Here is a 57,671-nt window from a genome sequence, read left to right as displayed (position 1 = left end):
GAGATTCGATTGTAGTGTTAGGTAGAGACGTTTGGAGGTCTAGATACCAGCGACCACAACAAATATTATCTAAATTAAGTTCGAAGTATAAAGTTTTATATATTGATGATATTAGCTTTTTACCACAATTAGAATTGAATTTTGAAGATGAGTTACAAATAGAAAAAATTAATCCAGATTTACATGTACTTTCTTTATTCAATAGTGAAAAGATTGATAACTTAAGTCAAATGGAATCTAAACTTAAATTAGTAGCTCAAGTTATTAATGATTCTTTAGATAGATTAAATATAAGAAATCCGATTTTATGGGTAGATAGCCCGGTTTGGGCTCCAATTATAGATTATTTATCATCTGAAAAAATCATATATAGCTACATGAGTAAATTTAAAGAGTTTGTTGGAGAATTAGAGGATGTTAATTTAGTCAATGAATTTGAAGGTGAACTATTATCTATTGCTGATTTAATCTTAACTCCATCTTATTCATTGCTTGAAGAGATTGAAGATTATAATCAAAAGGCGCAAGTAGTTTCTAATGCTGTTGACTTAGAGCACTTTGCTCAAGTTTATGAGGAAGAATTAGAAACTCCTATTGAGTTAAAAGATTTAAAGAGTCCGATAGTAGGTTATATTGGTGCAATAGCTGAATGGTTTGATACAGAGTTAGTTTTAGAATTGGCAGAAAAGAATCCAACAATCTCTATTATTTTAATTGGACGTGTAAATATAGAAGTAGATGAATTAGAAGAGTATGACAATGTTTATTTTCTAGGGGAAAGGTCATACTATGAACTGCCTAATTATTTACAGTGCTTTGATTTATGTATTAATCCGATTATTAAGAATGACTTAACATCATCTGTTGATTTAGTTGCTTTATATGAATATTTAGCAGCAGGGAAGCCAGTAGTAAGTATAAATTTACCAGAAGTAAATAAGTTTTCAAAGGTAGTGGAAGTAGCTAAAGATAGTAATGAGTTCTGTACAAAGGTTGAAGAATTATGTAGGGAGGAGAATAGAGTAGAAGTTGTTGAAGAGACTAAAGAATTATTATCAAGTAATACTTGGGAAGATAGAGCAGAAGAACTTGAAAGAATACTTATGGGAATGAGTGATATAAGGAAGGCAAGTGAAATTGATGATTTTATTACAGATGATATAAATAATGAGGAAGATGGTAATTTAGCTATGGAAAAAATTATAGAAACAGAAAGAAGAGAGATTCTAGATTTAGAAAAAGAAGAAATAGATGGGGAAGAAGGCTTTTTAAAAATGATCTGGAGTAAGATTAGAAATAAATGTAAAGATATCTGGGATAATATAATCGGTGTAGAAAAATAAATGAGCTGTATTATTTATTTTTAAATTAAAGGTGGACCAGTAGGGATTAATTCTAATTCATTTTTAGAGACTTTAATAATATTTTTATATTTAAACTTAAAAGCATTAAAGACATCAAAGTTAGGAATTAAATGTTTACTATAGTTGTAGAATATATAAATCTGGTTTGGATTAGATCTAATTAATGTTCCGTCTTTAAATAATTTAATGGGTCCATCTTGGTATTTATTTATAATTTCATCGGGAACCTTAATTATATTTTGAGATCTATATAAGGTATTAAATATATTCAAAGATGGTATATATCTTTTCATACCATTTTCGATTACATATATAGCAGGTCCATTTCCTTTTAATAAAGTTCCATTAAGGTGAGGGAAAGATTCTTTGATAGGAGGATCTGTTGAGTGCAGATTAAACTCATATTTAGTTACAGTTATTATATTTTTAGTTTTAAAACCTAATTCTGCAAATAATTTAGCTGATAATATCCGGCGTTTCTTTCTGCCTTCAATAAAATAAACTTGGCTAGAGTTTTTTGTTTTAATTAGAGTACCTGGTGGAAATAATTTTTTCTTTTCTAATGGATAAAGGGCTAATTGTTCAGATGATACTTCTATAATTTGATTCGGGTTATATTTATTGTAATAAAAAATATTAGAAGTAGGGATATGATGTAATTTTCCATCTTCTATGATATAAATTGAAGAATTGTTATCTTTAATTAAAGTTCCATCAGGATATTTAAGGACAAGCTTTAAGGCTTCAAATATATTTATTTTTCCCCAGCCATAAAATTTATCAAATCCTTTTTTTCCTAAATCGGTTGCAGTTTTAAAGAGTATATTTTGTATTTGGTTATTACTGAGTGAAGGATTAATTGATTTAATGAGTCCAACTAATCCAGCAACATGTGGTGCAGCCATAGATGTACCTGATAATTTTTTATAACCATTGTTGAGATAAGAGCTCATAATATCTTCACCTGGGGCTACTAAATCTATATGATCACCAGAGTTAGAAAAGTCAGATAATTGATCATTTTTATTAATGGAACCTACTGCTATAACACCGGGAAAGGCAGCTGGATAACTAGGTTCTTCTATATTTTCATTTCCCATGGCAGCAATGATAGTAACATCTTGGTTTAGTGTATAATTAATAGCATCTTCTAAAATTAAAGATTTATTTAAACTTCCTAAGCTTAAATTAATTATATCTGCTCCTGCATCAGTGGCTTGGATTACTCCAGCAGAAATATCATCAAAGAGTCCAATTCCTGTCACTTGACCTGTTGTAATGTTTTTATATTTTGTTAAGACTTTTACCGGCATGACTCTGCAATGCCAAGTGACTCCTGCTATTCCTTCTGCATTATTACCAACAGCGGCAATTATGCCTGCTACATGTGTTCCGTGTCCAACTTCATCTATTGGTAAAAAGTCTCGATCTAGATAGTCACCAGTTAGTTCCCAACCTGGACTAGTTATAAACTCATCAGGAGTTATATCTACCATATCATAGCCTTGAACTAAATTAGGCTTTAAATCTGGATGATTAAGTGAGATACCAGTGTCTAGAACAGCAATAGTTATGTTTTCCTTACCAGTTTCTAAACTCCATCCTTTTGCAGCTTCTATATGCTTAGGTCCCCATTGAGTACAATAACAATCATCATTTGGTATGAGAGTGGAATGAGCAACTACATTAGGTTCAGCATTTTCAATAATTAATTCTTGGTTTAAATCTTTTAGTAATTCTTTCTTCATATTCTGATCTTTGATATATATTCGGTAATAATTATTAAGTCCTAATTTAGCAGCTAGTTGTTTATTCTTAGTATCAGGAAATACTCTCTTGTATTTAGAGATGTTATATTTTTGTTTTATCATTTCTAAGTTTTTTTGACTAGCATCTTTAAATTTAATTATAATCTGTTTTGTTGATAAGTTATTGGTAAAATCAATAGAGTCTGTAAGAAGCATACAGCTCCCTCCTTTTTAATATTTCTTTATGTTATTTTATTCTAGAAAATATTGAAATGTGATTAATAAAGTCGAATATTTAGGTAATTAAAAAGGGTTTTTTAATATAAAAAAGGCATATCTCAAATTGAGATATGCCTTAAAAAGATGAATATAATGATTATTTATTGACAGCCTGTTTTTCTGCTGGTTTTTTAATAACTTTACTAGTCTTTAATAATTCTACGGCTTTTTCCATGAAAATTAGGATGTTATCTCCTGATTCTTTAGGTTCAATTCCCAGCGCTTTACAGACCATGGCACTGATATCTATAACATCTACATCTGAGTTTAAAGCATGGGCTGTATTATATATTTGTGATCCGCAGCCAGCACAAGCAGTTACACAGATATCCGCATTGATTTCTTCAGCTTCTCTGACTCGTTTAACCCCAGAGTATTGAACTGCATCTAAATCTGTAAAACCGGCTACTAACCCACAACATAATCCATCTTCCCGATTATGTTTCATATCCTTATATTCACTACCAGGGATTGCTTCTAAAATAGTTCTAGGTTCTTCATAAAGATTACTCCAACGACCTAAGTGACAGGAGTCGTGATAGGTGATCGTTTTAGGGATTTCATGAGTCATCTCTAATTCACCGTTTTCTATCTTTTCCGCCATATAGTCTGTGACGTGTTGAGTTTCTATATCCCATTCTAATCCTAACATTTCTGCGAATTCAGGATAGAAGTCATTAAATGAGGCGAAGCAGCCTGGACAAGATAAGATTAATTTTTCTACACCTCGTTCTTTAAATAATTCAATATTTGATTTGATTTTGGCTCCTAATTCATCATAATAGCCACCTAGACCGAGATAGAGTCCACAACAGGTTTCATCTTCACCAAAGTATACAAAGTCTTCATCAACTTCATTTAATACTTTAGTTACATTATGAGCCATATCATCCATAACATAAGAGGCCCAACAACCGGCCCAGTAAGCAACTTTACCTTCATCTTTATATTCTACATCATCGGCCATCCAAGCTCCACGGTTTGTATTATCGATAGCCCAGAAGTTTTCTTCATTCATTACGTTATCTCGTAATATATCTAAGCTAGAAATTTCATAGCCTTTATCTTGATATAGAATAGGGCGGATAGCTAACCAGTGATGTACTAAATGAATATTAGTTTGGCAGATTTCATCACAACGTTTACAAGTAGTACAGTGGAATAATTTATGAGCTACATCTTCATCTAAGTTAATCTTACCTTTAATATGTTGCTGCAAGAGGAACCATTTACCTCGTGGTGAATTACTTTCCCAAGGATCAGCAGCAAAGACAGTACATACTGAACGACAGAATCCACATTGAGCACAGCCAAAGGTGTCTTTAGCCATATCTGCAGGAATATCATACCCTTCAAAATCTTTAGGTTTATTTTTAACGAATAATTTACCGGCCATACCATAAATGAAAGTACCAAGTTTAGCAGTCTTCATAGCTGTCTTTAATAATTTGACTGGAGAATTTTTATCTAGTGTACCTGGGATAATTTTACCGGGGTTAAAGATGCCATTAGGATCTACTGTCTGTTTATAATCCCAGACTTCATTTAATCGTTTTTTGCCGTAAAATTCTTCTGCTTCAGCGGTAAAGTAAAGACCGATAGAATAGTTTTCTCCTCCTAATTTTTTAGCTTCATCCATGATAACTAAAGAGGAGGTATAAGCTAATGGGAACATAACTTTCTTTCGTTCATCAGAGAGAACAAAACTTAATAAAGTAACTTTATCAGGCCCGACCATGAATCCTTCTAGAGCAACTTCTTCACCATACTTTTTCTTAACTCTATTAATAAATTCAGCTAAATTTTCTAAAGGTACAATGGATTCACTGGCAACTAAAGAAGGGCCTAGTTTTTTAAAGCTCATAGGGTAGAATCTTTCTTCCCATTCTTTAAATGAGAGCTCTTCATTTAATAAGGAACCATTATTATCTTCAATGATTTCTGATAATTCCTCTTTATATTCATCAGCGATATTATCTGGAAGTACAAAGGTACCCATATACTTTTCAGGAACCAAATATTCATTTGCAGCTTTTTGTTTCCAAGCAATATGTTCAGAAGTAGCCAGATTTAAAGTCCAAAGAGGGATATCTGCTTCTTGAATATCCATAATAGCATTTGCTAAATCTTCAATGGTACCAAAGGTTCCTACCATAGGGTAGTTATTAACCTTTTCTCGTACTTTGATAGTAGCCTCTACAATGAAACCAGTAATTCCTTCTAAGGAGCAGACTAGGTCTAATTTATCTCCTGAAAATTCTTTAATTTCTCCTTGAGGTGTAACTACTTTTAAGGAAATTATATTATCTTTAATAAACCCATATTCGTAACTTCCGATTCCAGAACCACCTTCAGCAATCCAACCACCAACAGTAGCTCCAGGAGCACTAGTAGGATATAGCCTTAAAGCAAGGTCGTGTTGATACAGATAATCTTCTAGCTCCTGCCATAAGACGCCAGCTTCTACTGTAACAGTTTTACCTTCGTTATCTACATTTATAATCCTTTGCATTCTAGTGAAGTCTACTACGATTCCTTTCTTAGTAGGAATAGCTCCACCGTAACCACTAGTGCCTGCACCTCTAGGAATTAAAGGGATATCTTTTGTTTGGGCTAGCTTTACAATCTGTTGAACCTCTTCAATAGTTTGAGGCTGTACTACTCCATCTGGAATAGAATCAATAATAGCCTCAATGGCATCAGGGAGTGTGCCCATATCATGGCTATATACGACTCTTTCAATTTGGTCAAACTTTACTCTGTCATTGAAAATAGATTCAAGATTATTCTTAACATCACTTGTTAACATTTTAAAACCTCCTTATTATTTTAAAAAGTCAAATCTTACATACCTAGTAGTTACTATTCAAGGTCATAGTAAAAGCTAATTTCTCTATATGTAAACAAAAGTCCAAAAATATAGATATAGAGAATATTCAATTCTTGATATAAGGGGGTTCCATTCATCATAAAATTAAATTTCTCTATATATAAAAAGGGTCTTAAAAAATATAAATATACATCATTAGGAACTTCTAAACGAATAGGAGCAAAATTGAGTAGACATTTAATATTATGTTCTACTAATTGGTTAGTAACGATTTCCTCCTTTCTGGTTTAGATTGAGTAGTTATTGATTAATGTTAAACATAATTGTTCTATATATAAAAATGATAATAAATAATATAAACTATTAGTCAAATGAATTAATAGTTATATATTGATATTTCAAGAATAATATGTTTATTCCTTCTTTTTAGTGAAATTATTTTGTACTATTGTTAAAAAAGCAGGGTAAAAAAGAACCAATATCAATTAGATATTGATCCATTTGCTCTATTCTAATAGCATATCTCGATTTCTTCTAAAGAATTGAATATGATTTAAGATGTATTTTAGTTCACCTTTATTAAAATCACGTACAGCCCTTAGAACACTTTGAATGCGAGGATCACCTAGCATCTGTCTTACTTCTGGTGATAAAGAAGATAATAAATCTTCTATATCTTCTTGTTCTAATAGAAAGTAACAGATTGAAGTTCCTAAAGTTTCAGCTATGTTTTCTAGAGATTCTACTGAAGGTAAAGTTTGCTGATTTTCTATTTGACTAATCAATCCTGAAGAAAGATTAGATTTTTCAGCTAATGCGGTAACTGTCATTCCTCGAGTTTCACGTACTTTTTTGATTCGTTTTCCTACTTGTAATTGGTCAGTACTTTTGCCTAAAAAATATCTAACAGTTACATCAAGAGCATTAGCTAGGACTTCCATGGTGTCTAAATCTGGTTGTGCTTCATTATCTTCAATTTTAATTAATTCTTCTTTGTCAATATCAGTTAAACTAGCCATTTCTGCCAGTGAAAGACCACGACCTTCTCTAATTAATTTAAGCTTATCACCTACTCTTTGTCCTTCGGATTCATCACTAAATAGATAAGTAATAGGTATATTTAAAGTATCAGCAACTTGTTTTATAGTAGTTAAAGAAGGTTTTTTAATATTACGTTCAATAGCACTTAAGAATGAGTAGGAGATACCTATCTGTTTAGATAACTCTTTTAATGTTAGACCTCGTTCTTTACGAAAGTCTCTAATTCTTTTACCTAAAGTCATTTATGTATGCAACTCCTTAAAGTTTATATTTATCCACTATATATTATATATGGTAGCATGACTTCCTACATCTGTCAAATCATGTACTATAGGTCTCTTAAATAATGAGTGTTAAATTTTATAATTAAATGTAGAGATTACATTTAGTAAGGAGATGTAGAAAATGCTCAACTTATCCACAAATCCTCTGGAAAACCTGTGGACAATGTGGATAACCATGTGAATAACCCTCTATATGTGTAAGTATCTGTGGATAACATTGTGGAATAAACCACAATGTTGTGGATTTGCTAGAACTTACATTCAACATTCAAAAATATCTATGCTATAATTGGAACTAACTTATGTAAGGGAGAGGCAATACAAATTTTATAAAGAAGGTGTGAGAATTAATTATGAAAGGAAGAAGATTTATAGCTGCATTATTAATTATCTTCCTATTGGTACCAAGTTTTGTTGGGATATTTTGGACAAGCAATGCTTATGCTTTTGCTGGTTTAGATAGTCTACAATTAAATAATGATGGAGTTTATTCAATTTTAAAAGGATTAGGTATGTTATTCCTTTTAAATAAGTTGATTGATGACGATGATGACTCTAGTCCAGTTCCATCAACAGGATCTAATGATAATACTAATTTGAATGATCAAGATTCACCTACGCAACAAGAGCCTCAGCCAACAACTAAGACGCCCCAGCCTACTAATAATGATTCAGTAGATATTGTTGAGGAGGAACCGCCGACTACTGATGGATCTAATACTGATTGGACAGAGATGCAAGTGAATGGTTTAACAGTTGCTGAACAGAAGATGTTGAATCTGTTAAATCAAGAAAGAACTAAACGAGGGTTACAACCTTTACAAGCTGATTTGGAATTAGTAAAGGTGGCTAGAGCTAAGAGTCAAGATATGATAGAGAATAATTATTTTGCCCATCAATCTCCAACGTATGGCTCTCCATTTGATATGATGCAAGCACTTAATATTAATTATACTTTTGCTGGAGAGAATATTGCTGGAGCATCAACAGTAGAACAAGCCCATCAAGCATTAATGAATAGTGAAGGGCATAGAGAGAATATTTTACGTCCTCGTTTTACCCATGTTGGAATCGGAATTATTGATGGAGGACCTTATGGAATAATGTTTTCTCAAGAATTTATAGACGTAAATTAGTCAAGGACTTATTGGAATATTATATAATCTAATTAAATTCAGAAAGGGGATTATTTATGTCGAGGAAATTTACTACTAAATTAGCTACAATTTTAGTATTGGCTTTATTGGTGACATCTGTACCTTTAGTACAAGCAGAAGCTGCTACAATTCTTGAGTACAGGATGCATGGAGAGAAGGTAACAACTTTACAACAAACTTTAAAAGATGAAGGATATAATCCAGGACCAGTAAATAGTTACTTTGGTTATCTTACTAAAAAGGCTGTAAGAGCTTTTCAAGAAAATAATGATTTAAGAGCAACTGGTGAAGTAGACCAACAGACATGGGATTTATTAGTTGGAGATAGTTCAAAGCAGACACCTCCAAGTGATAATTCTAACAATAACAATGATAATAGTACAGATCAGAATGATAATTCAAACCAAGATGATAATCTAGGAAATGAAGCTGGAGATAGTACAAAGATTATCGTAGAATATAGAGATAGAGGAGATAAAGTAGACAAACTACAAGCAAGATTAGAGAAATTAGGTTATGATCCAGGTTCAATTAAAGGCTACTTTGCTTATATGACTAAGAGAGCAGTTAAAGAATTTCAAAGAGATAATGACTTAAGTGCAACAGGAGATGTAGATGAAGTTACTTGGAATCTATTAAAATCTAAGTCTGGTCAAGTAGACACACCAAGTAATGGTTCTGATAATGATTCTACTCCAGAACAGCCACCGACAAATGATAATTCTAATGATAACAATAATACAGATCAAACTGATAATTCAAATCAAGATAGTAATACAGGGAATGAAACAGGAAGCAGCACAAAGATTATCGTAGAGTATAGAGATAGAGGAGATAAAGTAGATGAGCTACAAGCAAGATTAGAGAAATTAGGTTATGACCCGGGTTCAATTGAAGGTTACTTTGCTTATATGACTAAGCGAGCAGTTAAAGAATTCCAAAGAGATAATGACTTAAGAGCAACAGGAGATGTAGATGAAGCTACTTGGAATCTATTAAAGTCTAAGTCTGGTCGTCTAGATGTACCAAGTAATGACACACCTAATAATGATCAAGATTCTAATGTAGGTGGAACAACACCAGAGCCTACTCCACAACCAACAACACCTGAAGTAAGTCAGGTAACTGCTGAGGAAAGACAGATGTTAAATTTAGTTAATGAAGAGCGAGCTAAGCGAGGATTAGATCCTTTAAAGTTTGATATGAGATTAGTAAAATTAGCTCGTAAAAAAAGTAGAGATATGATTCAAAATAATTATTTTGGTCATAAATCTCCAACTTACGGTTCTCCATTTGCTATGCTTAAATCAGCCGGAATTAATTATAGAACAGCGGGTGAGAATTTAGCAGGAAATTCATCAGTGACGAAAGCTCATAAAGCATTAATGAATAGTGATGGACATCGTCGTAATATCTTGAAGTCTGGATATACTGAGGTAGGAATTGGAATTGTTGATGGAGGTCCTTATGGAAAGATGTTTACCCAACTATTTATGGATGAGTTTTAATTTAATTTAAGATTTAGAATAAAGGGACGGCATTTGCCGTCTCTTTTTGTTGTTTATAGATTTTAATATATGAAGAACGAAATAAAAACTTATACATATACATATATCATAAAACATGATAAAGGAGGTTAAAGTAGTGGATGGATTATCAACAGCTAGAGAAATTCTCAGCCGAGAAAGAAGACTTCTATCTTTATACAGAGAATTAGATTCTCAAGTTACAGATCCTGATTTAAATGATATGATTGATCAATTAATAGAATGTCAGATGAATCAGATTGATAGATTAAATGAATTAATAGAAGAACTGGAAGAACCTCCAGTTCCAGATGTTAGGTTGGCTCAACATGTTGTGCAATCAGGAGAAACGTTATTTATACTTGCTCAAGAGTATAATACAACTGTGGCTACTCTATTAAGGCTAAATCCAGATATCGAAGATCCAGATGAAATTCAAGCAGGTTTGGTAATTAATTTACCAATTCTTCTACCACCACCACCAGATTGTTTCTTTGAATATACAGTGGAATCAGGAGATACCTTATTTGAAATAGCTCAAAGATTTAACACAACTGTCAATGATCTAGTATTCTTTAATAGTATCAGAAATCCAGATTTAATATTCCCAGGTAGAATATTAATTGTTCCTTGTCCAGGGCCAGGAGCTGGAGAATTAGACTTTGAAACTATTGATAGAAATAATACAGTTAACTATAGAGGTTCAATTGAAGATAGATTCTTTGGAGCAACTACTAGAACACAATTAAGGAGAAGATTAGCCCAATTCGATATTCCAGTACCAGATGTTGATTTTACAGAGAATATAGTTATTGGAGGAATTGAATATGATATTGAAGAATTAACCCTTGACGATATGAGTATTAGAGTAGAAGTAGAGCGTAAAAGAAGAGGCTATCATTTAATTACAGTACCAAAAGATCAGTTTGATGAAACAGGAAATTATGAATTAGAGTTTGCAACTGATGGGTTGGTTTTAGATACTGATAGAATCAGAATTAGTTTTTAGTTAAAATTGTATCTTCCTTCAAAGGTATGTAGGATAATTCCTGCATACCTTTTTATTTTAAGTATAGTGCAGAGATAAGAATTATTAAATTAAAATCACATAATTTTATAATCTGAATATTATAAAATAGTAGAATGGATATAAGGGGGGCTAATAATGGCTGAGAAGAGAAATAACAATAACAAGAAGAGTAAATCTGATGGAAAGAAGAATAGCTTAGCTCCTAAAGAGATTAAAAGAATAATCAAATTTAAGAAGTAGTACACACACACTTTTAACTATCTTTCATATAATATAATAAATTACTGGATAGGAAGGAGGAGAAGTAGGTCTAAGTTGTTTAGTATGGTAATGAAGTTAGCTAACTTAGGTTAAAAGGATCATAAAAAATAGAAGGAGGGATTTTTATGTATACAAGTCACTTAAAGAATTTACGAGTAATTGGAGAAGAGATAATGCAGATAGTAGAAGGAGCTAGAGTAGATCTTACAGCAGTAACTCCAGGGAATGTTGAAGCTGTAGCAATAGCTGATGTTCTATTAGAAGTAGATAATGTTACTGAGCATATCTTCAGAAATAAGGTAGTTAAGCAGGGAGATCTTATTGTTAATATAATCTTTAAAGGTTCAGATGGAGTAATGTATCATGCAACTGTTGCACTTCCATTTGAAGAGGAGGTAGAAATTGGAGGTATAGTACCTGGTATTAAGATTAATGGTCAAGTAAGAGTACCTGTACAGGATGCTGAAGATACTACTTTAGATATTCAGAATTATATTTTAGAATTAGATGCTGATGCTACTCCAATGGATATGGATTGTGATGGTTTATTTGACACAGTACATGTAAAAGCCTTAGCTAGGATATTAGTTAAAGTGTCTCGTTGGGAGCAAATGGATGTCTTTGTTAACGGACGAGACGGTGTATTCAGATTCTCAGGAAGAGATTGTTAGAGTACCTATCAGAATAGAACCATCATTAATTTAGGTGGCAGGTGCTGTTTATTTAGCACCTGCATTTAACTCTAGAATCGAGATTTACCCATCTGAGAATGAAAGATACATTCTATCTAAAATTGAATAAAATGAATTTAAAATATAAGTAAAGGAGGGATTTTAATGGCAATTGATAATAGCCATAAAGTAAAAAGAGCTACTGTTCAACAGATTGATTTACCAGTACCAGCTCAAAAGATTAGAAATATTGATGCTGAAGTACGAGATGTAACCTATGAGGTAATCGAAGATAAAATAATTATTCAAGGTGTAATTCATAAACAGATATTTTTTGTAGGAGTTGATGATGTAGTATATCATCGAGCAGAAGATTTAAACTTCAGTACTTTTATAGATGTACCTGGGGCTGAGCCAGGAATGGAAGCACAGATTCATACTATGATTGAACACATTAGCTTTGAACTTTCAGCAGACGGTACAGAACTGCATCAAAAAGTTGTTTTAGAAGTCTTTGTAAAGATAACAGACTTCATTCAGATACAGTTAGAAGAAGGAAACTTAGGTCCATATGTATTAGAAACAGTAATTGGTGAGGGAACAACACAAGAAATAGTTTCCAACGATTTTGAACTTCAAATTCCAGCACAAAAAATTACAGAGGTAGCTGCTGAAATTAGAGATTTACAGACTGAAGTGATTCAAGATAAGGTAATTATTCAAGGAACACTTCATAAACAGATATTCTTTGTTGGTCAAGATGATGTTAATTATCACCAAGCTGAAAATATAGATTTTAGTACTTTCGTTGATATCCCAGGAGTGACTGAGGATTCAAATGTCCAGGTTCACCCAACAATTGAAGATGTTCAGCGAAGCTTAAGTCCTGATGGAACAATACTATCTCAGGATGTAATAATAGAATTCTTTGTTAAGGCTACAGAAACTCAACAAATTAATGTAGCTTCGGAGCCGGAAGGTTTCTTATTAAAGCTAGATAGAATCATTAATACTAATGAAACTCAGACAATGGATGTTAGAGACGTTACTTTAAATCTACCTGCTCTAAAGGTTTCGCAAGTAGATACTGTATTACAAGATTTAGATATTACTGTAATTCCTGATAAAGTAATCATACAAGGGGTGATTGATAAGCAGATCTTCTTTGTAGGTTTAGATGATGGGGTAGAGCATCATCAAGCAGAAGAAGTACCATTTAGCACTTTTGTAGATGTTCCAGGAGCACAACCAGGTATGGATGCTACTGTAGAAACTGAAGTAGAACTTGCCCAAGTAGAATTAATGGATGATCAGACAACTGTACATGAAAAGGTGGTTGTTAGATTAATAGTTACTGTAACTGAGGAAGAACAAGTTAGTGTGGCTACCGATGGAGATGGACCATTAATCAAAACTAGGCAAGTAATTAGTGAAGGTACTAAACAAATAATAGTACAACCGCCGTCACCGCCAACACCACCACAACCACCTGTCGCAGGAGTGGAGGTTGATAGAGTATTAATTAAAGAAATCACTGGTGAATCAGCTTCTGAACAAGTGTTAGTTGAACAGGAGATTGAATTATGCCCAGATGCTGAGGTAGTAAATTCAGTTACTGGTGAAGTAATTCCTGAAACTTTAAACTTTGCAAATATAGATGGTGAATTTCTAGTAGAAGGTATAGTAGAGAAACAAGTTCAGTATTTTGATGGTAGTATGACTAGAAATTTAACTGAAGAAGTAGGTTTTCAAGTAATAGTACCATTCCCAGATGTAGACCCTACTGATGATATAGAAGCAGATGCTGTTGTTGAAAATATTAGCTTTCAGTTAAGAGACGACGGTTGCACATTATTTCAAGCTGTTACTGTAGAAGCAACAGTTACTGCCGGAACCAGTAGACAGTTAGAAGTAGTTACAGATGTAATAGGTACTGGAGAAGCTGCAGGTATGGTCACAACTGAGACTATAGAAGTTATTACTCAACAAGTATTAGCAGAGGGGGTAGCATTTCCAGAATTACAGAATACCATTGATTTAACTCCAGCTGCTACTGAAATAATCGATATTGCAGCTACAATTGAAGATGTCACATTTGAGTTAGATTTTGCAGGTGAAGATGATCAAGTTACTGTAAACGGTACTATTATTAAAGAAATTACCTATGCAACTAATGGTGATGAAATAACAACAACTGAACAGATTCCATTTACTGTTACAGTAGATATTACAGAAATCAATCCTAATATAGAGTTAGAGCCTGACATGGACTTAAATATTCAGGTTCATCCTCGAGTTGATGATATCTCATTTGTATTAAATGAAACTGGAGACCAATTGACCCAAACAATAGTTCTTGAAGTTTTTGTTAAGGTGACAGAGACTGTAGAGTTGACAGTAGTAACTGATGTAATTGGAGGAGAGCAATTCATTGATGAAATTATAACAGAAGAAGTTATATTAGATGTAGTAGGTGATGGTCAAGGTCCAATACCTGTTGAAGTTGTAATTGATGTAATTTAATCTTCTATTAAATAATATGACCGGGATAAGTTAAATATTACTTATTCCGGTTGAATTTATTCACAACATAGTTTCTAATAGAATATAATACGGGTAAAGATAGAGGTTTGGGAGGAGGAATCTAAATGTTCGAGATATTGTTAGGTATTGCTATAGGGGTAGTACTAATGACTTTTTTATTGATAAATTATGTTCAGCTTACAATTGAAAATTTAGATTTTGCTAAAAATTATTATAGCTTTAAAAGAAGCTCCCCTTTTGTGCAAGTAGATGATGAAAAGGTAGAGCGTTGGGAGCAAAAGTATGTTACTCTCTTTGCTGATCCACCAGAGAATGAGTGATTAGCCCTAAACCGTTTACAGTTGGCATAATTAAATAGTCGCTAAGGTTAGCGAAACCGAGATAAGGAAAAAAATTCCTATCTCGGTTAATTTTTTATTCACACTTTTTTAATCCTTATCATACTATGTAAAGAAAGGAAATTAAATTTTGTTAGGGTAAATATAGACAATTTTAATAAAGAAGAATGAATTTATATTAATAGGAGGGAGTGATCAGGCGAGATTAAACTTTCTCAGTATAAGAAGTACAGAACTAGTCTGCTTCTAATTTAAGAGGATAGGAATTATAAACACTTATGTGAGTAGTCAAATGGTGGTGTTGGTTTTAAGGTTAAATGTTTATTTTAATATTAGAGGAGGGTAAATATGATTGAGGCAACTGGAATTGAGTTACTTAAGCTTCCGGTTTTGGTTGGAGAAGGTAATGTACAGGAAATGCTAGTCAGTGACCTTGAGTTAGATTTTCCAGCTCAAAAGATTAGACATATAGATGCCTATATTACTGATCTTAGTTGCGAGGTAATTAGAAATAAAGTTATTATCCAAGGTGTTGTACATAAACAAATTTTTTATGTTACACAAGATAATGTAGTTCAACACCAAGCAGAGGATCTTCCATTTAGTCTTTTTGCTGATGTTCCTGGTGCACAACCAGGTATGGAAGTAGAGTTAAACCCTATTATTGAAGATATTAAGGTTGAATTATTAGCAGGAGGTAACATTTTACATCAAAAAGTGATTATTTCTATTGATGTATTGGCCGAAGAGATTCAGCAGTTATTTGTAGAGGTTGGTAATGGTCCATTAGTTGTGGTAGATAGAGTTATTGGTGAAAATGATAGCCAGAGCATGGTTGAAACCACTTTTCAGTTAGATATTCCGGCTATTAAAATAATTGATATCGTAGCCGAATTACAGGATGTGAGTACAGAAGTAATCGATAATAAAGTAATTATTCAAGGAACTTTACATAAACAGATATTCTTTGTTGGGCAGGATAATGTGGAGTATCATCGTGAAGAGAATGTGCCTTTTAGTCATTTTATAGACTTACCAGGAGCACAGCCAGGTATGAATGTGCAGGTTCATCCTAAGATTGAATATATTAAGAAAGAGTTAGATGAAGCGGGAGTAGAATTATTGCAAAAGACAGTTATTAATTTCTTTGTCAAGGTAACCGAAGAAGTTCAATTACAGGTTAATTTAGATAATAACGGTAAATTAGTTAGGTTACCTGAAGTAATTAATGAAAATACTAAACAAGTTTTACAAGAAAGCACCGCTGCTTTAGATATTCCTGCTATTAAGGTTAAGGATATAGATGTAAGTATAATAGATATAGAGACTCAGGTAGTCAGCGATAAAGTTATTGTGCAGGGAGTTATTCATAAGCAGATATACTTCATTGGCCAGGATAATGTAGAATATCATCAAAGAGAGGATGTACCTTTCAGTACGTTCCTTGATCTACCAGGTGCTTCTCCAGATAATACCGGTGCCCTTGTAGATATTGATGTAGAGTTTGTCAAACCAATCTTAAATGAAACCGGAGAAGAATTAACTCAAAAAGTAGTATTAGAAGTCTTTGTAAAAGCATTTCAGGATCCGCCGGCTGTTCGTCAAATTGCTATAGTTTCTACGCCAGCTAATGAAGCCATAGTTCCTACTCCAAAATGTGACGTTAATTATGATAGGGATAATGAAAATAATAATGATAATGGAGACGATTAAAAGAATAAATAGCAGGTGTCTTAGATAAGATACCTGCTATTTCATTCATTAGACTAAATAGTAATAGAGAAAGGATTTTATGAATATGATACATATGAGTCATATTTAAACTTTGTATTGAAGATAGTAGATAAGTTCTATAATTTAGGAGGAAATTGGCAATGAGTGATGGGCTGTATCTTTATTGTATTTTAAATTCTCCAAAAGAATTTAAAATTAATTTATTAGGTATAGATGGTTTGCATCAACCATATGTAATTCCCTATCAAGAAGTAGGAATCTTAGTTAGTAAGATTTCATTAAATGATTTTAGTCAACGGGAATTAGAGAGAAAAATTAGAAATTTAGAATGGTTATATGAAAAAGCTAATCGTCATGAAATGATTGTAGAAGAGGCTATGGAGTGGACATCAGTAATACCTATTATTTTTGGGACTATATTTGAAGAAGAGACTACTTTAAAAAAGTCTATTCACCGATCATTACCAGAAATTAAAAAGACATTTAAAGTGATTAAAGGTCATGAAGAATGGGGGTTAAAGTTATATTGTGATTTTTTAGAGTTAAGAGATAACCTAGTTAATTTAAGCTCAGAAGTAAAAAAGATTGAGGAGCGATTACATAATAGTAATGAAGAGACAGCTAATTTTTTAAAACGAAGGTTAGAGATGGAATTAGATAATAGATTAGAAGATAAAGCATTAGAAGTAATGGAAGAGATTTATGAATCACTGGCAACTATAGCAACTAAATCTCAATTAAATGAATTATTAGAAGTAGAGATAATAGATGATGATAAGCCTATGATTTTAAACTCTGTTTATTTAGTTAAGAAAGATGATCTATCTAGTTTTATATTTAGATTAAAAGAATTAGAAGATAAATATTCTGGTTTTGGCTTCTATTTTTACTATTCAGGACCTTGGCCGCCTTATAACTTTTCTCATCTGGAATTTAATGATTCTTAATTAAAAATAAGATACTTAATCCTCTTAGATATTTAAAGGAATATTTAAGAGGTTTTTAATTTTAGTTATTTTTAGTAGAGTTTTAGCATAAAGTTTAATAAGGCTGGGGGTAGAGATCATGAAGCAAGGAGGGAAAATAGATAATGTAACTCACACTAAACGAGAGTATACATTTCAAATCACAGAAGAAATTAACTTGCCAGAATCACTTCTTCAAGTACAAGACTTTGTAATTAAATTAAAAAAATTTAATTCGATGTGCTGCCAAGATAAACTATTAATAGAAGGTGAGTTAACAGAAAAAGTCATCTATCAGTCAAAAGCAAATGCTAAAGAAACTAAAATTGAAAAACCTACTTTTAAATATTTTTTAGATATTTCTAATTTGAGTTTAGATCTAGATTATAAATTGGATTTAGAAATAAAGCAATTTAAATATAAACTTAAAGATAATAATGATAAAGAACAAATCCTAGCCGCTGATATAGAATTTGAACTAAAGTTAATAATCTTTGAATTAGAACCCTCCAGTTTAAAGGTTAAAAATATTAATTCATTAGATGCTTCCTCTATTAAGCAATCTAATTATTTAAAAGCTCGGCGTTTAATTTTAAATAAGGTATTAGCTGAAGAAGTTGCTAAAATTTTAATTAGACAAGAATTAGACTTAAGAGATGAAGTAGAAAAGGTTTTTGATTTAAATACAAAATTGATTAATGTTAATGGAGAAGCGATTAATAAAAAAGTTTTAATTAGTGGTATAATCTGTTATCAGGTATTAGCTTTGACTAAGCGAGGAGAAGTAAAGTATTTAGAAGTTAATAAAAGTTTTAAAGAGACTATTTCTTTTAAGAATATTGGATTAGATGCTGAATTACAGATTCAGAGTAAAGTTAAAGATTTAGAATTTGCTGAAGAAAATGGCAAATTGAAGTTAGTAATGGTAATTCAAGTTAGTATTACTGCTTTACAAGCAGTGGAAGTTAGTCTTTATATCAATCCTACTGGACAATACGGAGAACTGATTAAAGCTAAAGAAGAAATAAATAATTTAGAGGAAGAGTGGATGTTAGAAGAAGAATTGGGGATGACAGAACCATATCAAAAATTAATAGAAATCAAAGGAGAAGTAACTGCCTCTAAAACAGAATTAGTGACTGATAAGATAATTATTAGTGGACAACTACTTTATGAATTATTCTATATAGATCAAAATGGACAAGAAAAGATTAAAACTTTTAATTCTAATTTTTATAAATTACTAAATTTAAAAGGAGCTAAGAAGGGGTTAGAATTGGACTACCAATTATCTGTAAGTGATCTACAAGCAAATTTGACGAAGGGTGAATTGTATATAAAAGTCTTCCTTAAATTCATAGGAGGACTGAACAGGGAATTAATTATTCAGGCAGTAACTAACCAGTATAAAGGTTTAAAACAGAGTACTTGGGATTACTTTTTAGTAGATAGAGTTTTAAAAGTAGATCATGAGGAAGTCTTAGTGCCATCAGAAAATTATTTAACTAGATATGCCAAACAAATTAAGGAAGTCAAGATCCAAATTCTTAAATCAAAGTCTAAATTGTTAGCTGATAGCTTCTTATTTAGTTGTAAGTTAAAATATTTCATTAATTTTATAGACCAGAATAATGTTGAACAAGAGATAACTAGTATAGAAGATGTTTATCAATTATTTACTACAAAAATAAATAATAAAGAGGCTAATATAGAATTAGCCTCAAAGTTGAAATATATTGATTATGAACTGAATGATTCAGGTGAAAAACTAATATTAAAAACAGTATTAGATTGTAATTATAAAATATTAGAAAGAGTACAACTACCAATATTAGTTAAGAAAATTAATTCTTCAAAGTGAAATGCTTTGTAGCTAGTTCCTTACCTGTTTGGTTATAAATGGCGAAATATAGTCGTTCTTTATAAAAGTAAGTTGTTTTAATTTTAAATATATGTACAGGATTTCTATTAGACGAAGTAATCATAGTTACTTTATATCCTCGATATTTAATATCTTCTATTTGACTATTAAAAGTGATAAGTAAGAGTTCATCATCTTGTAATTGATCAATTCTTGAAGTAGGAATATGATACTTATCAATTATTTCTACTGCTTTTTTCAGATTAGAGAATACATATATTTTTGATTCATTTGATTGAAAAGGATAATTCCAATCTTTGGTTATCTTTATATTTCGAAAATGAATAGGGATATATTCTACTGCTGGATGAGGAAAGATTTTTTTTGAATATCCAAAGGGCATTTAAGTCACCTCCACAAATTTATAAATTTAATTAATATACTATTTAAATGTATATCACTAATTTATTTTATGATAAATAAAGAAGAATGTGACTAAAAAGTGTTATTTGGAAAAAAATTCATAAGAGAAATTGTACACATTTGAGTTTTGGATGCATATAGTATAATTGAAAGGTTTAAGTATATTTTGAAAGGAGGACAAAGAGATGGCAATTAATTTTAAAGAAGAAACCGTTAGGGTAGAATATGTAATAGGAGAAGATACAGTTAGAGAATCCGTTACTGAAGAGTTAGTAGTTCCAGATCCTAAACCTGATATCGAAAGAGTACTAGAAGTAACTGCTGAAGCTAATGAAGTAGATACTTTAATTGAAGATGGAGGTGTAGATTTAACCGGGGAGATAGAGGTAGGCGTACTTTATGTAGCTGACATTGAAGACCCTGAAGAACCACAACAGCCAGTACATTTTTTTGAAGGAATAATAACTTTTGATAACTTTGTTGATATTCCAGGTTCTGAAGCAGGCATGCATGTTATAACTGATGTAAGAGTTATTAGAACAAGTTATGATTTAATTGATGAAAGAACAGTGAGAGTGACAGTTACTATTAAGAAGTTTGTCAAAGTAGTAGAATTTAGACAGGTTACAGTAATTACTGAGGTTTTAGGTTTAGAAGATGGTATTGTTGAAGAAGAGTTACTAAGATTAAATGATGTAGTAGGTGAAAATACAGTTAAATCGGTTGTCAAAGGAGAAATAGATGTTCCACCACAGAAGCCGCCGATAGAACGAGTTCTTAGAGCACAGGCAGAGGTTGAAGATAACCCTGAGGTTACAATTACTGAAGATGCAGTTATAGTAGAGGGAGATATTGATGTTGGTGTAGTTTATGTAGGTGATACAGCTGAAGGTGACCAACCAGTACATTTTGTAGAAGGAGCAATAGATTTCTCTAAGGTAATAGATATTCCAGGAGCTATGGTAGATGACATGTCAGCATTTGCTGATGTAACGGTTAAGAGAGTGACAGCTGAAGCAATAGATGAAGATACACTCAAAGTAGAGGTAGTCTTAGAAGTTTTTGTTAAGGTTACTGAACCGGTTCAGGTGACTGTTGTCGTCGATGTTGAAAGTGATAGAGTAGAAGTTGAAAGGGAGCTACTGAGAGTAGAAGAAGTAATTGGTGAAAATACTATGTCTGAAACAATAACTGATAATATTAATATACCACCAACTAAACCAGATGTAGAACAGGTTCTAGAGGCTAACGCTATGGTATTAGATATAGATAGTACAGTAGAAGAAGGAGGAGTGATGGTTGAAGGTGAAATTGAGGGTACAGCGCTTTATGTAGCTGATCTTGAAGACCCTGATGCACCACAGCAGCCTGTTCACTTTGTAGAAGATATTATTGATTTTGATAATTTTGTGCAAGTTACTGGTGCCGAAGATGGGATGAATGCTTATGCTAATGTTTCCATAAAGAGAGTTAGATCTAGTTTATTAAACCAGAGAACTATAGAATTAGTTATTGCTTTACGTAAATTTGTTAAAGTTGTTCAGTTTAGACAGTTAGAGATTGTAACAGATTTAGTGGTTGTATCTCCAGTTACTGAGTGTCCACCGTCATATGTAGTTTATGTTGTGCAGCCGGGGGATACGTTATATAAGATTGCTAAGCGTTATAATACTACTGTAGACGCTATTGTAGAGGCAAATGATATTCCAAATCCTGATCAGATTGATGTTGGCCAGAAATTATGTATTCCTAAGGGTATAATAAAACCTAAAGGATAATATAGTTTTGTATAATTTGTATTAACACCTATCAGTTAATTAACTGATAGGTGTTTTAATATTTTATAACTTTCACATTATCTTTATTTAAGCATAAAATATATAAAGTATGTTATTAAAGGGGGGATATTATGGACAATATAGCCGTTGATAATTTATTGCTTAGAGAACAAGTACGAGAAAGGTTTGTAAGAGAAATCATATTACCTCAAAATCGTCCAGGAGTAAAAAGAGTTTTAGAGACTAATGTAAGGTTGGAAAATATAGAAGCAGAACTTGTAGATAGTGGAGTTCAGATTAATGGAATCTTAAGGATTACGATTCTATATGTTCCAGAAGATGATTTATCGGATATTGAAACTATTGAAAAAAGATTAAGCTTTAGTCGAGTAATTGAGACAGATTTACCAAGTAGGATTGCAGAAATAGACCCTGCACTTTTTGTTCAAGGTGCAGAGATTGTGATTGTAAACCCTCATACATTAAGATTAACAGTAGTAGTGGTAGGTAGAATAAATTTTATTGAAATAGATGAAATTGAGCTTTTTGATGATGATGAAATTAAAATCATTAGAGACCGATTTGATGTTGATGAAGTAGTAGGTGAGCGAAGAGTGACTAGAGAAGTAGATAGATTAGTAGAATTATCAGCTAATCAACCAGGAATTGAACGAATAATAAATATTCAGAGTATAATTAGATTAATCAATACTCGTGTTAGTAAAAATCAAGTTGAAGTACAAGCAGAAATAAGAAGTCAGATTCTATATCGAACTACTCAAGGTGGTACTAGGAGTCTAAATATTACTACTCCATTTACTGAAAGGATTAAAATTCAAGGTGCTAGACGTGGAATGAAAGCTTTTGTTGAATTAGATATTATAGATCAAGATTATAGAGTAGTCGATCCAAAAACTTTAAAAATTAATTATGAGGTCGAAATTAAAGTATTAGTCTTAGATAGAGGCCAGATAGAATTACCAATAGATATAGATGGAGAATTTTTCCCTAGACGTGATGTTATCTTAGTCGAAAGGATTGTAGCTAGGAAGCAGACTAGGGTTCAAGTTCAAGACACAATAGAAGTTCCAGATCCAGGGGCTAGTAGAGTAGTAAGAGTCACTGCAGATCTTTCTAATCAATCTATAGAAGTTGACGCCGATTCAGAAGGAGTATTTATTTCCGGGGATGTAGATGTGAATGTTTTATATGTGGCTAATCAACCTGATCAACCGGTCTTTTTTGTAGGAGACACCTTGTTTTTTGATGAATTTATTCCCGTTTCAATTCCAAGAGGTGCAGAAAGGATCAAAGTATATCCAGAAGTTAGAATAGTTAGAGCCGAAGGAGAGGTTTTAGATCCAAATAGAATTAGAGTAAAGGTATTATTAAGTATTGAGGTTTTAGTCACTGCTGTAGTAGAAGTGTCAGTGGTTAGAGGAATTACTACAGAGAGACCTCCAGCTCCAACTGAACATTCATCTGAAGGGCAAGTTTATATTGTTAAGTCTGGAGACACTCTCTATAAGATTTCACAAAGATTTGGAGTACCAATAGCTGAACTTGTTGCAGTTAATGATATTGTTAATCCAGATCAATTAAGTGTTGGTCAAAGATTAATTATTCCTGATTAAAATTTAAATTTCCATAATTAATGGTAAGATCATAGGGTTTCTCTTTAATTTATGGTATAGGAAATCATTTAATTTATTTCTGATTTTATACTTTATTTGAGACCATTCAGTAATATTTTCTTTTGAGATTTTTTCAAGAGTTTTAGAAACTTCTTTTTTAATCTCAGCTAATAGCTTTTGGGAGGTTCTCATATGGATAAAACCTCTAGAGATTATGTCGGGACCGGCTATTACCTTGCCGGTCTCGCCTTCAATAGTAATCATTATAATTACCATACCATCTTTAGCTAAAGTTTTACGGTCATTAAGCACAACGTTACCGACATCTCCAACTCCTAAACCATCAACTAATATTCGACCTGATTGCACTTCATCTGTTACTTTAGCTTCTTTAGCTGAAAGTTCTAATTTGACACCATTAGGAATAATAAAGATATTTTCTTCTGGGATCTTTAATTTCTTAGCTATTCTACCATGGTGATATAAATGTCTATATTCACCATGAACAGGGATAAAGTATTTAGGTTTAGTTAAATTTAACATCAATTTTAGTTCCTCTTGTTGAGCGTGTCCAGAGACATGAACATCTAATTCATTACCATAAGACACTTCAGCCCCTTTTTCCAAAAGTTGATTAATAGTATTGCTGACTGATAATTCGTTGCCAGGAATAGGGGTAGCAGAGATAAAGATAGTATCATTCTGGTTAATTTGGATATGTCTGTGGTCACCGCGGGAGATTCTAGTTAAAGCAGCCATAGGTTCTCCTTGACTGCCAGTCATTAGGATAACCACTTCGTTAGGATTTAAATTCTTAATTTTTCGCAATTCCATTAGCATATTAGGTGGTAAATCAATATAATTTAATCTTTTTGCAATTTCTATAGAATTAACCATACTCCTTCCAGTTACCGCTATCTTTCGATTTGTCTTTTTAGCAGCAGTAATTACTTGTTGAATTCGGTGAATATGAGAAGAGAAGGTAGCAACAATAATCCTACCCTCAGCCTCCATAAACTTATCTTCTAAGGCCTTACCTACAGTACTTTCTGAATCTGTATAACCGCTACGTTCAGCATTAGTACTATCAGACATTAAAGCTAATAAACCTTCTTCACCTAATTCAGCTAATTTGTAGAAATCAGTAATTTCATCGTTAATTGGAGTTTGGTCAATTTTAAAATCTCCTGTGTAAAGAATTTTACCAGCAGGAGTATTGAGAGATATAGCTACGGCGTCAGGAATACTATGATTAACATTAATAAATTCAGCTTCGAAGTTCCCTAATTCAACTTTATCTCTAGGTTTAATAATATTAATTTTTGTTGTTTTAAGTAGATTTTTTTCTTTTAATTTATTCTTAACGAATTCTATAGTTAATTTAGTACCGTAAATAGGGAGAGAGATTTCTGATAGAAGATAAGGTATTGCTCCAATATGGTCCAGATGTCCATGACTGAGTAATAATGCTTTCACCTTATCTCGATTTTCTTTTAAATAAGTCATATCTGGGATTACTAAATCAACACCAGGCATCTCATCAGTTGGAAACATAATACCTGCATCTAAAACTAAGATTTCATCAGAGTATTCTATTAAGATTAAATTATTGCCAATAACTCCTTTACCACCTAACTGTATGATACTTACTCTTTCATTATTTTTTGTCATCTTGAATGCACCTCTTTCACTTTATCCACACTATCCACAGTTTGTCCACAAGTAGTAACTCAGAAATTATACACAATTATAATCCTATAAAATGAACAATTACAGAAGTTATCCACACTATCCACAGAACAATCCACAAAATTGTTAACAAATCTTTGTGAATAATTTGTTTTATTTAGGAATTTTCAACTTTTGGCCCGGATAGATCATATTAGGGTCTTTAATCTGATTTAATTCGACCAATTGTGAAATTGAAATGTTATAATTTGTAGATATTTTATATAAAGTATCTCCTGACTTTACTGTATAAATAATGTGATTAGAATCAGGTTGTGGATTAATTTGTGAATTATCTTTAGGATTAATGGATTTTACACTTGAGATAATCTGAATTGGTGTCCCAACTTGAACTTGAGCATAAACTTCTTCTACATCTTTATTAAACATTCGGACACAGCCATGAGAGACTGATTGCCCTATTAGCCATGGTTGATTAGTTCCATGTATTCCATGTGTTTTCCAAGTGAATTGGATCCATCTTGATCCTAAAACTCCACCAGGATTTATTCGTTTAAGCAATACTTCAAAATTACCAGTAGGAGTAGGGGTTGAATTCTTTCCAACTGCAACGGGGTAATGCCCAATTAATTTATCATCTTCATATAGTTCTAAATAATGTTGTTTTGTATTGATAATAATCTTTTTATTATTAATATTATTCACCTCCTATTAGAAAATATGTAAATTTATAAAAAACAATCTATTAGTACATATAATATTATATGTACTAAATAATAGAACGTTATAATTTTTATAATTATGTTTAAAATAAAGTTTAGATAATAGAATGGAGGGGAATGAATGAATGAAAAGATAAGAGGCAGATTGTTAATTATAGGTGGTGCTGAAGATAAGAAAGGGGAATGTCAGATATTAAACAAGGTAGTTGAATTGTTGGATCATAAGCTTAGTAAATTAATTATTTTAACAACAGCTACTCGTTTTCCTGAAGAAGTAGGCAAAGAGTATCAAGAAATCTTTATGAATCTAGGGTTAAAAGAAGTTGAAGCAATTAATATTGAGTCAAGAGATAAGGCGGATGATACAGAAATTGTCAACAAAATTAAGAATTCTGCAGGGGTCTTCTTTACTGGTGGAGATCAATTAAGGATTACTAGCCTTTTAGGAGGTTCAAAAGTATTTGGTGCTCTTCATCAAATATATCGTCAAGGGAAATTGATTGCTGGTACTAGTGCTGGAGCAGCAGTTATGAGTGGCACTATGATTGTAAAAGGAGAAAGCGATGATACTCCTAAAAAATGTACTTTAAAGATGGCACCAGGCATGGGCTTGTTAGAAGAAGTGATTATAGATCAACATTTTGCTCAAAGAGGTAGGATTGGTAGATTATTATTAGCTATTGCTCAAAATCCTTATATGTTAGGGATAGGAATTGATGAGGATACAGCTATTTTAGTTAATTCAACCGGTCGATTTCGAGTAATAGGTAGCCAAACTGCAACTATTGTAGATGGAAGTCAGATTTCTCATACAAATGTTTCTGAATTGGAATCTAATCAACCTTTAGGTCTTTTAGATGTTAAGTTGCATGTTATACCAGCTGGATATGAATATGATCTTAAATCTAAACAAGTAATGATACCACAAGAAGACGACTTAGAGAATATCTAAAAGCAAAACATATATCGCTCAATGGGTCAAAGAGTATATGATTTTTAATAAATGGATAGAATAAATAAAGTAAGTTTAGAAATTAATCATATTAGCTAGTTATAGAGGTGGTTGGAGATGAGACTAATAGAAATTTCCAAATTAATAGGACCTAATATTTATACTTATTACCCAGCAATTAGAGTTAAATTAGATTTAGAAGATTTAGATAAAGTGGAAAGTAAAGAGGTAGAAAGATTTAATTCTAAATTAATAACATTAATACCTACTTTAAAAGAGCATTATTGTGCATTAGGGCAGCCAGGTGGTTTTTTAATTAGGTTAAAAGAAGGTACTTATTTTGGACATGTAGTAGAGCATGTGGCTATAGAGTTATTAAACCTTATAGGTCATAAAGTTAATTATGGTTGCACTAGAGAAAGTGAAGTTTCTGGTATTTACAATATAATATATGAATATCAAAGTTATGCCCCAGCTATTTTGGCTGGGAAAGAGGCATATAAAATAGTAAAATCTATTATCAATGGTCAGGAGGTAAGTATGGAAGAGATTATTGAAGGGTTAAATAAAGAGGATGTTAAGGCTAGTTTAGGACCAAGCACTCAAGCGATAGTAGATGCAGCTCATAAACGTAATATTCCGACTATAAGATTAGGAAAGAGAAACAGTTTGGTCCAGTTAGGTTATGGTATAGAACAAAAAAGAATTCAAGCTACTATTAGTCAGATTACTTCTTGTGTTGGAGTAGATATAGCATGCAACAAAAATTTGGCTAAAGAGTTATTAAAAGATATGGGAGTACCAGTAGCTAAAGGAGACATGGCTACTACTGAAAAAGAAGCATTGGAGATAGCAAGAAATTTAGAAGGTAAGATTGTTACTAAACCTTACAATTCTAATCAAGGTAAAGGAATCAGTCTTAATATTAAAACAGATTATGATGTAATGAATGGTTTTAAATTAGCTCAAAGTTATAGTCAAGAAGTTATGGTTGAAAAGATGATTTCAGGCAATGATTATCGGGTGTTAGTAATTAATGGAGAAGTTGTAGCAGTGGCTCAAAGGATTCCTGCTCATATTGTAGGAGATGGTGAAGCGACAATCTTAGAACTAATTCAAGAGGTGAATAAAGACCCTTTAAGAGGTGAAGGTCATAGTTCACCTTTGACTAGGATTAGAGTTGATGAAGCAGTTTTATTTTTATTGGCTAAGCAAGATTATCACCTAGATTCAGTTATTTCAAGAGGAGAACAAGTATTTTTAAGAGAAACAGGTAACTTAAGTACAGGAGGTACTGCTATTGATAAAACAGATGAGATACATCCGGTTAATAAACAGCTAGCTATTCGGGCAGCTAAAGTGATTGGATTAGATATAGCAGGTATTGATTTAATAACACCAGATATTAGTCAACCGTTAAATAATGGGAGAGGAGCTATTATTGAGGTAAATGCAGCTCCAGGTATTAGAATGCATCATTATCCAACTATAGGAAAGTCTCATGATGTAGCAGGAGCTATTGTAGATATGTTATTTCCTGCAGGTAACTCCGGTAGGATTCCTATTATTTCTATTACGGGAACAAATGGCAAGACAACAGTTACTAGATTAGTTAGTCTTATTTTACAACAAGCTGATTATCAAGTAGGAATGACTACTACCGATGGTATTTATATCAATCAGAAGCGTCTTTTAAAAGGTGATACAACTGGTCCTATAAGTGCTCAATTTGTACTAAAAGATTCAGATGTAGAAGTAGCAGTTTTAGAAACAGCTCGAGGCGGTATATTAAGAGCAGGGTTAGGCTATGACGAAAGTGATATTGGGGTAATAACTAATATTTCATCTGATCATTTAGGTCAGGGAGGTGTAGAAGACTTAGAAGATTTAGCAGATGTTAAGTCATTAGTTATTGAAAGGGTTAATGATGAAGGAACTGCTATTTTAAATGCTGATGATCAAGAGGTAGTTAAATTATCTTCGAGAAGTAATGTTCAAAATATTATATATATATCTAGCCAGGAAAATAATTTCATTCTTAGAAAACATTTAGCGCAAGGTGGAACTGGGATATATGTTAAGGATAATAGAATAATAATTAATCATAATCAAAAGGAGATCGAAGTAGAAGATATAAGAGAAATACCTGCTACTTATAAAGGGATAGCTAAACATATGGTAGAGAATATTTTATTTGCTACAGCTATTGCTTTTGATTTTGGAATAGATGTGAAGTTAATTAAAAATGTTTTAAATAATTTTGGGGGTAATCATCAACAAAACTTAGGACGGTTAAATATTGTAGAAATAGCAGGTGTAAAAGTAATATTAGATTATGGCCATAATTTAGCAGGGTATCAAGCAACTTTAGAAGTTGCTAGAGAATTAGAGGCAGAAAAAGTAATTGGAGTAATAGGAGTCCCTGGTGATCGTAAGGATGAGTCTATATTAGAGATTGGAAAGATATCTGGAGAGTATTTACAAAAAGTAATTATTAAAGAAGATCAAGATTTGCGAGGAAGAAAAGAAGGTGAAGTAGCTGAATTATTGGCTTCAGGTGTAAATAATGCAGAAGATAAGTTAGAAATAGAGATTGTTTTATCAGAAATAGAGGCTGTAAAGCAAGCCCTTAATGAGATAGAACCTGGTCAATTATTAATTATATTCTATGAAAAAGATCCAGCAGGTTTATTAGATTTAATACAAACAGAGTTAAAACTTAAGGAAAAAAAGTTAGCAGAAATTTTAGTGACCGAGTAGTTAGCTAAGAAGGAATTGTGATTAGCTTAATGGAAATACGTTAATATTATCTAGGTATCAGTGATAAAGAATAGCTAATCATTAATATAAATATAAGGAGAGGGTAAATTTGGTACAAGATTTAGCGCTAACTACTCAAGCAAAAATTAATTTGATTTTAGATGTAGTAAATAGGAGAGTAGATGGTTATCATGAAGTGGAGATGATCATGCAGAGTATTGATTTAGCTGATGAATTATATTTTACTAAGATAGAAGAAGGAATTATATTGGAGACTGATTCAACTAAGATACCAACTGGTCCTCAAAATTTAGTATATAAAGCAGCTAATTTATTATTTAATAAATATAATTTGGCAGGTGGAATAAAGGTTAAGATTTCTAAGACTATACCAGTAGCTGCTGGTTTAGCAGGAGGTAGCACTAATGCTGCTGCTACTTTAATAGCAATTAATAAATTATGGGAATTAAATTTAACAGTTCATGAGTTAAGAAGTTTAGGGGCAGAGTTAGGAGCAGATGTGCCGTTTTGTATTAAAGGTGGTACAGTCTTAGCTACAGGAATTGGGACAGAACTAGAGCCGTTAAAAGTAACTCCTAGATTAGATTTAGTGTTGGTGAATCCTCCATTCTCTGTTTCTACTGCTGAAATTTATCAAAGTTTAGATTTAGAAACAGCTATTAAGCATCCTAATTTAGATGAAATGATTCAAGCTCTTAAGGAAGAGAAAAAATTAGATATTATTTTTGCTATGGATAATTTATTAACCCATGTTACTATGAATCGTTATGAAGAACTTAAAAAATTAGAGAATTTGATTCTAGAGCAAGGAGCTAAAAAAGTTTTAATGTCTGGTAGTGGTCCTACAATGTTAGGCTTTACTATGAATAAAGCTGCAGCTGAGAAATTGGAAGCTAGGTTGCGAGCAAAGTTACCTAAAGAATATGTTGTTAAGAGAACCAAAACGACTTCTCAAGGAATAATAATAAAGTAGAGAAGAAGGGGATATAGTGATGAAGCATAATGCAGTTATCCTGGCTGGAGCTAGGAATACTAATTTAGTCACTAAGGAATCTACAATTAATTATGAAGCCTTAGTGAGGGTAATGCAAAGGCCGATGATACTTTATGTTTTACAAGCGTTAAATATGGCTAAAAAGATTAATAAAATCGTGGTTATTGGCCCTAAAGAAGAAGAAAAACTTTTATTGGCAAACGGAGCGAATTTAGTAATAGAGAGCAAGGAAGATATAGTTAAGAATATCAAACTAGGCCTACAGGCACTTACTGATGAATTTTCTAATAATCAACATTTTCTATTAGTCAGTTCAGATATTCCACTAGTTACTGGAGAAGCTATTGATGATTTTATTATTAAATGTAAGACATCTCAAGTAGAAGCTGATCTTTATTATCCAATAATCTCTAAGGAGAGAAATTTAGCTATGTATCCTGAATCAAAGAGAACTTATGTTAAATTAAAAGAAGGTACTTATACGGGAGGAAATTTAACATTAATTAGTCCTAAAATAATAAATGAATCGACAGCTGTCATTAACCGTATGATTGCTAATCGCAAAGATCCTTTAAAAATGACTCGGATTCTGGGCCTTAAATTCTTATTCAAGCTCCTTTGCGGGCAATTATCCATATCTGAAGTAGAAGATAGAGCTTCAGAATTAGTTAATAGTTGTTGTAAAGCGATTATTACTGATTACCCTGAATTAGGTTTTGATATTGATAAACCAGAGGATTTGGAATTAATTCAAAAAATAGTCATCAACAGTTGAAATAGATTAAAAACTTTTAATTCTTTGCAGGATTTAGCGTAATACTTAGAGAAAAATGAACAATAAATTAAGATTAATTGGAAACGTTCGGAAGGAGTGCCGGTTTAAAGATGAAAATGAGAAGAAGCGAAAGGATCGTAGCAATTACTAAAATTTTAGTTGATAAACCATATAGATTATTTTCTTTAAATCATTTTGCTGAAAAATTCAATGTAGCAAAATCTACAGTTAGCGAAGATTTAGCTATTATTAAACGAGTATTTGCGGCAGAAAATATGGGAAAGATTGAAACACTTTCAGGAGCAGCTGGCGGAGTTAGATTTATTCCAGATAAAGCGGATTATGATATTAAAAAAACTATTAAGTATTTTTGTCAGCAGTTATCTGATGCAGAGCGAATTTTACCTGGTGGATTTTTATATATGACTGATCTTATTTTTTCACCAGAATTAATTATGGAAGTAGGAAAGATTTTTGCTACTAAATTTGCTGACTTAGATGTTGATTACATAATTACTATAGAAACTAAAGGGATCCCTATAGCCTTAGCTACAGCTAGAGCTATGAATTTACCAGTGATCAGCGTTAGAAAGGATAATAGAGTAACAGAGGGGTCAGTAGTTAGTATTAATTATGTGACAGGTTCTTCTAAAAAAATAGAGACTATGTCTTTATCTAGGAGGGCATTGCAAGTTGGCTCTAAAGTGATTATTATAGATGATTTCATGAAAGCTGGAGGAACGGCTAAAGGAATGTTGGATTTGATGAAAGAGTTTCAAACTGAGGTTTTAGATATTGGAGTTTTAATGGAAACTAGTGAACCCGAAAATAAGTTAGTTTCAGATTATACTTCACTAATTACTTTAGAGAGAGTAGATGAAAAGAATCAAGAAGTAGTAGCTCGACCCAGTGATTGGGTTATTTAATTAGTTAGAAAGAAGTAAATAGTCAATATGTTTCTACTAAACTCTTAAATCAACTTGACCTATGGAGATTAAAAAGTTGATCTAAGGGTGGAGTGAAATAGGAGATGCAATTAATAATAAATATAGAAACATATCGACTATATTCAATTATATTAATCTGTTTTACTTAATAAATCGGACACTATTTCTTGCATCAACTGATCAATTGATTCAAAATCCATGGCTTCTATGTAATATTCCTCTAAATCATCATGAAGTTCTTTGGCTTTGGCAATTTTGGCAATTGCTTTAGACATTAATTTATTATAACGTTCTTTAACGTCACTGATATCTGATTCAAATTCAGTAATTGTTTTTTGTTCAATACAGTCTAACATGTTTATGACTTTGTCATCCTCACTTGCTGGATTTATTTCGTGAGGTGCTGTGCCATCAATAACAGCTACACTAAGCTCAGGAATTACAATAGTATCAATACTTTCTGGGTCAAAAGAACAATGATAGAACTGCACATCATAACCTCTTTGTAAAGCGGCTTCAGCTATTTTCTTAGTCAAAGTAGCTTTACCTGTACCTGGTTTTCCGTTGATTATATAGCGTGTTTTTACATCAGCAGTAATATTAGCCAGATAATCTACTGGTCCTTGGGGGGTTAAAGCACTTGCAAATAGTCTTCTGATTTCTCCAGGTTTTTTAGCAATAGCTTTGTCACCAATTATTTCCGTAATTAAGTTTGCTGTTTTTTGATTTGCTTGTTGAAAATCCATAGCTTCTATGTAATAAGATTCCCATTCATCATGAGTTAATTTAGCTATTGCTAAATATTTATAAGCATCTTGAAAAGAACTCCAGATTTTATTATTTAATTCTTGAATTCTTTCTTTGCTGTTTTGCAAAAGTTGACTATCCCAGTAACGTCCTAAGTTTATAATTTCATCTATTACTCCAGGAGTTTTAGGATCTACTAAGTGAGGAGCAGTTCCGTCTAAAAAAGCGACATTCAGTTCTTTAATCACTAGCCCATCTAATGAATTATTATCAGATGAACACCAATGGTATTCAATATTGAAGCCTTCTTCTACCATAATTTTACCGATTTTTTTCATAAATGTAGATTTGCCAGTACCTGGTCCACCTTTGATAATAAAAATACGTTCAGCTTTATAAGGTAGGTATTCATAAAAAGAATAAAAACCTTGAGCAGTATTGCCACCAGGAAACAGATTAGTAATCTTACCCTTTTCCATTTAAAATCTTCCTCCTTAATGTATTAAAGTTAATCTAGCAATAATATAATATGTTATAGAAGATAAAATGTGAGTATATATTGTATTATTATTTGAAATTAGGCAATTGACATGATGACCAATTTTTGTTAGTATGTATATACTATACATAGGAGAAATAATAGAGGAATTAAAGGAGTTGAGATGAATGGCCGATATTGATCCTAGGATTCCAGTCTATTCAATTGGAGTAGTTAAAGATATGACTGGTTTGACAGGACGACAGATCCGTTATTATGAAAAAATGGAGTTAGTTAAGCCAGCCAGAACTAAAGGTAATCAGAGAATTTATTCTCAAAAAGATATAGAACGATTAAATAAAGTAAAAGAATTATTAGATGCAGGGTTAAATATTGCCGGCATTCAAGAGCAATTAGGAAAGATTTCAAATAAAAATGAAAAGAAGGAAGAGCTAAACTCTAGTGAGATAATAGATGATGTTAAGGTAAGCAAGAAGAAATTAACTTCTCTATATCCGGTTTCCAATCGAGCTGAGTTAATGGAGTTGTTGAGTGAAAAGAAAGAAAATAAAGATGATTGATTTTTAGGGCTTCTCATTTAATGAGGAGTCCTTTTTTAGTTAGGACAACTATTTAAAAACGAGCTAGAAAGGAGATTGAGATGGAATTAGATTTAAAATTAAGCGGAGGTATGATAATAGATGGCAGTGGTCAAGGGAGATTTCGGGCTGATATTGGGATTAAAGATGAATTAATTAGCAAAGTGGGGGATTTAAAAGACGTTAAAGCTTTAGAAGAGTATGATATTACTGGATTAACTGTAGCTCCAGGCTTTATAGATATACATTCACATTCAGACCTTTCAGTTCTCGTTAACCCTAAAGCAACAGGGAAAATATATCAAGGAGTAACTACAGAAGTTCTAGGTAATTGCGGCTCTTCGGCAGCTCCTATGGCTAGGCAAGCTGTAGATTCAGTTAGAAGTAGTGCAATGAAATATAATCTAGAATTAAGTTGGAGAGATATGGCTGGTTATTTTAAAGAGATAAACACCCAGGGATGTGCAGTCAATGTGGTTTCTTTAGTAGGTCATGGATTATTAAGAAAATCAATAATGGGTGATGATATTAGCAGACCTACGGTTGATCAATTAGAAGAAATGAAAGAATTACTGACTACAGCTATGGAACAAGGAGCTTGGGGTATATCTACAGGTTTAATTTATCCTCCATCCTCTTATGCACAGACAAAAGAATTAATAGAATTAGCTAAAGTAGTTTCAGAATATGGAGGAATTTATGCTACTCATTTACGGGATGAGGGAGACAGGTTAATTACAGCTGTGAAAGAAGCTATTAAGATAGGTAAAGAGGCTCAGGTTTCAGTGCAGCTTTCTCATCATAAAGCCAATGGTAAAAAGAATTGGGGGAAGGTTAAGCAGACATTACAATTAATAACTGAGGCTAATCAAATAGGATTGGATATTGATTGTGATGTATACCCTTATTTAGCAACATCTACAGGTTTATCTGCTCTTTTACCTTCAAGAGTAAAAGAAGGAGGGAGTCAAAAAGTCATTCAACGTTTAAATGATGAAAAAGTTGTGGAGCAGATAAAAGAATATTGGGAAGAAGAAAGAAAAGAAAAAGAATCATGGGAAAAGATATTAATTGCTGAAGTTGATAAAGAATATAATAAGTATTTAGAAGGCAAGAGTGTAGCTGAGATAGCCAAAGAAAAAGGAAATGATCCAGCTGAAGTAGTTATTGATTTATTAATCAATGAGGAATTAAAAGTTAGTATGGTTAAATTTTCAATCTGTAAAGAGGATTTAGAAAGAGTCTTGACTTTCCCTAAAAGCATGATTGGTTCAGATGCATTAACCAGGTCTAAAGATGGAATTTTAAATCAAGGAAAACCACATCCTAGAGCTTATGGAACTTTTCCTAAAGTAATAAATCAATTTGTAAAGAAAGAAAAAGTCATCACTTTAGAGGAAGCTATTAAAAAGATGACTTATTTACCTGCTAAGAAGTTAGCATTAACTGATAGAGGGAGAATAGATGAAGGGTTAAAAGCCGATTTAGTTATTTTTGATTTAAACGAATTAAAAGATAAAGCTACTTATCAAAATCCCCATCAGTATGCTCAAGGTGTTAAATATTCATTAGTTAATGGAGAATTCATTATAAAAGATTCTAAGCATACATCTAAATTGCCAGGAAAAGTATTAAAAAACCGTCATAAATAATTAAAAATATTTCTTACATAAATTATCTGGAAAAACTTGACATCGAATATATGTTCGTGATATACTGGGTTTAAATTAGCAGATAAGGGGGTGGGATCATTGGATATAACAGATGTTAGAATTAAAAAATTAGATTCAGACGGTAAGACCAAAGCATTTGCATCTATCACTTTTGATGATTCCTTTGTAGTAAAGGGATTAAAAATAGTTGAAGGTAAGAATGGTCTATTTATTTCTATGCCTAGCCGGAAACGTTCTAACGGTGATTATGTAGATATAGCTCATCCAGTTAAAGCTGAAGTTAGAGCAAAGATTCAAGAACGAATTTTGAACGCTTATGAGAAATTGGCTTAAATCTTTAGTATTTTAAAATACAATTGCTAATACTTTTTCCTTAAATTACATACAATAAACTTGACATAGAATTATTTAATTGTTATAATGTTTCCTGTTATTAGATAATGATTTTTATAATTAGTAATTGTTATATTGTAGGGATGAGATGATGATTTCTTGTTCCAACTTTTTCCACTTAAAATGGAGCAATTGCTCCATTTTTTATTTGCATAAATATTTTAAATTTAAAGATATAATTAGGTTAGGTCTAAATTATGACCTGCTTCTAGTTTAGTTTTTAAGAAGTTGCCAGGAAGGTGCTAAAAATGGGTTATTTAAATCAGGATGACCTTTATAAACATAAATTAGCTACTATTTTAGGTAGGGGTAAAAGGTTAAAAAGGGTTCTTAAATCTTTTCCAACTGAAGATAAGTTTAAAGATGCTTCATTAAGAAAGATTGGAAATGTAATAGGAATTAAGGATTTAGAAAGTAAGACTATGGTTCAATTAAAGCAATTGGATCAAACTTATGATAGATTAACTACACCAAAACATTCATCTAAATTAAGTAAATATCCTAAAGCTAGAAGGATTATGTGTGTTGACACAGAATATTTATGGAGTGACCTGGATTCTATTCAATATGCAATTCGAGAATATGATGAATGGTTAGAAACAGGCATAATATTTACTAATCAGGACTTAGCTGATTCTTTATCGATAATAGATGGAATAGAATTATTAAGGGAGATAATTACTAGTTTTAAACCGGATATATTAGTAGGACATAATTTTAACTGTGATATAACTATTTTAGAAGAGGCATATGGAGCAGAAATCCCAGAATTACATAATTATGATGATACTTTATATATGGTGCGTAATAGTAACGTAGCTAATATCATTGGTGGAGCTAGTTTAGATAAGATAATTAAAGAGATATTTAGAGAAACTACTATTGGTCTATTCACTGCTTATCAAGACTTGGAACTCTTTATTAAATATGGATTGAGGGACGCTCTATATCCCATTTATACTCGTGAATATTTAATGACAGGAGAGATTCCTACTGTTAGATCAGGATTAAAAATAGATAGGTTAATAAAGGAAAGTAATTGGGAGAAGATAAGCTTTGACTCGATTTTATCTGATTAATTTAGAGGAGGTTCTCAGGAATGGTTAAATTGGCTACAGTTATTTTAGCTGCAGGTAAGGGGACTAGAATGAAGTCTGAACTTCCAAAGGTGTTACATCAAGTCTGTGGGAAGTCTATGGTTGAACATATTATTTCGACGGCTCAGAATTTAAATCCGGTACAGAATGTTGCGGTTATTGGTCATAAAGGAGAATTAGTTGAAGAAGAATTAGAAGATATAAATATAGATTTTGCTTATCAAAATCAACAACTTGGAACTGGTCATGCAGTAATGCAAGCAGAAGAATTATTATCAGATTTTACGGGTTCAGTTTTAGTTCTATGTGGAGATACCCCATTATTAACGGCAGAGACTTTAGAACTTTTAACCAAAAGCCAACAAGAAAAGTCAGCAGCAGCTACGATTCTGACTACTAAAGTAGATGACCCAACTGGGTATGGTAGAATAGTAAGGGGTCAAAAAGGGGAAGTAGTTAAGATTGTAGAGGATAAAGATGCTACTGTTAAGCAGGCAGAAATAAATGAGGTTAATACTGGAACTTATTGTTTTGATAGTCAACTTTTATTCTCAGCATTAGATGAACTTGATACAGATAATGCTCAAGGGGAGTACTATTTAACCGATATTATTGAGATATTTAAAAATCAAGGGAATAAAGTTACTGCTGTAATTACTAAAGATGAAGCAGAGACTCTAGGAGTTAATAATAGACGACATTTGGCTAAAGCAGAAGAAGTTTTGCGAAAACGAATATGTAATCGACATTTAGACTTTGGAGTGACAATCATTGATCCTAAGAATACATTTATTGATGATGAAGTGGAGATAGGTCAAGATACGATTATTTATCCATTTGCTATGCTAGAAGGTGATACTAAGATAGGTGAATGTTCTACTATTGGCCCTCAAAGTAGAATAATTGATTCTGAATTAGGGTCTGAGGTAGAAGTTCAAAATTCAGTAATCAAGGAAGCAAAGGTAGGAGACAAAACAATGGTAGGCCCATTTGCTTACTTAAGACCTGGAGCTGAAATTGGATCTGAGGCAAAAGTTGGTGATTTTGTAGAAATTAAAAAATCTAAAGTTGGAGATAAAAGTAAGGTGCCACATTTAAGTTACATAGGCGATACAATTATTGGTCAAGGAGTTAATATAGGAGCAGGAACTATTACTGCTAATTATGATGGTGAAGCAAAACATCAAACTGTAATAAAAGATGGAGTATTCATAGGTAGTAATTCTACTTTAGTCGCACCAATTCATATTGGTCAAAATGCTATAACAGGAGCCGGCTCAGTGGTTACTAAAGATGTGGAAGAAAGCACTCTGGTATTAGGAGTTCCAGCAATTGAAAAAGAATCTGAGGGAGATTAAGAGTTAAGTAATTAATATTAATCTATAGAGAAGATAATAAGGCAAAATTAGACAGGAGGGCAAATTTATCATGGTATCAAAGAAAGAGAGGTTAAAAGTATTTGCAGGTAACTCAAACCCCAAGTTAGCTAGAGAAATTTGTGATTATTTAGGAACTACATTAGTTGATTCTGATGTTTTCAGATTTAGTGATGGGGAGATTGGCGTTAGTATTGTAGAGAGTGTAAGAGGATCAGATGTATTTGTTGTTCAACCAACTAGTGCTCCAGTAAATGAGAATATTATGGAATTGCTAGTCATGGTTGATGCATTAAAGAGAGCTTCTGCTCGTAGTATTACAGCAGTAGTACCGTATTTTGGATATGCACGACAGGATAGAAAGGCTAAACCTAGAGATCCTATTTCCGCTAAGCTAATATCTAATTTATTAGCATCTGCCGGAGCAGATAGGTTAGTTGCAATTGATCTTCATGCTGCTCAAATCCAAGGTTTCTTTGATATCCCTGTTGATCACTTATTAGGTGCTCCTATTTTGGCAGAATATTTCTTAAGTAAAGATTTAGATGAGAATATTGTTGTGTCTCCAGATGTAGGTGCTGTAAAAAGAACGCGAGATTTTGCTGAAAGACTTAATACTTCAATAGCTATTATTGATAAAAGACGACCAAAACCTAATGTGTCAGAGGTAATGAATATTATCGGAGATGTCAATGATAAAAATGTAATCTTATTAGATGACATGATTGATACAGCAGGGACTATTACGCAAGCAGCTAAGGCTTTAAAAGAACGAGGTGCTAGAGAAGTTTATGCTTGCTGTACTCATCCAGTTTTTTCTGGTCCAGCAATTGAAAGATTAGAGGAATCAAATATTAAGGAAGTAGTAGTAACAAATACCATTCCTTTACCAGATGAGAAAAAATTGGACAAGGTTAATGTATTATCAATTGCTCCATTACTTGGAGAAGCTATTGATAGAATATTTAAAGACCTGTCAGTTAGTGTATTATTTGATTAAAGTTTTGATTTTTATTTAAAAAAATGTTAAAATGTAACTTATGAGAAGAATTTAAAAAGGAGTGGGTATGAATGGAACTTGTAGAACTCAATGCTGAAGTGAGAAGCGAAACTGGTCAGAGCGCAGCTCGCAGATTACGAAATAAAGGTTTAGTTCCTGGAGTAGTTTATGGTCGAAGCCAGGAGACAGTTAGCCTAAAGTTAGATGCTAAAGAGTTAGCTCAGGCTCAAGGAAACAATGCAATTATTGACTTAAGTCTTGAAGATGATGTTAAAAAGGTAATGGTTAAAGAATTACAGAAGGATGTAATTACAGGTGAATTTTTACATGTAGATTTTCACCAAATTGCTCTTGACGAGGAAATTACTGTAGAAGTACCTGTTACTTTAGAGGGTACGTCTGCTGGTCAAAGAGAAGGTGGAGTATTACAACAAGCACTTAGAAAAGTTGAAGTTGAATGTTTACCAACTGATATTCCTCAAGATATTAAGGTCGACATTTCTCATCTTGAAGTAGGTGAATCTTTACACGCTGCTGCATTAAAAACAGGTGAAGGTGTAGAACTTATAACTAATGGAGATGAAGTAGTAGTAACTATTGTTGTGCCTACTGAACTTAGTGAAGAGGATCTTGAAGAAGAAACAACAGAAGTTGTTGCTGAACCAGAAGTTATCGGTGAAGAGCCGGATGAAGAAGAGGAAGAAGCAGATGAAATTGAAGACGAAGAGTAAAATCTAACATATTAACTAAGACGTAATCAATTAAATTGATTACGTCTTTTGTTTTTATCTATAAGATTAAAGGAGTGAATAGCTTATGAAACTGATAGTTGGATTAGGCAACCCCGATTTTAAATATTCTAAGACTAGACATAATATTGGTTTTCGAATAATAGATGAATTTGCTAATCAATATCAAATAAAGGTTAATAAAGAAGAAAAGAAGGCTTTAATTGGGAAGTCGTATTTACAAGGTGAGAAGGTTATCTTAGCTAAGCCGCAGACTTATATGAATAATAGTGGGCAGGCAGTAGGAGAGTTAATTAGATGGTATGATATTGAATTGGAAGATGTTCTGATTATTTATGATGATCTAGATTTAGAATTAGGTCAACTTAGAGTTAGACCTTCAGGAGGCCATGGCGGTCATAATGGAATGAAGTCAATCTTTAATCATTTAAACAATAAATCAATCCCTCGTATCAGAGTAGGGATTGGTCGACCACCGGAATATATGACGGTTACTGATTATGTATTAGGAAAATTTAGTAAGGAAAATAGGAATAAAGTAAAAAAAATAACTTCTAAAGCAGTGGATGCTATTTATGAATTTTTAGTCAATGATATAAATTCTGTGATGAATAATTTTAATTAAAAGAATTACATATTTAGTCGATTAGAAGTTAATACTTATAATTACAAGGTCAATTTTATAAAAAATTAAATAAAATTTGGAGTGGAAGAATGAATATTATCTTAGTAGGATTAATAGCCGCTGTAGTAACCATGTTAATTAATAGATATCTAGTAGCTGAGGCTGGCAATTTAGTAATAATTTATTTAGTTCCTTTTGTAGAAGAGGTAGTTAAAAGTTTTTCAGCGTATTTTTGGCAGACAAATATTCTTTTAGTTCACTTAGTCTTTGGAGCTATTGAAGCTATTTATGATTTTTATTCTACATCTGAGCATGGAGTTTTAGCTGGAAGTTTCAGTCTTCTAGGGCATTTTGCTTTTGGATATATTACTCTATTCATTTATCTTAAATCTAATAGTATTTTACTTGGTGTGTTAGCAGCTACTACTGTTCATACTTTATGGAATTATATAGTCCTAACTAAGATAGGGGGAAATTAAATATGCAGTTAATTTACTATTGTGACCGTTGTAATAATCTAGTCGATGAATTAGATGTAGAAGAAGTGGACGAAGAGAAATTAGGATTGTCTATCTTGACTGCAGATGAAAAAGAAGATATAATAAAAAAAACTGATGATAAAATGGAGATTGGAATTATCTGTGACGAATGTGAAACTAAAGAGGATTTGGTTTCTTTAGTTAATGATAATTTAGTACATTAAATTTTCCAGGACCTTGGTAAAGGACTAAGGTCTTTTTTGGTGTATAGTCGATTGCTTAAAGGAGTTAAGATAAAATGAAAAATGATTTAACTAATCTTTTGTCAAACACAACTGAATTTAAAACTTTAAAAAATAATTTTGGTTCTAAGCTAGACACTCAATTATCAGTTGGCCTTTCAATTTCTCAACGGTCTTTTATCGTAGCAAACTTATATGAGGAAGTAAGTGGTAAAATTTTATTACTTACTTATAATTGGCAGCGAGCTACCCAAATTTATGAAGAATTATTAAGGTTACTTTCAGAGGAAGATATCTTGTTATTTCCTCAATTAGAGATATTACCTCATGAACAAATAGAATCTGATATTACAGTTAAAATTCAAAGATTAACAGTCTTAGAGAAATTAAGGAGTTCAGAGGACTTTATAGTAATTGCTCCTATTCAGGCTTTATTGAGGAATTTAGTTCCTAAGGATTTATTTGATAATTATCATTTTGAGATAGATATTAATTCTAGTATAGACTTAGGTCAGCTTAGTTCTCAACTGACAGAACAAGGATATGAAAGAGTCAGTATGGTTTCTAATAAAGGAGAATACAGTATTAGAGGCGGTATTCTTGATATTTACCCTCTCACAAGAGATAATCCAGTTCGTATTGAGTTATTTGGAGATGAAGTAGAATCGATAAGAGAGTTCGACTTGGCTACACAGCGATCTATTAAAGAATTAAAAACTGTGAGTATTCCTCCATCTACAGAGACCTTATTACCCTCAAAATTTTTACAAAACGGAATTGTAGAACTAAAAGAATTATTAATTCAAGAAAAAGATAGGCTATTGGCTAATGATAAGGAAGAAGAAGCTAAAGAGTTAGAAGTTAAAGTTAAAGCAGATATTGAAAAAATAAAAGAAGGAATTATATTTACAGGAATTGAACAATACTTAGTTTCTTTTTATAAAGAGATGTCTACTCTAATTGACTATTTTCAGGACGGATATTTAATCTTTGATGCTCCAAATAGGATGCGTTCTAAAGCATTTAACATAATGGATGATATTAATGAATTGAAACTATCTTTGTTAAATCAAGGTAGTATATTAAGTAACTATGATCAAAACTTCACAACTTATGAAGAATTATTAACAGAAATATATACTTATTCTAAATTATATTTAAATGAAAATCAAAAAGCTAAAGGTTTAAAAGTAGATTATAATTTAGAGTTAAGTTTAAAGAAAACTCCAGTATTTAGAGGGCAGATTAATCAATTCATAGATGAAATTAAAAAGTTTAGAGGTAGAGAATATCAGATTATAATTACTCTATCTACTGCTAGTAAATGTAAAAGATTAGTTACTGGCCTAAAAGAAGAAGGTTTGCCTGCTTTTTACGTAGAGAATATAACGAATCAGATTAAACCGGGGAACATAGTAGTAACTACAGGGGCCTTACAAGAAGGGCTAATTTGTACTGAACCTAAATTTGTTCTTTTTACTGAAAGTGATTTATTTGCTCAAACTCAACGCAAAAAGAAACGGAAGATTAAGGCATATGATCAAGGGGTTAAGATATCTTCATTTGAAGAATTAGATGTAGGTGATTATGTAGTACATGAGAATCATGGAATTGGTAAGTATTTAGGGGTTAAGACCTTAGAAGTACAAGGACATAATAAAGATTATTTATTGATTAGATATGCTGATGAGGATAAACTTTATGTACCAACTGATCAGATAGACTTAATACAGAAGTATGTTGGTATGGATGGTAGCCAGCCTAAGTTATATAGTTTAGGTAGTAATGATTGGTCACGAATTAAACGTCGAGTTGAAGAATCAGTACAGGAAATGGCATAAGGATTATTAGAACTTTATGCAGAGAGAGAAGTAGCTCAAGGTCATGCTTATTCTGAAGATACAGTCTGGCAGCAAGAGTTTGAAGCTGACTTTCCTTATCAAGAAACACCTGATCAATTAAAAGCTATTGAAGATGTTAAAGATGATATGGAATCACCTCAGCCTATGGACCGTTTACTTTGTGGAGATGTTGGTTATGGAAAAACAGAAGTTGCTATTAGAGCTGCTTTTAAAGCGGTTATGGATCAAAAACAGGTTGCTATACTGGTACCAACAACTATCTTAGCTCAACAGCATCTAAATACATTTATTGAAAGATTTGCTGATTATCCGATTAATGTTGAAATGTTAAGTAGGTTTAGAACAGCCAAAGAGCAAAAAAAGATTATCAATGATTTAAAAAAAGGTCTAATTGATATTGTAATTGGGACACATCGGATTTTATCTTCAGATATTCAATTTAAAGATTTAGGGATACTAATTGTAGATGAAGAACAAAGATTTGGAGTAAAACATAAAGAAAAGTTGAAAGAGATAAAGAAGAATATAGATGTATTAACCTTAACGGCTACTCCTATTCCAAGAACTTTACATATGTCGTTGGTAGGAGTTAGAGATATGAGCCTTATTGAAACACCACCTGAAAACAGGTATCCTATTAGAACTTATGTTAGAGAATATAGCCCTGGAATAATTAAAGAGGCGATACAGCGAGAAATAAATAGAGGTGGACAGGTATATTTTGTTCATAACCGAGTAGCAGATATAGATAAAGTAGCAAGTAAGATTAAAAAAATATTACCAGAAGCAGACGTGATGACTGCCCACGGGCAGATGAGTGAATCAAAATTAGAGCAAATCATGTTATCATTTTTAGAAGGTAAATATAATGTATTAGTCTGTACTACAATTATTGAAACCGGTTTAGATATTTCTAATGTAAATACAATTATTATTGATGATGCTGATAATATGGGGCTATCTCAGCTTTATCAATTACGAGGTAGAGTAGGAAGAACAAATAGAGTTGCCTATTCATATTTGCTTTATCAGCAGGATAGAGTCTTGTCAGAAGTGGCACAAAAGAGACTACAGGCTATTAAAGAATTTACTAATCTAGGTTCTGGCTTTAAAATTGCCATGAGAGATTTAGAAATTAGAGGTGCTGGGAATATTTTAGGTCCAAATCAACATGGACATATTGAAGCTATCGGCTTTTCTCTTTACTGCAAACTATTAGAACAAGCTATAAAAGAGTTAAGAGGTCAAGAGGAAGAAAAAGAAGAAGAAATTAATATAGATTTAGATGTTGATGCCTATATTACTGAAGAGTATATTCCAGATTCTAGACAAAAAATTGAAATCTACAAGAAAATTTCTGGAATTACAGGGTTAGATGATATAGAGGATATTAAAGATGAATTAAAAGATAGATTTGGAGATTTACCACAATCAGTTATAAATCTCATTAGCATTGGAGAGATTAAGGTTTTAGCTTCTAATTTAGATATACAGAGTATTAAAAGCAAGAAGAAATTCATATTAATTAAATTTAATAGTGCAAATAATCTTTCTGGTCAAAAAATTATCGAATTAAGTAGTAAGTATGAGAATAAAATTGGATTTAGATCTAGTAAGGAGCCAGTCTTAAAAGTTAAAGCGGCTAAAACCTCTAAGGAAACCTTGAATACTTTAATTCAGATTCTCAAATCTTTAAATATTCCTAAGAATAGTTAATAGTAGAAAAGGATAGAATATAACTATTCTCTCCCTTCCAATATAGAAAATGGATTTTAATCTAACTTATGTATTAGTATTATTTAACAGGGTTTGAGAATAAAAATATAAGATTAGCTATATACTATGAATGGAAGGGTTTCTCATGAATTATAAATTAAGGAGGTGAGAACTGGTTATAATTCTATAGTTTAATATGGAATTATATAGCCAGGAAAGCCATGAAGGCTACAGGAATAGTAAGGCGGATTGATGACTTAGGACGGGTAGTAATTCCTAAAGAAATTCGAAGAACGATGCGAATTCGAGAAGGTGAACCATTAGAGATTTTTGTCGACCGAGATGGAGAGGTGATTTTGAAAAAGTATTCTCCAATTGGACAGTTAGGGGAGTTCGCTCAAGAGTATGTTGATTCTTTACATGAGGTTACCGGTTATATTGCTTGTGTTTTGGATAGGGATGTAGTAGTAGCGGTTGCCGGTGCTCCTGAAAAGAAGTTTTTAGATAAACCGATTAGTCAAGCAGCGGAAAAAGTATTAGATGAGAAAGATACTTTAGTAATGGATGAGCCAGGAGCTCATGCATTCTGTGAAGGATGTAAAGGAGATGATGAGGACTGCAAATTTAGTTCTCAAGTTTTAGCTCCTATTATTACTTCTAAAGGAGATACTTTAGGAGCGGTAGTATTAAGTTCTCAAGAGACTAATAGTGAAATGGGAGATTTAGAGATTAAATTAGCAAATACTGCTGCTGGTTTTTTGGCCAAACAGATGGAAGAATAGATATTATTTGGAGGTGGGCCATCTTTTGGCTCGCCTTTTTTTATGAGTTAATAAGAAATTGAAGGTATTGACGGATGGATTGTTGAATATAAACAAGTGAGGAAAGCGGCTTTATTGAGTATAGAAAGGGAGTTAATAGATGGATGAGGATAATAAACAAGGGTTTTTACAAGGGGCATTAATTTTAACTTTAGCCGCATTTATTAGTAAATCAATGGGGCTGGTTTATAGAATCCTCTTAACCCGCTTAATTAATAAAGAAGGAATAGGACTCTACCAGATGGCTTATCCAATCTATACAATTATTTTAGTCATTTCTAGATCGGGGATTCCAGTAGCAATTTCAAAGTTAGTTTCTGAAAAAATTGCTGAGAATAATCGTAAGAGTGCATATAGAATTTTTCGAATTGCTTTAAGTATTAGTGTTGTATTAGGATTAATATTCTCGGTAGGCTTAATTTTAACAGCTAAGCCTATTGCTGAAAATATATTAAGAGACTCTAGGGCTTTTTATTCAGTTTTGGCTATAGCTCCTGCTATTTTCTTTGTTTCAATAATGGCTTCTTACCGCGGTTTTTTTCAAGGATTACAGACTATGAATCCTACTGCAATTTCACAAGTAGTAGAACAATTAGTTAGAATGAGCACTATGTTACTTTTGGCTTATTTTTTATTATCGAAAGGTGTTGAATTTGCTGCAGCTGGAGCTGCTTTTGGAGCGGTTACAGGGGCTATTGCTGGATTAGGGGTTTTGCTTTATATCTATGGGAAGCATAAGCAGGCGATTAATAAATTTGCTTTAAGTGGTGAAGGAGATAAGACTCCTGTTTATAAAATACTTCATAGAATAGCTACTCTAGCTATCCCGGTTACTTTTGGTGCATTAGTTTTACCATTAATGCAATTTGTAGATGCTACTTTGATTCCTTGGAGATTGCAAGAAGCAGGTTTTACTGTTCATGAAGCGACAGGTTTATATGGTGATTTCGCAGGAATGGCTATGGTGTTAGTTAATTTTCCTACAATCATTACTGTTTCATTGGCTGCTAGTTTAGTTCCTGCTATTTCAGAAGCCTTTGCTCTGGGTAAGAATGCTCTGATTAAGGCTAGAACTCAATCAGCTTTAAGATTAACAGTTTTTATCTGTCTACCAGCGGCGATGGGATTATTTTTGTTAGCCACCCCACTTAGTACGATGTTATTTGATGTTCCAGAAGCTGGGATTCCTTTAAGGTATGTTTCTTGGGGAGTTATTTTTGTTTGTTTGCAACAGACTTCTTCTAGTATTCTCCAAGGGATAAATAAACCTAAGATTCCTGCTATTAACTTATTTTTGGGGGCAGCTTTGAATGCTTATTTGAATTTTAATTTAACAGCTATTCCAACTATTGGTATCCGAGGAGCTGCATTTGCTACTGCTTCAGGTTTTTGTTTAGCTGCAATTTTGAATCTATTAGCTATCGGGAAATTAATTGGTTATGATTATAATTATAGCAATATGATATTAAAACCAATTTTAGCAACATTAATTATGGGGTTATCAATTAGCCCAGTTTATGGACAGATTATTAAATTAACAGATAAGAATATACTTGCTACTTTAGGCGCTGTTATTTTTGGAGCAGTTGTATACTCTACAGTTCTTCTAATTAGTGGAGCGGTACAAGAAAGAGATATTAAATTGGTTCCTAAAATCGGAGATAAGTTAGCCAAATTTTTAACTAGAATTGGACTAGTGAGGGGATAACATGATGGAATCTAAGAAAGGAACTTTAACAATAATTGGTTTGGGTCCAGGTAAGATGGAAGATTTAACTTTAGGAGCTCATAAGGCTTTAGAGGAAGTAGACAAGCTTTTTATAAGAACTAAAGAACATCCTATTATTGATGAATTAGTAGGAGATAATTTAGATTTTAATACGTTTGATAAGGTTTATGAAAGGGAAGATAACTTTGAACAGGTATATGAAGTGATTGCTAAGAGGCTTATTCAGGAGATAAATAAAGGTTTAAATATAGGCTATGCAGTACCTGGTAATCCCTTAGTAGCTGAAAAGTCTGTTCAAAACTTATTAAATAGATTACCTAATGAAAAATTAGATATTATTTCGGGAGAAAGTTTTTTAGATGTGCTTTTTACTCTATTAAATATAGATCCTATAGAAGGAATGCAGGTTTTAGATGCTCTAAGCTTTGCAGCAGAGGATATACAATTTAATCAAAATATAATTTTAACTCAAGTATATAATCGTTTAATCGCTTCTGATGTAAAGTTGACATTACTAGAGGTTTATCCTGAAAATCATCAGATTCAGGTGGTTAAAGCTGCTGGTATTGTTGGTTTAGAAAAGAAAGTAGAAATTCCTTTATATCAATTGGATAGGCTAGAATGGGTAGATCATTTAACTAGTGTTTACATACCTCCATTACATGTAGAACAAAGAAATAAATTCAACAAATTAGAAGTATTTAATACTTTAGTTAGGATTATGGAGAAATTACGGAGTCCTAATGGTTGTCCATGGGATTTAGAACAGGATCATCTTTCTTTACGACCATATTTAATTGAAGAGACTTATGAAGTATTAGAAGAAATAGAAAATGGAGATAGGTTTGGATTATGTGAAGAGTTAGGAGATCTGTTATTACAGGTTATTTTCCATGCTCAGATAGCTAAAGAAGAGAATAATTTTGATATAGAGGATGTTATTTATAGTATTTCAGAAAAAATGATTAGAAGACATCCTCATGTTTTTGGGGATGAGGATTTATCTACTTCTGATGATGTTTTAAAAAAATGGGATGAAATAAAAGCAAGTGAAAAATCATTTTCTTCAAAAGATTTTAAATCAGTTTTAGACATTACTGATGGCTTACCAGCTTTAATGGAAGCTCAGAAGGTACAAAAAAAAGCAGCAGGTGTAGGATTTGATTGGCCAATAATTAACCAGGTTTTGGATAAACTAGAAGAAGAATTAAGTGAGTTTAAGGAAGCTTTAACTATTGGACAGAAGTCTAAAATCAGGGAAGAATTAGGTGATGTACTTTTTGCTACTGTTAATGTAGGTAGATTTTTAGAATTAGATTTAGAGTTAGTCTTGCGTGATGCTACTCAAAAATTTAAAAAAAGGTTTAGATATATAGAAAAAGCAGTGAGAAAGACTGAAAATGATCTTAATGATATGACTTTGAATGAATTAGAAGAATTATGGCAGCAAGCTAAAGAAGAGTTAAACTGATCTAAGGAGGCAATTGAAGATGAAAAGGAAATTAATGATTTGTTTTTTAATAATTACTTTGGGTTTATTTAGTTCATTCCCAGCTATTGCAGCAGGATTTGATGTGAAGGCTGATTCAGCAATTTTAATAGAGGCAAAGACGGGTCAAGTTTTATTTACAAAGAATGTTAATCGAGAATTACCACCGGCTAGTATGACTAAAATAATGACTCTTTTGTTATCTATGGAGGCAATTGATTCAGGGCAAATTACATTAGATGATACAGTGATTACTAGTGAATTCGCTTCTTCAATGGGGGGGTCTCAAATCTATTTGGCTCCAAAAGAAAAGATGGATGTAGAGACTTTATTAAAGTCTATAGCTATTGCGTCTGCTAATGATGCTTGTGTAGCTATAAGTGAATATATAGGTGGAACGGAAGGTAGTTTTGTAGAAATGATGAATCAGAAAGTTAAAGAATTAGGACTAGAACATACTAATTTTAAAAATTCTACTGGTTTACCGACTGATAGTGGTAAACATTATAGTAGCGCTAAGGATATGGCAATAATGGCTAGAGAATTAGTTAATAATCATCCTAAAGTTTTAGAGTGGACAAATATTTGGATAGATAAGATTAGAGATGGAGAGTTTACTCTTTATAATACTAATGGGTTAATTGATTATTATCCAGGAGCAGATGGACTTAAGACCGGTTGGACTGATGAAGCAGGCTACTGTTTAACAGCAACTGCTAATAGAGATGATATGCGGTTAATTTCAGTAGTGATGAAAACTGATAGTAAAGAGGCTAGAATAGAAGAGTCGGCTAAGTTATTAAGTTATGGCTTTAGCAGATTTACTCTAGAAAGAATGGTTAAAAAAGGTGAAGATATAGGTAAGGTTCAAGTAAAAGAAGGTAAAAAATTAGAGGTAGGAGTTGAAGCAGCAGCTGATTTACAGACTGTTGTGCAAGCTGGAGGCAATGAGATAGAGCGAAAAATAGAGATTGATAAAGTAGTAAAAGCTCCAGTAAAGAAGGGGCAAATATTAGGGGAAGTGGTTTTAATTCAATCAGAAAAAAGATTAGGAAGTGTTAAATTAGTTGCTAAAGAAAGTGTTGAGCGAGCAGGAATCTTAACTAGATTGATTAGAATGATTAAGGAGTTTTTATTAAGCTTTTTCAAATAATCATTAATGTATAATCCTTTCTAATTATAGGTAGAATAAGACTAAAATTAAGGAGGGATTAAGTTTGGGATTATTAAGAAGTAAGAGGGTTAATTACTATGTATTTTTAGTACTAATCGCATTATTAATTCTATTTGCTGGTTGTAGCCAAAACCAACAACAAGGTAAAACTAAGGTGAAGGGGCTTACTACTGAAGAAATTGAAAAAATAGAAGAGCCTGCTATTAAAGTAGAGACAGAAGAAGGTCAAACAAAAGAGATGAAGATGGAAGAATATATTGCAGGGGTAGTGGCAGGTGAGATGAAGAAAGATTGGCCTACTGATGCTTACGGGGCACAAGCAATTCTTGCTCGAACTTTTGCTTTAAAGAGGTTGGAACAAAAAGGGAGCAATGTGATTAGTGGTAGTCATAAAGAAGCTCAAGCATATAGACCGCAAAATATTACAGATGAAATTAAAAAAGCTATAGAAAAGACTCGTGGTGAAGTTATCATTTATAATGGAGATTATATTACTGGTTGGTTCCATTCTAGTGCGGGTGGTCAAACAACTAGTGCTAAAGTTGGCTTGGCTTATAATAAGAAAGAACCACCATATATTATTAGTGTTAAATCTCCTGATCAACATGCTCCTGATGATATCAAATCATGGTCTGTAAGTTTTGAGAATAATGATATTTTACAAGTATTAAAGCAAGTGGGGGTAAAGAATGCACAGACAGTACAAGATATAAAGATACTAGATAGAGATAAAACTGAAAGAGCTATAGATATGGAAATAAGTTATGATGGTGGTAAAAAGAAAATGAAAGCTGCTAACTTTAGAATAGCAATTGGACCAGATAAATTAAAGTCTACTTTGATTAAATCAATAGAAAAATCAGGAGACAAATTTACTTTCAAAGGTAGTGGGTATGGACATGGTGTAGGTATGAGTCAATGGGGAGCCTTTGCTATGGCTAAAGAAGGTAAATCTCCTGAAGAAATAATTGCTCATTATTTTAAAGATGTCAAGATTGGGAAGAAGTGGGATTAATCTCCTGCTTCTTTTTTATTTATTTAAATATTATAAAAAATAAGCAGGAATTTAATTATAGTTGAAGAAATTTTGAAGTAATAGAGTATATTTTATGTAGTAGGAGTTAGGTTAAATACGTCAATGAAAGGAGTGAGAAGTTAGTAGATAGTAGTCAGAATTTAGTAGGGAGAAACTAGGAGATGCAGATTAAATCATACTTTACAAAAAATTGAGAAGGGAGTAGTGAAGATGGAAAAGAAAAGAGGTCAATGGAATACAAGATCAGCTTTTGTTTTAGCAGCAATCGGTTCAGCAGCTGGATTAGGTAATGCTTGGCGGTTTCCTTATACAGCTTACGCTAATGGGGGTGGAGCTTTTCTAATTCCTTACTTTGTAGCATTATTCACAGCTGGAATCCCATTAATAATTTTAGAATATGCAGTAGGTCATAAGACACAGCAAGGTGCTCCTGGAGCATTTAAAAAGATTAAGGAAACTTGGGAAGGCCTTGGCTGGTGGGCTGTTTTAATTAGTTTTGTAATTATGTCTTATTATGGAGCTATTATGGCTTGGATTTGGAAGTATTTAGCTGGTTCATTTAGTGTAGCTTGGAAATCAGGGGTAGCTGACTATTTTTATAAAGAGGTATTACATTTATCTTCTGGTCCAGGAGAGCTAGGTGGATTTAGTATTCCGGTTTTAATCGGTATAGTAATTACTTGGGCATTTATATATTATATTTTACGGAATGGTGTTACTGGTGTAGGAAAAGTAGTAATGTTTACTGTTCCAGTGCCTGTTATTCTATTAATAGTACTGGCTATCAGAGCTGTTACTTTGCCAGGAGCTATTGAAGGATTAACTTATTATTTACAGCCGGATTTTTCAGTTTTAACTGACCCGCAGGTTTGGTTAGCAGCTTATGGACAGGTTTTCTTTAGTTTGAGTTTAGGTTTTGGTATTATGATTGCTTATGCAAGTTACCTGCCGGAAGATAGTGATATTACAAATAATGCTTTGATTACTACATTTGCTAACTGTGGAATTAGTTTCTTATCTGGATTCGGTATCTTTGGTACTTTAGGTTATATGGCCCAGGCTAAAGGTGTGGCGGTCTCAGAAGTAGTCGATGCTGGTGTAGGATTAGCTTTTGTAACTTATCCAGAGGCTATAAGTCTATTACCGGGAGGACCAGTCGCCCAGACAATCTTTGCTCTTGTCTTCTTCTTGATACTATTAACATTAGGTATAGATTCAGCTTTCTCAATTACAGAATCAGTAATTGCTGGGTTTGATGATAAGTGGCCTGGTAAAAAGAAGAAGGTTATACAATTAGTCTGTTTAAGTGGACTAGGTGCTGGTTTATTATTTGCCACTAAAGGTGGGTTATATTGGTTAGATATAATAGATCATTTTGTTAATGGCTTTGGTTTAGCAGTAGTTGGGTTATTTGAATGTATTATAATTGGTTGGGTTTATGGACCAAAGAACTTACGTGAATATATAAATCCAATCTCTGAAATTAAGATTGGAGCTTGGTGGGACATTATGATTAAGTATATAACTCCTCTTATTTTAATTTGGTCAGTAGTTAATAGTGTAATTCAAGAATTTAGCAAACCATATGGAGATTATCCTCAATGGGCATTAAATGTTGGTTGGGGTGTTGCTATTGGAGCAGTAGTTCTTGGTTTTGCTGTCTTTGCTAAAATGAAAGGTACTGAAGAAACAGTAGAACAGGAAGGTATAAATGCATAAGGTTATTGACCAAGATTAAGAAAGGAGGATGTATAATGCCAGGTTCAGCAATTGCTATGTTGATTTTTGGAAGTGTAGTCTTATATGGAGGATTAGCTTATTGTTTAAAGATTGCTATTAAATCTGATAAGAAACTTTAATAAAAAATATTTTTTACTGATTGTAGAGATAACTAAGAATATTCTTAGTTATCTCTTTTTTATTTTATTGTAAAAAAAAGCCTGATTAAAAATTGAAGTAAGAGATAATAATAAGAATACTATTTAAAATAAGGAGGGAACTACTATGGATAGAAAAAGAGGGGAATTTGATGAATTTGCTAATGATAAATACGATGCAGAAGTCTCTGAGATGAATTATTGGTGGTATACTCAAGGAGATTTTGATATGGAGATGGCTCATGAATTTGATCATGCTACTGTAGGCTGGTGGTCAAATAGTTGGCATGGTTGGGATGAAATTAAGATTAGAGAAAAAAATGATGGCTGGTTTGATAGAGATTAAGACTGGGTAGTCATAGATATCCTCTAATTAACATAGATATAGATTAAAAAGTGAAAGGGGGATATCTATGAGTAAACATCAAGTTAAGCTAAGTGGTCGTGAATTAATAGAGATATTTGGTGTAATTGAAGTAATTAATTTTAGTGAAGTAGAGATTTCATTGGCAACAGAATTAGGTTCTTTGTATATAAAAGGAGAAGATTTAAATATTAAAAGATTGAATTTAGATGATGGAGAATTAATAATTGAGGGATATGTTATAAGATTAGATTATTCTGAGCAGGCCACTGCTGGAGGATTTCTCGGCAATCTTTTCAAATAGATATTCATTCTACTTATTATAGCCACATTTAGTGGCTTTTTTATTTTAGTCAAAAAGTATGAGGTGATATTATGGTATCATTAGAAATTCAATTTAAAACGTTCATATATATGTTATTATTTGGACATTTTTTAGCTTTTACTTTTGATTTTTATCGTGTATTTAGGAGTTTTGGATACTTAGATAATATAGCTACAAGAATAATTGATTTTATTTTTTGCCTACTAGCTGGAATCATAACTTTTATTATATTGTTAAAGAGTAATTTAGGGGAGATTAGAATTTATATATTTTTTAGTCTAGGTTTAGGGATTTTAATCTATAATCGATTATTTAGCAAGTATGCTATCACATCTTTTCGGGTAATCTTAGAAGAAATAATTAAAATAATTAGAAAAAGCTTTAAATTAATCAAAAAATTGTATAAAATAATAGAAGGCGCATTTTTAAAAATTAAAGAAAAAATCAATAGTTTTAAGACTTAATAAAAGATTAAAAAATTAAAATATGAAGGGAAGAAGACTTATACCTAGAAATTTATAGTATATAAGTGTTGGTTTTTAAATATAGACATAGTACTTGGAGGCGATAAATATGAAAAAAGGGAATGTTAACAGAAATTCAACAGATGAACTAACAAATATATTCTTGAAATATATAAATAAGTTTAAAAAATATGCTAAAACTTCTAAAAAGCTTATGATAGTTTCATTAATAATATTAGTTTCTATAGTATATAGTTTCTTTAAAGCTGATGCGAAAATAAAAAATATGAAACATAGATTAAGAGGGCTGGAAACAGAAGCTAAAAAATTAAATAGAGAAGTAAGTATATTAAATAGAAAATTAGATAGAGTAAATTCGAATGAATTCATAGAAGAGATAGCTAGAAAAGATTTAGGTTTAGTGAAACCAGGTGAGACATTATACATAATAATAGAGGAAGATAACAGCCAGGATAAATAAGTAATTATTGGAGGGGAATAGAGATGGCCCAACAAGATATTAATCGAAAATTAGCTAATAAATTAAATTTGAAATATAAGCAGACAAAGGATACAGTAGATTTATTGGAAGATGGAAACACTATTCCATTTATATCTAGATATAGAAAAGAAGTAACTGGTGAATTAGATGAAAGTCAACTTAGAGAATTAAATGATGAATTAGAGTATTTAAAAAATTTGATTGATAGAAAAGAAAAAGTAATTGAATTAATAGATAAACAGGATAAATTAACTGATGAATTAGAGGATAAGATTAAAGCGGCATCTAAATTGCAGACTGTAGAAGACTTATATCGACCTTATCGTCAGAAAAGAAGAACTAGAGCCACTAAAGCTAAAGAAAAAGGATTAAAACCATTAGCTGAATCATTTTTGGCACAAGAATTAGAGAGTGGTTCTGTAGTAGACAAAGCTGAAGAATATTTAGACCCAGAAAATGATTTAACAGAAATTAAAGAAATATTGCAAGGAGTACGAGATATTATTGCTGAGCATGTTTCTGATCAACCTAAGATCAGAAAATTAGTTAGAGATTTAACATTTTCTAGAGGAAACATTAGTTCTGAAGTAATAGATGATGAGGATACTAATTTTTTAGATTACCATGAATTTAGTGAGGAGATAGAGAAACTTCCGCCCCACCGAACTTTAGCTATTAATCGTGGTGAACAGGAAGATATCCTACGTGTTAGAGCAAATGGGCCAGATGAAATTATTCTAAATAAGATAAAGAAAATTATAATTAAAAACCAAAATAGTATATTTTTAAATCAGATAGAGAAAGCCATAGAAGATGGCTATCAGCGTTTAGTTGCTCCATCAATTGCTAGGGAAGTTAGAAGTAAATTAACTGAAGAGGCTGAAGAGCATGCAATTGATCTTTTCGCAGATAACTTAAAGAACTTACTTTTACAACCTCCGGTTAGAGATAAACGGGTATTAGCAATTGACCCAGGGTTTAGAACCGGATCAAAAGTAGCTGTTGTTGACGAGATAGGGAACTTATTATCTATAGCTACCATTTATCCTCATCCGCCTCAAAAAGAGCTAGTAGAAGCCAAAGAGAAAATTAAGGAATTAGTATTAAAACATGGAGTTGATATTATAGTTATTGGTAACGGTACAGCTTCTCGTGAGACCGAGGCCTTCGTAGCAGAAGTCATTACAGAACTAGATAGAGATGCACAGTATATTATAGTTAGCGAGGCAGGAGCTTCAGTTTATTCCGCATCTGAGGTGGCTCAAAAGGAATTTCCGGAATTAGATGTTTCAATAAGAGGAGCAGTTTCCATAGCTAGAAGGCTACAAGATCCATTAGCTGAATTAGTTAAAATTGACCCTAAACATATTGGAGTTGGAATGTATCAACATGATCTTAATCAAGGTAATTTGGAGAAGTCTTTAGAAGCTGTAGTGGAATCAGTAGTAAATTATGTAGGGGTAGATTTAAATATGGCTTCTACATCATTATTAAAATATGTAGCAGGTATTAATGAAAGGGTAGCAGGTAATATAGTTAATTGGCGAGAAGAGAATGGTAAATTCACTAAAAGAAAAGAGTTAAAGGATGTATATGGAGTAGGTCCTAAGACTTTCACACAAGCTGCTGGTTTCTTAAGGATTTATGATGGAGAGGACAAGTTAGCAGTAACCCCAATCCATCCAGAATCCTATTCTGTTACTCAACAATTGCTAGAGAAGATAAATTTTAAACTAAATAAGTTAGATTTATCTGAGCATAAAGCTAAATTAAAGGATAGATTAAACAATTTAAATGTTGAAGAATTAGCTGAAGATTTAGAAGTGGGGATACCTACATTAATGGATATTAGACAAGCATTATTAAGACCAGGGAGAGATCCAAGAGAAGAATTACCAAAACCTATTTTAAAACAAGAAGTAACTAAATTAGAAGATTTGAAAACTGGAATGATATTACAAGGGACTGTTCGAAATGTAGTAGATTTTGGAGCATTTGTAGATATAGGAGTTAAAGATGATGGTTTAGTCCATATATCTGAATTAAGTTCAGAATATGTTAAAGACCCATTAGAAGTTGTAAAGGTGGGTGATATAGTTAAAGTGAAAATTTTAGAAATAGATATAAATCGTAAGAGAATATCTTTAACAATGAATTTTCAATGAATTTTTAAGGTGCATTGTATAATTAAATGCACGGGCTAATAAAAAAATGACACATACTTGTTCCTCTGATAAAATGTTAAGTAACCACACTTAAACATTAAGGAGGCACAAATATGCGTCAAAGTAATTATATCATAGAAAGAGAAAAAGGGAAACATTTAAAACTAGGAGCTCGTAAGATTATTGCTCATTTATATAATAAGCAAAATAAAAATTATAGTGAAATAGCCCGAGAAATGAACTGTCATAGGACAACAATAAGCCGAGAAATAAAAAAGGGTTTAACTACTTTTAAAAACGCAGATTGGTCTGATAGAGAAGTTTATGTGCCAGAAATAGCCCAAGGGGTATATGATGAAAA

General features: G+C 32.2%; 48 protein-coding genes and 1 pseudogene (1 of these 49 running past the window's edge). 42 read left to right on the top strand and 7 right to left on the bottom strand.

From position 1 onward, the window contains the following. Positions 1 to 1,343 carry the end of a glycosyltransferase gene (locus B5D41_RS08420; protein ID WP_078810189.1) on the top strand. The gene continues 1,756 nt to the left of window position 1, outside the view, so only the last 1,343 of its 3,099 coding nucleotides appear in the window; the start codon falls outside the window, past its left edge; its stop codon occupies positions 1,341 to 1,343. 20 nt (positions 1,344 to 1,363) lie between these two features. On the opposite strand, the gene B5D41_RS08415 is transcribed toward B5D41_RS08420, so the two are convergent. The 3 genes from B5D41_RS08415 to B5D41_RS08405 all read right to left on the bottom strand — a co-directional run bounded on the left by B5D41_RS08415 (position 1,364) and on the right by B5D41_RS08405 (position 7,504). Beyond that, positions 1,364 to 3,328 (bottom strand): S8 family peptidase, encoded by a 1,965-nt coding sequence (locus B5D41_RS08415; protein WP_078810188.1) that lies wholly within the window; start codon positions 3,326 to 3,328, stop codon positions 1,364 to 1,366. A gap of 160 nt (positions 3,329 to 3,488) precedes the next feature. Beyond that, positions 3,489 to 6,200 carry an FAD-binding and (Fe-S)-binding domain-containing protein gene (locus B5D41_RS08410; RefSeq protein ID WP_078810187.1) on the bottom strand — a complete coding sequence of 904 codons (2,712 nt, stop codon included), beginning with the start codon at positions 6,198 to 6,200 and terminating at the stop codon, positions 3,489 to 3,491. A 527-nt stretch (positions 6,201 to 6,727) separates the two neighbouring features. Beyond that, on the bottom strand, positions 6,728 to 7,504 hold the full coding sequence (locus tag B5D41_RS08405; protein ID WP_078810186.1) for a helix-turn-helix domain-containing protein: 777 nt from the start codon (positions 7,502 to 7,504) through the stop codon (positions 6,728 to 6,730). 395 nt (positions 7,505 to 7,899) lie between these two features. Between B5D41_RS08405 and B5D41_RS08400 the strand changes: the two genes are divergently transcribed. The 9 genes from B5D41_RS08400 (at position 7,900) to B5D41_RS08360 (ending at position 19,633) form a co-directional block, all read left to right on the top strand. Beyond that, the gene (locus B5D41_RS08400) at positions 7,900 to 8,682 is read left to right on the top strand and encodes a CAP domain-containing protein (RefSeq protein WP_078810185.1); all 783 of its coding nucleotides are present in this window, start codon (positions 7,900 to 7,902) and stop codon (positions 8,680 to 8,682) included. Between the two features lie 56 nt (positions 8,683 to 8,738). After that, positions 8,739 to 10,211, top strand: coding sequence for a peptidoglycan-binding protein (locus tag B5D41_RS08395; RefSeq protein WP_078810184.1), 1,473 nt, complete (start codon positions 8,739 to 8,741; stop codon positions 10,209 to 10,211). A 136-nt stretch (positions 10,212 to 10,347) separates the two neighbouring features. Continuing rightward, on the top strand, positions 10,348 to 11,238 hold the full coding sequence (locus B5D41_RS08390; protein ID WP_078810183.1) for a LysM peptidoglycan-binding domain-containing protein: 891 nt from the start codon (positions 10,348 to 10,350) through the stop codon (positions 11,236 to 11,238). Positions 11,239 to 11,645: 407 nt separating this feature from the next. Further along, on the top strand, positions 11,646 to 12,191 hold the full coding sequence (locus B5D41_RS08385; RefSeq protein ID WP_078810182.1) for an SPOCS domain-containing protein: 546 nt from the start codon (positions 11,646 to 11,648) through the stop codon (positions 12,189 to 12,191). Positions 12,192 to 12,356: 165 nt separating this feature from the next. Then, positions 12,357 to 14,714, top strand: a complete 2,358-nt coding sequence (locus tag B5D41_RS08380) for a DUF3794 domain-containing protein (protein ID WP_078810181.1) — start codon at positions 12,357 to 12,359, stop codon at positions 14,712 to 14,714. A gap of 125 nt (positions 14,715 to 14,839) precedes the next feature. Next, positions 14,840 to 15,055: a hypothetical protein gene (locus tag B5D41_RS08375; RefSeq protein ID WP_078810180.1), complete on the top strand. Its 216-nt coding sequence runs from the start codon at positions 14,840 to 14,842 to the stop codon at positions 15,053 to 15,055. A gap of 366 nt (positions 15,056 to 15,421) precedes the next feature. Continuing rightward, on the top strand, positions 15,422 to 16,786 hold the full coding sequence (locus B5D41_RS08370; RefSeq protein WP_078810179.1) for a DUF3794 domain-containing protein: 1,365 nt from the start codon (positions 15,422 to 15,424) through the stop codon (positions 16,784 to 16,786). A gap of 161 nt (positions 16,787 to 16,947) precedes the next feature. After that, positions 16,948 to 17,754 (top strand): GvpL/GvpF family gas vesicle protein, encoded by an 807-nt coding sequence (locus B5D41_RS08365; RefSeq protein ID WP_078810178.1) that lies wholly within the window; start codon positions 16,948 to 16,950, stop codon positions 17,752 to 17,754. Positions 17,755 to 17,872: 118 nt separating this feature from the next. Beyond that, complete coding sequence (locus B5D41_RS08360) at positions 17,873 to 19,633, top strand: DUF3794 domain-containing protein (RefSeq protein WP_078810177.1); 1,761 nt, start codon at positions 17,873 to 17,875, stop codon at positions 19,631 to 19,633. Here the strand turns inward: B5D41_RS08360 and B5D41_RS08355 are convergent. Further along, positions 19,617 to 20,036: a hypothetical protein gene (locus tag B5D41_RS08355; RefSeq protein ID WP_078810176.1), complete on the bottom strand. Its 420-nt coding sequence runs from the start codon at positions 20,034 to 20,036 to the stop codon at positions 19,617 to 19,619. The genes B5D41_RS08360 and B5D41_RS08355 overlap by 17 nt on opposite strands. Before the next feature lie 205 nt (positions 20,037 to 20,241). On the opposite strand from B5D41_RS08355, the gene B5D41_RS08350 reads away from it, so the two are divergent. Beyond that, a complete protein-coding gene (locus tag B5D41_RS08350; protein WP_078810175.1) occupies positions 20,242 to 21,834 on the top strand; it encodes a DUF3794 and LysM peptidoglycan-binding domain-containing protein in 1,593 nt (530 codons plus the stop codon). Positions 21,835 to 21,965: 131 nt separating this feature from the next. Further along, the gene (locus B5D41_RS08345) at positions 21,966 to 23,468 is read left to right on the top strand and encodes a DUF3794 and LysM peptidoglycan-binding domain-containing protein (RefSeq protein WP_078810174.1); all 1,503 of its coding nucleotides are present in this window, start codon (positions 21,966 to 21,968) and stop codon (positions 23,466 to 23,468) included. A gap of 3 nt (positions 23,469 to 23,471) precedes the next feature. Here the strand turns inward: B5D41_RS08345 and B5D41_RS08340 are convergent, their stop codons facing one another. Beyond that, positions 23,472 to 25,139 carry a ribonuclease J gene (locus B5D41_RS08340; protein ID WP_078810173.1) on the bottom strand — a complete coding sequence of 556 codons (1,668 nt, stop codon included), beginning with the start codon at positions 25,137 to 25,139 and terminating at the stop codon, positions 23,472 to 23,474. Positions 25,140 to 25,310: 171 nt separating this feature from the next. Further along, positions 25,311 to 25,862 carry a L,D-transpeptidase family protein gene (locus B5D41_RS08335; RefSeq protein WP_078810172.1) on the bottom strand — a complete coding sequence of 184 codons (552 nt, stop codon included), beginning with the start codon at positions 25,860 to 25,862 and terminating at the stop codon, positions 25,311 to 25,313. Between the two features lie 138 nt (positions 25,863 to 26,000). Here B5D41_RS08335 and B5D41_RS08330 point away from each other — a divergent pair, with 138 nt between their 5' ends. The 5 genes from B5D41_RS08330 (at position 26,001) to purR (ending at position 32,307) form a co-directional block, all read left to right on the top strand. Then, positions 26,001 to 26,831: a cyanophycinase gene (locus B5D41_RS08330; protein ID WP_078810171.1), complete on the top strand. Its 831-nt coding sequence runs from the start codon at positions 26,001 to 26,003 to the stop codon at positions 26,829 to 26,831. A 117-nt stretch (positions 26,832 to 26,948) separates the two neighbouring features. Next, positions 26,949 to 29,591, top strand: a complete 2,643-nt coding sequence (gene cphA, locus B5D41_RS08325) for a cyanophycin synthetase (protein ID WP_078810170.1) — start codon at positions 26,949 to 26,951, stop codon at positions 29,589 to 29,591. Positions 29,592 to 29,700: 109 nt separating this feature from the next. Continuing rightward, a complete protein-coding gene (gene ispE, locus B5D41_RS08320; protein WP_078810169.1) occupies positions 29,701 to 30,585 on the top strand; it encodes a 4-(cytidine 5'-diphospho)-2-C-methyl-D-erythritol kinase in 885 nt (294 codons plus the stop codon). A gap of 19 nt (positions 30,586 to 30,604) precedes the next feature. Beyond that, positions 30,605 to 31,381 carry an NTP transferase domain-containing protein gene (locus B5D41_RS08315; protein WP_078810168.1) on the top strand — a complete coding sequence of 259 codons (777 nt, stop codon included), beginning with the start codon at positions 30,605 to 30,607 and terminating at the stop codon, positions 31,379 to 31,381. Between the two features lie 110 nt (positions 31,382 to 31,491). Next, the gene (gene purR, locus B5D41_RS08310) at positions 31,492 to 32,307 is read left to right on the top strand and encodes a pur operon repressor (RefSeq protein ID WP_078810167.1); all 816 of its coding nucleotides are present in this window, start codon (positions 31,492 to 31,494) and stop codon (positions 32,305 to 32,307) included. 152 nt (positions 32,308 to 32,459) lie between these two features. Here the strand turns inward: purR and B5D41_RS08305 are convergent, their stop codons facing one another. Continuing rightward, positions 32,460 to 33,554, bottom strand: a complete 1,095-nt coding sequence (locus B5D41_RS08305) for a PRK06851 family protein (RefSeq protein ID WP_078810166.1) — start codon at positions 33,552 to 33,554, stop codon at positions 32,460 to 32,462. 187 nt (positions 33,555 to 33,741) lie between these two features. Between B5D41_RS08305 and B5D41_RS08300 the strand changes: the two genes are divergently transcribed. From B5D41_RS08300 to B5D41_RS08190, 25 genes and pseudogenes are all read left to right on the top strand, one after another. Continuing rightward, positions 33,742 to 34,134: a MerR family transcriptional regulator gene (locus B5D41_RS08300; RefSeq protein ID WP_078810165.1), complete on the top strand. Its 393-nt coding sequence runs from the start codon at positions 33,742 to 33,744 to the stop codon at positions 34,132 to 34,134. A gap of 80 nt (positions 34,135 to 34,214) precedes the next feature. Beyond that, positions 34,215 to 35,804 carry an N-acyl-D-amino-acid deacylase family protein gene (locus tag B5D41_RS08295; RefSeq protein WP_078810164.1) on the top strand — a complete coding sequence of 530 codons (1,590 nt, stop codon included), beginning with the start codon at positions 34,215 to 34,217 and terminating at the stop codon, positions 35,802 to 35,804. 99 nt (positions 35,805 to 35,903) lie between these two features. Beyond that, the gene (gene spoVG, locus B5D41_RS08290) at positions 35,904 to 36,158 is read left to right on the top strand and encodes a septation regulator SpoVG (RefSeq protein ID WP_078810163.1); all 255 of its coding nucleotides are present in this window, start codon (positions 35,904 to 35,906) and stop codon (positions 36,156 to 36,158) included. Between the two features lie 308 nt (positions 36,159 to 36,466). Next, entirely contained in the window at positions 36,467 to 37,297 is an 831-nt protein-coding gene (locus tag B5D41_RS08285) for a hypothetical protein (protein WP_078810162.1), read from the top strand. A 20-nt stretch (positions 37,298 to 37,317) separates the two neighbouring features. Then, entirely contained in the window at positions 37,318 to 38,673 is a 1,356-nt protein-coding gene (glmU, locus tag B5D41_RS08280) for a bifunctional UDP-N-acetylglucosamine diphosphorylase/glucosamine-1-phosphate N-acetyltransferase GlmU (protein ID WP_078810161.1), read from the top strand. Positions 38,674 to 38,743: 70 nt separating this feature from the next. Continuing rightward, entirely contained in the window at positions 38,744 to 39,691 is a 948-nt protein-coding gene (locus B5D41_RS08275) for a ribose-phosphate diphosphokinase (protein ID WP_078810160.1), read from the top strand. Positions 39,692 to 39,762: 71 nt separating this feature from the next. Then, positions 39,763 to 40,422, top strand: coding sequence for a 50S ribosomal protein L25 (locus B5D41_RS08270; RefSeq protein ID WP_078810159.1), 660 nt, complete (start codon positions 39,763 to 39,765; stop codon positions 40,420 to 40,422). Between the two features lie 85 nt (positions 40,423 to 40,507). Then, a complete protein-coding gene (gene pth / locus B5D41_RS08265; RefSeq protein WP_078810158.1) occupies positions 40,508 to 41,065 on the top strand; it encodes an aminoacyl-tRNA hydrolase in 558 nt (185 codons plus the stop codon). A gap of 89 nt (positions 41,066 to 41,154) precedes the next feature. After that, positions 41,155 to 41,544: a hypothetical protein gene (locus tag B5D41_RS08260; protein WP_078810157.1), complete on the top strand. Its 390-nt coding sequence runs from the start codon at positions 41,155 to 41,157 to the stop codon at positions 41,542 to 41,544. A gap of 2 nt (positions 41,545 to 41,546) precedes the next feature. Further along, positions 41,547 to 41,768 carry an anti-sigma-F factor Fin gene (locus tag B5D41_RS08255; protein ID WP_078810156.1) on the top strand — a complete coding sequence of 74 codons (222 nt, stop codon included), beginning with the start codon at positions 41,547 to 41,549 and terminating at the stop codon, positions 41,766 to 41,768. Positions 41,769 to 41,842: 74 nt separating this feature from the next. After that, on the top strand, positions 41,843 to 43,627 hold the full coding sequence (locus tag B5D41_RS14395) for a CarD family transcriptional regulator (protein WP_234983922.1): 1,785 nt from the start codon (positions 41,843 to 41,845) through the stop codon (positions 43,625 to 43,627). 15 nt (positions 43,628 to 43,642) lie between these two features. Continuing rightward, positions 43,643 to 45,364: pseudogene (gene mfd / locus B5D41_RS14390) on the top strand (transcription-repair coupling factor); the annotation flags it as partial. Between the two features lie 221 nt (positions 45,365 to 45,585). Then, positions 45,586 to 46,146, top strand: coding sequence for a stage V sporulation protein T (gene spoVT / locus B5D41_RS08245; protein WP_078810155.1), 561 nt, complete (start codon positions 45,586 to 45,588; stop codon positions 46,144 to 46,146). Positions 46,147 to 46,285: 139 nt separating this feature from the next. Continuing rightward, positions 46,286 to 47,893, top strand: a complete 1,608-nt coding sequence (spoVB, locus tag B5D41_RS08240) for a stage V sporulation protein B (protein WP_078810154.1) — start codon at positions 46,286 to 46,288, stop codon at positions 47,891 to 47,893. A gap of 4 nt (positions 47,894 to 47,897) precedes the next feature. Next, complete coding sequence (gene yabN, locus B5D41_RS08235; protein ID WP_078810153.1) at positions 47,898 to 49,385, top strand: bifunctional methyltransferase/pyrophosphohydrolase YabN; 1,488 nt, start codon at positions 47,898 to 47,900, stop codon at positions 49,383 to 49,385. Positions 49,386 to 49,404: 19 nt separating this feature from the next. Continuing rightward, positions 49,405 to 50,556, top strand: a complete 1,152-nt coding sequence (locus B5D41_RS08230; protein WP_078810152.1) for a D-alanyl-D-alanine carboxypeptidase family protein — start codon at positions 49,405 to 49,407, stop codon at positions 50,554 to 50,556. A 64-nt stretch (positions 50,557 to 50,620) separates the two neighbouring features. Then, positions 50,621 to 51,592 carry a SpoIID/LytB domain-containing protein gene (locus B5D41_RS08225; RefSeq protein WP_078810151.1) on the top strand — a complete coding sequence of 324 codons (972 nt, stop codon included), beginning with the start codon at positions 50,621 to 50,623 and terminating at the stop codon, positions 51,590 to 51,592. A 231-nt stretch (positions 51,593 to 51,823) separates the two neighbouring features. After that, on the top strand, positions 51,824 to 53,332 hold the full coding sequence (locus tag B5D41_RS08220) for a sodium-dependent transporter (protein ID WP_078810150.1): 1,509 nt from the start codon (positions 51,824 to 51,826) through the stop codon (positions 53,330 to 53,332). Between the two features lie 35 nt (positions 53,333 to 53,367). Then, a complete protein-coding gene (locus tag B5D41_RS13975; protein WP_143555683.1) occupies positions 53,368 to 53,472 on the top strand; it encodes a MetS family NSS transporter small subunit in 105 nt (34 codons plus the stop codon). Positions 53,473 to 53,617: 145 nt separating this feature from the next. Further along, on the top strand, positions 53,618 to 53,836 hold the full coding sequence (locus B5D41_RS08215; RefSeq protein WP_078810149.1) for a hypothetical protein: 219 nt from the start codon (positions 53,618 to 53,620) through the stop codon (positions 53,834 to 53,836). Between the two features lie 67 nt (positions 53,837 to 53,903). Continuing rightward, the gene (gene yabP, locus B5D41_RS08210) at positions 53,904 to 54,158 is read left to right on the top strand and encodes a sporulation protein YabP (RefSeq protein ID WP_078810148.1); all 255 of its coding nucleotides are present in this window, start codon (positions 53,904 to 53,906) and stop codon (positions 54,156 to 54,158) included. A gap of 71 nt (positions 54,159 to 54,229) precedes the next feature. Then, the gene (gene yabQ / locus B5D41_RS08205; RefSeq protein ID WP_078810147.1) at positions 54,230 to 54,643 is read left to right on the top strand and encodes a spore cortex biosynthesis protein YabQ; all 414 of its coding nucleotides are present in this window, start codon (positions 54,230 to 54,232) and stop codon (positions 54,641 to 54,643) included. A gap of 109 nt (positions 54,644 to 54,752) precedes the next feature. After that, on the top strand, positions 54,753 to 55,124 hold the full coding sequence (locus B5D41_RS08200) for an FtsB family cell division protein (RefSeq protein WP_078810146.1): 372 nt from the start codon (positions 54,753 to 54,755) through the stop codon (positions 55,122 to 55,124). Positions 55,125 to 55,147: 23 nt separating this feature from the next. Further along, positions 55,148 to 57,310, top strand: coding sequence for a Tex family protein (locus B5D41_RS08195; RefSeq protein ID WP_078810145.1), 2,163 nt, complete (start codon positions 55,148 to 55,150; stop codon positions 57,308 to 57,310). A 113-nt stretch (positions 57,311 to 57,423) separates the two neighbouring features. Further along, positions 57,424 to 57,671 (top strand): helix-turn-helix domain-containing protein (locus B5D41_RS08190; protein WP_143555682.1); only part of this gene is annotated, 248 nt, incomplete at its 3' end.

It is taken from the genome of Selenihalanaerobacter shriftii (assembly GCF_900167185.1).
Lineage (GTDB): Bacteria > Bacillota > Halanaerobiia > Halobacteroidales > Acetohalobiaceae > Selenihalanaerobacter > Selenihalanaerobacter shriftii.
The sequence above is the reverse complement of the archived record's forward strand: the minus strand, read 5'-3'. Positions and strand labels throughout refer to the sequence as shown.

Excerpts from the sequence above, each read along its gene's own strand:
- B5D41_RS08415 (WP_078810188.1), bottom strand. The coding sequence starts at position 3,328 with ATGCTTCTTACAGACTCTATTGATTTTACCAATAACTTATCAACAAAA.
- B5D41_RS08410 (WP_078810187.1), bottom strand. The coding sequence starts at position 6,200 with ATGTTAACAAGTGATGTTAAGAATAATCTTGAATCTATTTTCAATGAC.
- B5D41_RS08405 (WP_078810186.1), bottom strand. The coding sequence starts at position 7,504 with ATGACTTTAGGTAAAAGAATTAGAGACTTTCGTAAAGAACGAGGTCTA.
- B5D41_RS08400 (WP_078810185.1), top strand. The coding sequence starts at position 7,900 with ATGAAAGGAAGAAGATTTATAGCTGCATTATTAATTATCTTCCTATTG.
- B5D41_RS08395 (WP_078810184.1), top strand. The coding sequence starts at position 8,739 with ATGTCGAGGAAATTTACTACTAAATTAGCTACAATTTTAGTATTGGCT.
- B5D41_RS08385 (WP_078810182.1), top strand. The coding sequence starts at position 11,646 with ATGTATACAAGTCACTTAAAGAATTTACGAGTAATTGGAGAAGAGATA.
- B5D41_RS08380 (WP_078810181.1), top strand. The coding sequence starts at position 12,357 with ATGGCAATTGATAATAGCCATAAAGTAAAAAGAGCTACTGTTCAACAG.
- B5D41_RS08375 (WP_078810180.1), top strand. The coding sequence starts at position 14,840 with ATGTTCGAGATATTGTTAGGTATTGCTATAGGGGTAGTACTAATGACT.
- B5D41_RS08370 (WP_078810179.1), top strand. The coding sequence starts at position 15,422 with ATGATTGAGGCAACTGGAATTGAGTTACTTAAGCTTCCGGTTTTGGTT.
- B5D41_RS08365 (WP_078810178.1), top strand. The coding sequence starts at position 16,948 with ATGAGTGATGGGCTGTATCTTTATTGTATTTTAAATTCTCCAAAAGAA.
- B5D41_RS08360 (WP_078810177.1), top strand. The coding sequence starts at position 17,873 with ATGAAGCAAGGAGGGAAAATAGATAATGTAACTCACACTAAACGAGAG.
- B5D41_RS08355 (WP_078810176.1), bottom strand. The coding sequence starts at position 20,036 with ATGCCCTTTGGATATTCAAAAAAAATCTTTCCTCATCCAGCAGTAGAA.
- B5D41_RS08350 (WP_078810175.1), top strand. The coding sequence starts at position 20,242 with ATGGCAATTAATTTTAAAGAAGAAACCGTTAGGGTAGAATATGTAATA.
- B5D41_RS08345 (WP_078810174.1), top strand. The coding sequence starts at position 21,966 with ATGGACAATATAGCCGTTGATAATTTATTGCTTAGAGAACAAGTACGA.
- B5D41_RS08340 (WP_078810173.1), bottom strand. The coding sequence starts at position 25,139 with ATGACAAAAAATAATGAAAGAGTAAGTATCATACAGTTAGGTGGTAAA.
- B5D41_RS08330 (WP_078810171.1), top strand. The coding sequence starts at position 26,001 with ATGAATGAAAAGATAAGAGGCAGATTGTTAATTATAGGTGGTGCTGAA.
- cphA (WP_078810170.1), top strand. The coding sequence starts at position 26,949 with ATGAGACTAATAGAAATTTCCAAATTAATAGGACCTAATATTTATACT.
- B5D41_RS08315 (WP_078810168.1), top strand. The coding sequence starts at position 30,605 with ATGAAGCATAATGCAGTTATCCTGGCTGGAGCTAGGAATACTAATTTA.
- purR (WP_078810167.1), top strand. The coding sequence starts at position 31,492 with ATGAAAATGAGAAGAAGCGAAAGGATCGTAGCAATTACTAAAATTTTA.
- B5D41_RS08305 (WP_078810166.1), bottom strand. The coding sequence starts at position 33,554 with ATGGAAAAGGGTAAGATTACTAATCTGTTTCCTGGTGGCAATACTGCT.
- B5D41_RS08300 (WP_078810165.1), top strand. The coding sequence starts at position 33,742 with ATGGCCGATATTGATCCTAGGATTCCAGTCTATTCAATTGGAGTAGTT.
- B5D41_RS08295 (WP_078810164.1), top strand. The coding sequence starts at position 34,215 with ATGGAATTAGATTTAAAATTAAGCGGAGGTATGATAATAGATGGCAGT.
- B5D41_RS08285 (WP_078810162.1), top strand. The coding sequence starts at position 36,467 with ATGGGTTATTTAAATCAGGATGACCTTTATAAACATAAATTAGCTACT.
- glmU (WP_078810161.1), top strand. The coding sequence starts at position 37,318 with ATGGTTAAATTGGCTACAGTTATTTTAGCTGCAGGTAAGGGGACTAGA.
- B5D41_RS08275 (WP_078810160.1), top strand. The coding sequence starts at position 38,744 with ATGGTATCAAAGAAAGAGAGGTTAAAAGTATTTGCAGGTAACTCAAAC.
- B5D41_RS08270 (WP_078810159.1), top strand. The coding sequence starts at position 39,763 with ATGGAACTTGTAGAACTCAATGCTGAAGTGAGAAGCGAAACTGGTCAG.
- pth (WP_078810158.1), top strand. The coding sequence starts at position 40,508 with ATGAAACTGATAGTTGGATTAGGCAACCCCGATTTTAAATATTCTAAG.
- B5D41_RS08260 (WP_078810157.1), top strand. The coding sequence starts at position 41,155 with ATGAATATTATCTTAGTAGGATTAATAGCCGCTGTAGTAACCATGTTA.
- B5D41_RS08255 (WP_078810156.1), top strand. The coding sequence starts at position 41,547 with ATGCAGTTAATTTACTATTGTGACCGTTGTAATAATCTAGTCGATGAA.
- B5D41_RS14395 (WP_234983922.1), top strand. The coding sequence starts at position 41,843 with ATGAAAAATGATTTAACTAATCTTTTGTCAAACACAACTGAATTTAAA.
- spoVT (WP_078810155.1), top strand. The coding sequence starts at position 45,586 with ATGAAGGCTACAGGAATAGTAAGGCGGATTGATGACTTAGGACGGGTA.
- spoVB (WP_078810154.1), top strand. The coding sequence starts at position 46,286 with ATGGATGAGGATAATAAACAAGGGTTTTTACAAGGGGCATTAATTTTA.
- yabN (WP_078810153.1), top strand. The coding sequence starts at position 47,898 with ATGGAATCTAAGAAAGGAACTTTAACAATAATTGGTTTGGGTCCAGGT.
- B5D41_RS08230 (WP_078810152.1), top strand. The coding sequence starts at position 49,405 with ATGAAAAGGAAATTAATGATTTGTTTTTTAATAATTACTTTGGGTTTA.
- B5D41_RS08220 (WP_078810150.1), top strand. The coding sequence starts at position 51,824 with ATGGAAAAGAAAAGAGGTCAATGGAATACAAGATCAGCTTTTGTTTTA.
- B5D41_RS13975 (WP_143555683.1), top strand. The coding sequence starts at position 53,368 with ATGCCAGGTTCAGCAATTGCTATGTTGATTTTTGGAAGTGTAGTCTTA.
- B5D41_RS08215 (WP_078810149.1), top strand. The coding sequence starts at position 53,618 with ATGGATAGAAAAAGAGGGGAATTTGATGAATTTGCTAATGATAAATAC.
- yabP (WP_078810148.1), top strand. The coding sequence starts at position 53,904 with ATGAGTAAACATCAAGTTAAGCTAAGTGGTCGTGAATTAATAGAGATA.
- yabQ (WP_078810147.1), top strand. The coding sequence starts at position 54,230 with ATGGTATCATTAGAAATTCAATTTAAAACGTTCATATATATGTTATTA.
- B5D41_RS08200 (WP_078810146.1), top strand. The coding sequence starts at position 54,753 with ATGAAAAAAGGGAATGTTAACAGAAATTCAACAGATGAACTAACAAAT.
- B5D41_RS08195 (WP_078810145.1), top strand. The coding sequence starts at position 55,148 with ATGGCCCAACAAGATATTAATCGAAAATTAGCTAATAAATTAAATTTG.